We start from the raw sequence: 57,671 nt of genomic DNA, 5'->3' as shown, positions 1-57,671 counted from the left end.
AATGCTGGCGATGATTTCCAAAACTTCCGGAGCCACTTCGATGTTGCCGAGGTCTTGTGCTCCGTGCGATTTCATTCGTACATAAGGTGCTGTTTTTTCAGCCATTTGAAAACTTCCTCCTTAAGATCCCAGCACGTCATATTTCTCCAGGAATTTCGTATTGAAATCTCCTGATTTGAATACTTCGTGATCCATTAATTTCAAATGGAACGGAATCGTCGTAAACACGCCTTCAATTACAAATTCGTCCAATGCGCGCTTCATCTTCGCTACCGCTTCTTCACGTGTATCAGCGAAAGTAATCAGCTTGGCAACCATCGAATCATAATAAGGCGGAATCGTATAGCCTGAATACATGGCTGAATCAATTCTGACACCTAAACCGCCCGGAGGCAAGTACATATCGATTTTGCCCGCTGAAGGCATAAAGTTTTTAGCTGGATTTTCCGCATTGATGCGGCATTCGATCGACCAGCCTTTAAACCTAACATCCTCTTGTTTATAAGCGAGTGTTTCGCCTGATGCCACACGCAATTGCTGCTGGATCAAGTCGATTCCAGTAATCATTTCCGTTACCGGATGCTCTACTTGAATGCGCGTGTTCATTTCCATGAAATAGAACTTCTGGTTGACCGCATCAAAAATGAACTCCACTGTGCCCGCTCCGCGGTAATTGACAGCCAAAGCCGCTTTTACAGCTGCATCGCCCATCTCTTCACGCAATTCAGGAGACAAAGCCGGTGATGGCGCTTCTTCGACTAATTTTTGCATGCGGCGCTGGATCGAACAATCGCGCTCGCCTAAATGAATCGCATTGCCATGGGAATCAGCAAGCACTTGAATTTCAATATGGCGGAAATCTTCGATGAATTTCTCGATGTAAACTCCCGGATTGCCGAAAGCCGCTGCCGCTTCTTTCTGCGTCATATTCAAGCCGGTGATGAAATCCTCGCGTGTGCGTGCCACACGGATTCCTTTACCGCCGCCGCCTGCCGTCGCTTTGATGATGACCGGAAAACCGATTTCATCAGCGATGCGCAATCCGTCTTCTTCGCTGGCTACGATGCCAGTCGAACCTGGAACAACTGGAACTCCCGCTTTGCGCATCGTTTCACGTGCCACGTCTTTAGTACCCATACGGGAAATTGCATCCGCTGTCGGGCCGATGAACATGATGTCACAAGCTTCACAAAGTTCTGCAAAGCTCGCATTCTCTGCTAAAAAGCCATAACCCGGGTGAATCCCGTCGCAATTAGTCAGTTTCGCAACCGACATGATATTGGAAAAGTCCAGATAGCTATCTTTCGATAATTTTGGACCGATGCAATACGCTTCGTCTGCCAGTTCAACATGAAGCGCCTCTTTATCGGCTTCAGAATATACAGCAACCGTTTTGATATCCATTTCCTTGCAGGCACGGATGATCCGTACCGCGATTTCTCCACGGTTTGCAATCAATACTTTTTTCATCGTCTTCATCGCCATCTCCCCTTTCCTCAGTTTGCTTTCACGAGGAATAAAGGCTGGCCGTATTCTACAAGCTGGCCGTCTTTTACAAGAATTTCAGCAATTTCCCCATCTACTTCAGCTTCGATTTCATTGAATAACTTCATTGCTTCGACGATGCAGACTACTTGGTCTGCAGTAACTTTAGTTCCCACTTGAACATAAGCATCTTCGTCCGGTGATGGAGATTCGTAGAACGTACCGACCATTGGAGAGAGGATTTTGTGGTACTCCGACTCGTTGTCCGCTGGAATTTCCGGTGCTTCTTCTGATACCAGTTCTTCAGCTTTCGGCTCTTTTGCCGGTGCTGGAGCACTTGGTGCTTCTACTGCTTTTGATGCTGGGGATGTTTGGATGGATGAGCTGGCGCTTGGCTGAACTTTGCCTGAACCACTCTTTTTCATCTTGACTTTAACGCCCTCAAATTCATAAGAGAACTCTTCAATAGATGATCCATCCACCAATTTGATAATTTCGCGAATTTCTTGAATTTTCATATTCGTCCGACTCCCCTAATTATGTATTTATTCAACTACTCTTCTATTTTAGACTTTTTCAGTCTATTTTGAAACACTTAATCTGACTTTTTAAAAAAAGACCTCTTTGTTAGAGGTCTTTTCATCATTATTGAGCTCTTGAAACGTATGAAGAATCTGTTGTATTGATGATCAAATGGTCGCCTTCATTAATGAAGAATGGCACTTGAACAGTCAATCCCGTTGTAAGTTTTGCTGGTTTTGATCCGCCGCTGGCTGTGTCGCCTTTGATGCCCGGATCAGTTTCAGCCACTTCCAGAACTACCGTGTTCGGCAACTCAACGCCAAGCACTTCTCCTTGGAATTGGATCACTTGGACTTCCATGTTCTCTTGAAGAAACTTCAATTCGTATTCAATGTTCTTTTCAGGCAACTCAATCTGTTCGTAGGTTTCTGTATCCATAAAGGCATGCATATCGCCATTGGCATACAAATACTGCATTTTGTTGTTGTCAATCTGTGCTTTTGCGACTTTTTCACCGGCACGGAAAGTTTTTTCAGTGACACTTCCTGTACGCAAGTTGCGAAGTTTCGACCGCACGAATGCAGCGCCTTTGCCTGGTTTTACGTGTTGGAATTCCATAACGCGCCAAATTCCGCCATCCACTTCAATTGTGACACCTGTTTTAAAATCGTTTACTGAAATCATAATAGTTCCTCCGTTTGTTATAAAATGCGAAGCTCTTTTGTGGAGTTAGTCAATCGTTCATTTCCTGACTCGGTTACCAGTATATCATCTTCAATGCGAACTCCGCCAACTCCTGGCAGATAAATCCCCGGTTCCACCGTCACAGCCATGCCCGGTTCGAGCACCGTTTCCGATCTGAATGACAAACCCGGGCCTTCATGGACTTCCAAACCGATGCCATGGCCAGTAGAATGGCCGAATGCTTCTCCATAACCTTTGGACTTGATGTAATCGCGTGCAATGGCATCCGCTTCGATGCCGCTCATGCCTGGTCCAATTTTCTCCACACCCAGTTCCTGCGCCTTCAATACAATATCATAAATTTCCTTCATCTGCGCGGAAGGTTCTCCGACTGCGACCGTACGGGTAATATCTGAAATATAGCCGTTGTAGAGTGCTCCATAATCAAGCGTGATCATGTCTCCTTTTTCAATGACTTTATCCGTTGCTACACCGTGCGGAAGCGCTGAGCGCAGCCCTGAAGCCACAATGGTGTCAAAGCTCGAGGAAGTCGCACCTTGTTTGCGCATAAAGAATTCCAGCTCATTGGATACTTCAAGTTCCGTTAAACCCGGACGGATAAACCCACAAATGTGTTCGAATGCATCATCTGCAATTTTGGCCGCTGCTTTCAGAATAGCTACTTCATCCGGTGTCTTGATCATTCGGATCTTTTCAATCAAGTTGCTGACAGGTTCCAGGTCGGCGTCGATTTTTGACTTGTATTGCACAACTGTCGAATAAGTCATATAGTCCTGTTCAAAAGCAAGCGTACGGATGCCCAGAGATTTTACCGACTTTACCGTTTCATCCATCAGGTTTTTTTCAGCCTGGATTACATCAAATTCTTTGACTTGTTCTCCAGCCTGTTCTGTATAACGGAAATCCGTGATGAAAACCGCTTGTTCCGCAGTTACAATCGCCAGCCCTGCAGTACCCGTAAATTCGGTGATGTAACGCAAGTTGAAAGGACTGGTGACGAGCAGCGCCTCCACATCCCGTTGTTTCATTTCAGCACGTAATTTTTGAAGTTTCAATGTGTTCATCCTCTCTCCTGTTTTAAGATCAATGCATGCAATGCTAATTTGTAGACATCTTGGCCGAATCCCACAATCTGCCCGATCGTGACCGGCGCAATGTAGGAATGATGGCGAAATTCCTCGCGTTTGTGGACATTCGATATATGTACTTCGATTACTGGTACTTGAATCGCAGCAATCGCGTCACGAATAGCGATGCTTGTATGGGTATATGCTCCAGCATTCAAGACAATGCCGGATAGGCCATCATCGCCCGCTCCGTGAATCCAGTCGATCAATTCCCCTTCATGATTCGACTGGCGGCAAATCAATTCAATATGATGGTGATAAGAAAACTCCACCAGTTCCTGCTCCAATTCCTCCAGCGTAAACGTTCCATAAGCTTCTTTCTCCCGCTTGCCCAAGCGATTTAAATTAGGGCCGTTCAAGATCAGCACACGCATTCAGCTTTCCCCTTCCCCTGACACATTCTTCATTATTTTAACATATCGGAACAATCGAGCAACTTTTATGAAAAGCGAAAGCAGCCGTTTGGCCCCGACAAGCGCTGGAAGCCTTCCCGGTAATGGCGGTCTTTGCCATTACCGGGAAGGCTGAAGCGACTCGAGGGGCTGGCTGCTGCAGCTGGACAAAAGAAATGCGGAAGCGACCGTGTAGATTCGACGGGCATAAGACAGATCGGCGAAGCGGCGCTCTTTGCCGCACAGCCGGAATGGCTTATGACCCTAGAATCTGGTCGCTGCAGCTGGACAACAAGAAATGCGGAAGCGACCGTGTAGATTCGACGGGCATAAGACAGATCGGCGAAGCGGCGCTCTTTGCCGCACAGCCGGAATGGCTTATGACCCTAGAATATGGGCGCTGCAGCTGGACATCGAAAAGCGGAAGCGGTCAAAAATTCAAGCACCATTCAGAAACAAACCATAAAAAAGCGCGATGGCTATTCGGCCATCGCGCTGGTCATTTTACAATCCGCATTTCAGCTGAGCGTTGCAGTTGGTGCATGTGTTGCAGCCGCCCATTTCTTCGACTGTCCCTTTTCGGCAAACTGGGCATGTATCGCCTACTTCTGAACCGATGGTGACATTGGTTGAACGGAGATCCTGAATTGTGTCGATCAAGACGATCGGACGTTTGCCAGTCTCTTCCGGCTGTTGCTCTTCTTCAAACGTGTTTTCTTCGGCCTTCAGCGTCAAGACTTGTGAATCACGGCTGCCATCGACATAAACCGTTCCGCCTTTAGCGCCACCTTTGTAAAGACGCTCATAGACGCCTTCCACCTGTTTGACTGTATAACCTTTTGGAGCGTTGACGGTTTTCGAAATGGATGAGTCGATCCAGCGCTGGATGATGCACTGAACATCCGCATGTGCTTCAGGCGCCAAGTCCATGGATGTCACGAATGCCTTCGGCAGGTTTTCTTCATCAGCCTCAGGGTTGTTTTTCAGGTATTCACTGACGATGTCCGCTTTCACCTCGATAAATTTGCCAAGGCGTCCACTGCGGTAGTATGTGAATGAATAATAAGGTTCAAGTCCGGTTGAAACGCCAACCATCGTCCCAGTAGATCCTGTTGGAGCTACCGTCAACAGATGCGAGTTGCGGATACCTTTCTCAAGTACTGCTTCGCGAACATGTTCCGGCATTCCCTGCATAAATCCTGTTTCTGTGAAAGCTTTGCGCAGTGCTGCCGTCTCTTCATCAGTTTTGCCGATGAGGAACGGGAAGCTGCCGCGTTCTGCTGCTAAGTCTGTCGAAATTTCATAAGCAGCCGTAGCAATCGTCTTAAAGATTTCATCTACAAGCTCGTTGCCTTCCGGAGAACCGTATTCTTTATCGCAATAGATCAATAGATCCGCAAGCCCCATGACACCCAAGCCAACACGGCGTTCACCAAGTGCCTGAACCTGGTTTTCTTCCAGGAAGTAAGGAGTTGCATCGATGACGTTGTCCTGCATGCGGACACCGACACGAACCGTTTCTTTCAACGCTTCGAAATCGACCGTCTTCGTTTTCGGATCTGCAAACTGCGCCAAGTTGACGGCAGCCAGGTTACAAACAGAATAAGGCGCCAATGGCTGCTCGCCGCAAGGGTTGGTCGCTACGACTTTTTGCCCGTAAGCTGCTGCATTGGTTTTTTCATTGGCATTGTCAATGAAGAAAATACCCGGTTCTGCTGAATAGGTAGCACAAATATTAATCAGGTTCCACAGTTCGCGTGCTTTCATCGTACGGTAAACACGGACACCATGGCCCATGCGTTCCCATTCACGGACATCGCCGACTTCCTGCCATTTTTCATTGTAGACAGCCATCTCTTCTTTTGAATACGACTCTACTGCAGGGAAGCGCAGATCGAAGTCTGCATCATTTTCCACTGCTGTCATGAAATCGCTGGTCAATGTGACGGAAATATTGGCGCCTGTCAGGAATTCTTCGTTGTGGACTGAATAAGTTCCGCCATCACGCAGCTTGGTTTCAGCATCGCGCATAATTTTTTCATTGAATCCGCCCATTCCAGGAATCGCACGGTAATTCAGGATCCCTTGGTACATTGCATCTTCCTGCTCTGTCAAAGGTTTGAATTTCAATTTGTCGTGAGCCAATTTTTTGATGGTCTCATCTTCTGTGTTCTCAATCAAATAACGAAGAATGCGCGGGTTCTGCATTTTCGAAATGATGAATTCTGCAATATCCGGATGCCAGTCAGCCAGCATGATCATCTGTGCGCCTCGGCGTGAACCGCCCTGCTCAACAAGATGCGTCAATTTAGCGATATCATCCAGCCACGAAACAGAACCTGATGATTTGCCGTTGACACCGCGTGCCAAGGTGTTGCGCGGGCGAAGTGTCGAACCATTTGTTCCGACACCGCCGCCGCGGCTCATGATTTCCATCACTTGTTTACGGTGATCGGAAATGCCTTCACGCGAATCTGCCACGAACGGCATTACGTAACAGTTGAAGTACGTAACGTCCGTATCAGCACCCGCTCCATATAGGACACGTCCAGCCGGAATGAATTTCAATCCAACCAATTGCTGATAGAATTTTTCAAACCATTCCTGGCGCTTTTCAGCTGTTTCTTCTACAGAGGCAAGGCCCGTTGCATTGCGTTTGGCGATCTGCTCGTAAAACACTTCAAGCGGTTTTTCAATCACGTCGATCGGGCGATTGACGATGCCTGCCTGCTGCTCTTCCGGTTTGTCGATTGCACTTCTGTAATCTTCTTCGATCCAAACCTGTGCTTTATTGGCCTGGTGATCGATGGAAACGATGTAGCCAAGGCCGCGCGCCGGGAATTTCGGATCTTCTTTGACAGTCAATACAACAAAATCGCCTGCCTTAAGTGTTTTCTTCTCCGTGTCCTTAAAGGAATAACGGTCGATCATCACGAGGCGCGATACACCTTTATGCGTCAGTTTCATGTCAGGAGTAATTGCATGTACCTGGGGAAACGATTCGATATCTTTGTTTAAAGCTCTTGCATTCAACGAATATTGGGATTGTGTGGCGGAAACCATTTGACAATTCCTCCTTTGTGTTATATGGAGTTAGATACTATATATAGTATTAATTCAATTCCCATCATACTATATGTTGAAACTTCTTTTCAATAACAATTTTCTGATGGAAACTTTTGAGGCAATGAAAAGCTTTATTTACCAACGTTTCCAGCTTTAGAAATCTACAAAATGAGCCTAAAGACTCTCAAGCGCGGAAATTCCATTCAGAATTCCCGTATTTTATTTTTTCCAAAGCCTTGACATCCGCCAATTGTTGTTCGGTCAAATTGTAGGATTCCAGACTGATTGACAAGGCCTGTTCGAAACCGGCTTTAAACGCATGGATACACTCTTCCGGCGTCACGGGTTTTTCGCGGAGCGAATTGATCGATACTGCTTTTTCCGGAATTTTGCTGCGCATGCGCTCTTTGGCAGCTTCACTGGAAAACTTGAAAACCGACAATAGCTTCTCGGCATCCAGATCTATCAGTATAGCACCATGTTGCAGGATGACGCCTTTTTGGCGCGTTTGGGCACTGCCCGCTACTTTCTTTCCTTCTACGACCATTTCATACCAGCTCGGTGCATCGAAACAAACCGCTGATTTCGGTTTTTTCAAATCGGCCCGTTTTTCTTCTGTATCCGGCACCGAGAAATAGGCGTCCAACCCCAAATTTTTAAACCCTTCCAACAACCCTTCGCTCAATACGCGATAAGCTTCTGTTACGGTTTCGGGCATCTCCGGGTAATCTTCACTGACGATGATGCTATATGTAAGTTCATGCTCATGGAGAACACCTCTGCCTCCTGTAGGCCGACGGACAAATCCAAGGCCAAGCCGGTCGACGGCTTCCATATCAATTTCTTTTTCTACGTTCTGAAAATAACCGATCGATAAGGCAGCAGGCTGCCAGCTGTAAAAACGGATGACGGGCGGAATAAGCCCTTCACTATGCCATGCCAGCAAGGCTTCATCAAGCGCCATGTTGAACGCCGGACTGCCGGCACCGGAATTTATAAAAATCCATTTTGGATATTTCACAAGATCGCCTCCTATTTCCGATAATTAGTGTAACATTGGCATTGAATATCCGTCATCTCTTCTCTTATAATAAAGGAAGATGAGAAAGGGGCAAGAACATTGGAATTTCTGTACATCACGATCGCCATCGTATTGGCAATCATCATTTACGCGGTCATTTCTTATTTCCGCATCAAAAAAGCTGTCACTAACCTGACACAGGAGCAATTTATCGAAGGCTACCGCAGAGCACAATTGATTGATGTGCGCGAACCGAAAGATTTTGCAGCTGGCCATATTCTGGGAGCGCGCAATATTCCGCAGACGCAATTGCGCCAACGCTATAAGGAAATCCGTGCAGACAAGCCGGTTTACCTGTATGACCAAAACGGAGCACGCAGTGGACGGGTAGCTATTTTCCTTAAGAAAAAAGGCTACAATCAATTGTTCCAGCTTCAAGGCGGTTTCAAGCAATGGACCGGAAAAATCAAATCCAAATCCTAGGCTTCAAAAACCCTTTCTTAACCGGAAGGGTTTTCTCTATTTGCTAGGCTAATAAAAAAGTAGACAAGACGCTCTCCATCTTACCCCTCACTTAAATAATGCGGTTAGCGGTTTCTTGAAGCGCACACAAAGCGATTTACAGGCTTCCGGGTAGTATCTCGTCGACAAATATAACTTCCCCAATCAAGCGACGATGTTGAGACAGTTCCATTAGAAAAGCGTGGAAGCCAAGTGGCTTCCACGCTTTTAATTCATTTCCCTGCAGCAACCGAACGATACAGCTGCGAATTATTGTATTTTATTCAGCTTTATAATAACGGAGCACAGGCTGGCGCGCCGCTTTTGTTTCATCCAAACGGTTGATGACAGTGGTATGCGGTGCATTTTGGACGATTTCTGGATTTTCTTCTACTTCTTTCGCAATCTGGATCATCGCATCGACAAATGCATCCAAAGTTTCTTTGGATTCTGTTTCAGTAGGCTCGATCATCATGCCTTCTTCCACATTCAACGGGAAGTAGATTGTCGGTGGATGGTAGCCAAAATCAAGCAGGCGTTTCGCCATATCCAATGTACGGACACCCAGTTTCTTCTGGCGGCGGCCGCTTAAGACGAATTCATGCTTGCAGTGGCGGTCATACGGCAAATCGAAATGAGGCTGCAGCCTGCGCATCATGTAATTGGCATTTAGTACAGCATATTCGGTAACTGCCTTTAGGCCATCTGGTCCCATAGAGCGGATATACGTGTAGGCACGTACGTTGATGCCGAAGTTGCCATAGAACGGTTTGACACGGCCAATGGAATCCGGGCGGTCGTAATCGAACGTATAAGCATCATCTTTTTTCACCAGTACCGGTTTCGGCAAGTACGGCAACAGATCATTTTTAACGCCGACAGGGCCTGAACCAGGTCCACCACCGCCATGAGGTCCGGTGAAGGTCTTGTGCAAGTTCAGGTGAACCACATCAAAGCCCATATCTCCCGGGCGTGCTTTAGACATAACTGCGTTCAAGTTGGCGCCATCGTAATACAGCTTGCCGCCGACTTCATGAATGATCGCAGCCATTTCCAGAATCTGCTCTTCAAACAAGCCGAGCGTATTCGGGTTTGTCAGCATTAATGCTGCTGTGTCTTCTCCAACCACGCGTTTCAAATCTTCCAGGTCTACTAGTCCTTGGTCACTTGATTTGACGGTCACGGTCTCAAAACCGGCAACGGTTGCTGAAGCCGGGTTGGTGCCGTGCGCTGAATCGGGAACAATGACTTTCGTCCGTTTAAAGTCACCGCGCGCTTCGTGGTAGGCACGGATCATCATCAATCCGGTCCATTCACCATGTGCACCTGCAGCTGGCTGCAACGTCACTTCATCCATACCGGTAATTTCTTTCAAATGCTCCTGCAAGTCAAACATCAAAGCAAGAGCCCCTTGAACCGTTTTTTCATCCTGCAGCGGATGGATGTTCGCGAACCCTGGGAAACGTGCTACTGTTTCGTTGATTTTCGGATTGTATTTCATTGTGCACGATCCGAGCGGATAGAAGCCTGAATCCACACCGTGGTTCCGGTTGGACAACGCCGTGTAATGGCGCATGATATCCAATTCAGAAACTTCCGGCAGTTCTGCCGCTTCTGTACGGATCAAGTCAGCCGGCAATAGTTCGCTCAAGTCCACTTCTGGTACATCAAGTGTCGGAAGGCTATAGCCGACGCGGCCTTCTTTGGTCAATTCAAAAATTAGCGCTTGGTTGTCCTTATGCATGAGTAGCCCCCACTTCCTGCACTTTGGCAGCGATTTCCTGCACGAATGCATCGATTTCTTCCTTTGTCCGTTGTTCAGTAACAGCAACCAGCATATGGTCACTCAATTCGTCATAGCTCAATCCAAGGTCATAGCCGCCGATCATGCCGTTTTCAAACAGACGATCGTTCAACTGTTTAACGGATTCTTTCGTTTTCACAACGATTTCATTAAAATGAGCGCCTTCAAATGCAATTTCAAGGCCTGCTTTTTTCAATTGCTGTTTCATATAATGGGTCTTCACGATATTTTGCTTGGCAATTTCTTGTGTACCGACTTTGCCGAGTGCTGTCATCGCTACAGATGCAGCCAATGCGTTCAATGCTTGGTTGGAACAGATATTCGATGTCGCTTTGTCGCGGCGGATATGCTGTTCGCGTGCCTGCAACGTCAAAACGAATCCACGACGGCCTTCTTCATCCGTCGTTTCACCGACTAAACGGCCAGGTACTTTACGCATCAATTTCTTCGTCACAGCGAAATAACCGCAATGAGGTCCACCGAAAGCTTCCGGAATGCCGAAAGGCTGTGCATCGCCCACTGTAATATCAGCGCCAAGCTGTCCTGGAGAAGTCAAAGCACCGAGTGCCAATGGGTTGGAAGAAACCGATAGCAATGCACCGGCCCCGTGGACAATCGGTTCGATCGCTTTAAGGTTTTCAACTTGTCCAAAGAAGTTCGGGTACTGAATCATCACCGTTGCTACGTTTTCATCGATCATTTCCGTCAAAGCGTCCATATCCGTGTGTCCGTCTTTCAATGGAATTTCAACAACCTCGATCGACTGGCCAAGTGCGTAACTTCGGACAACAGCACGTGATTCCGGGTGGACCGCACGCGAAACCAGGATTTTTTTGCGTCTCGTGTGTCCAGCAGCAAGCATTCCAGCTTCAGCAAGCGCAGTTCCGCCGTCATACATGGATGAGTTGGCAATGTCCATACCTGTCAATTCACTGATCATGGTCTGGAATTCAAAAATCGCCTGCAATTCGCCTTGAGAAATTTCAGGCTGATAAGGAGTATAAGCCGTATAAAATTCAGAACGGGAAATTACATGATCCACAATAATCGGTTTGTAATGGTCGTATACGCCAGCTCCTAAGAACGATGCATAGCGGTTGGTGTCGGCATTTTGAGCAGCAAGTTGTGCCAATTCCTTTGTCAATGAAGACTCGGATTTAGCAGGCTTAATGTTGTATTCGCCTTTGAAACGAACTTTTTCCGGGATATCGGAAAACAATTCATCGATTGATCCGATGCCGATTGTTTCCAGCATTTCTTTTTCGTCTTGAGATGTCATTGGTAAATAACGATGTTTCATAAGGTGCTGTCCCCTTTTCAAGTTAGATTAGTTGGATCGTTTATAAAATGGCGTTTCTACTGTTTTCGCTTTTAACCGTTTGTTGCGAATTTCGACTTCCAATTCAATTCCGAGTTCAGCAAACTCACTTGAAACCAAGGCAAGGCCGATATTTTTTTTCAAAGTCGGCGATTGTGTGCCGGTCGTCACTTCTCCGATTTTACGGTCTTCTGCATATACCGCATAGCCATGACGCGGAATGCCTTTATCGATCATTTCAATGCCGACTGATTTGCGTGGAACACCCGCTTCTTTCTGTGCGGCTAATGCCTGTTTGCCGATAAAGTCCTGCTCTTTTTTCAATTTCACGACAAAATTGATGCCAGCTTCAAGTGGCGTTATGTCTTTCGACAATTCCTGGCCATATAAAGCAAGACCAGCCTCAAAGCGCAATGTATCACGCGCACCAAGACCTACTGGCACAACGCCATCCGATTTTCCTTCTGAAAGGATCTTGTCCCATAGAACAGTCAACGCTTCAGGAGCAGCATAAATCTCAAAACCATTTTCACCGGTATAACCAGTACGCGATAAAATCACCGTCTGACCAGCAACATCGACATCCTGTTTGAAACGGAAGGGCTTGATCGATGACAGGTCTTCATCTGTCAGCCGCTGAAGCACCACTTCTGCAAGAGGCCCCTGCAATGCCAAAAGACCGTACCGATCAGATGCGTTGTCTAATGTAACGTCGCCTTTTTTCGCCTGTTCCATCCATTCGAAATCTTTTTCGATATTAGATGCGTTGACGACCAAAAGATATTGTTGATCCGCCAATTTATAAACCAATAGATCGTCTACTGTACCGCCATCTTCATAGCACATCGCTGTATATTGTGCCTGGCCATCCTGGATTTTGGACACATCATTGGTAACCAGATGCTGGAGGTACGTTAAGCTATCAGGCCCGGTAACGAAGATTTCCCCCATATGGGATACATCAAAAAGTCCTGCTTTGGTTCTGACAGCTTCATGTTCTTCCTTGATGCTTGAAAATTGCACAGGCAGTTCCCAACCGCCAAAATCAATCGTTTTTCCACCATATTCCGAATACGTTTCAAATAAGGGTGTACGTTTTAACTGTGCCAATGATTTTCCTCCTCATTCTTCAACTTCCTTCGGCCGGCCAAACCTGACTGCAGACACGAAAAAAGGACAGAGATTTCCCTTTAAAGGGAAATCTCTGTCCTGGAACCTGAAAGTTTACCGTAATGGCTTTCCTCGTTGGTAGCTGACATGCAGCATTCTCCAGAGATGCGTCCTGTATGAGTCTTTTTGCCTGAGAGATTCATAACTTCTGTTATTTGCTCCTTCGGCGACGCCTTGGCGTTCTCTCCCCATACATTCATCCGCCCAAATCAATATTGATTGGTCCAATCCGTTATACAGAATAGTATAACTTTGAGTTAATCCTAACATTGATCCAAGGAAAGCGCAATCTTTTTTCCTTAAAAGGACTAAAGGCGAATGATTTGATTAATTAAAATCAAATCATTCGCCTTTTAGTCGATTTACTTGAAATGCAGCGTATTGTGTAATTTGCCGCAACGTCCGGAATTCGGTCCGGATAGTGATATGCGCAGTTTGTTTATACGCTTTGTAGCGAGATTTATGCAACGCTTCAATTTCCTCTCGCGTCGACTGGCGGACAATCGGCCTGTTTGGATCTCTGTGGATCCGCCGCCAGATTTCCCGGAACGGCGCATCCAAAAACAGCACGAGTCCGGTATTTCTCATGATTTTCTGGTTTTCTTTTCGCATGGTCACGCCGCCGCCGGTGGAGATGATGCAATGATCCTGTTTAAAATTTCGCAAAAACTGCGTTTCCAATTGCCGGAAATATTCTTCGCCATGCTGCTCGAAAATCTCCGGAATCGTTTTCCCTACCTGCCGGACAATCTCTTTGTCCATGTCGTAGAAGGGCAGTTTCAGCAAAAAGCTTAGCCTTCTGCCGACTGCGCTTTTCCCGCAGCCCATGAATCCAATCAAATAAATTCTGTTCATCCTACCCACCCGATACTTACCTCTACTCAGGTATTTTATTTTGCTCTATTTCTATTAGTAGTTGTATCGTAGCATGTCTATGCATATTTTCCAAACCATCGTATGTTTTATATTGGACGGAATAAAGGACGAGCGTGTGGGATAACAGAACCAGAGCGGACATGAAAAAGACGATGGCAATCGGATAGATAGCACCTTTTTCATTTTTAAGGACGCGTAAAAACATACTCTGCCTCTTCCAAGGTGCCGGTGGAAAACTCTGCTTTGATCTTCAACTTGTCGCCATTTAAAGAAAAGCTGCAATGGCGGATGCGCGTCAACATAACTTCATGGCCTTTCCTGTCTTTCTGTTTACGGATCATGTCCGTGTACATTTCAATATCATACTCCTCTCCCATCTGGATGATACGGACCCCGTTTCCTTCGTTGATGATTTCAAGCGAGTCGCTGCTGTTCAAATAACCCTGCAAATCGCTTGTGAACAATTGCCATTCGAGCCGGTGCGGATCCAAATCTCCTGTAAAACTGACAGCAAATCCATAAAACAGGACAATCAGCGGCAGCATCGTCATCAACACCAATAAGTCGAAAAGTGATGTCAGAAATGAAAACCCTCTTTCATCCAGCAGCTTTACTCGCTGCATAGCCGCTCCTGCTGACCTCTAAAATCCGCGTAATCGACACACAGGCTGTCCGCCATCTCCCAGCTGTAGACGATGCCGTTTACGCTGCGGCGGCCACGCAATGCCCCAGTCGAATGTATTTCCCTCGCTGCTTCATGGAGGGTTTCAAAAGCACTGACGCGTTCTTTTTTCACCTGCAGGCTTTGTTGGACACTGAGCATGGCCGGCAGCAGGCTGCCAAAAATGATAAACACCATGAACAGGCTTACCATGGTTTCAGCCCAGGACATTCCTCGTTCATTCAGAAAACACCACTCTCCCTCCTCCAAGATGGACAACCATTGTCTTTTCTCCGCTGCTTGTGCCAAAACGGAACGTTCCCGACTGGACCACTGACCCACTGGCATTGAATTTGATTTCCGTGAGATTGCTGGTCTTTTTCAAAGTGACGGAATCCGGAAGTTTCCTGGTCTGGCCCGGTATGTGGGTGTCCATATAGATGTCATAAGATCTTTTGGTTTCCCGGAACGCGATTTTCACCACCTGCTTCAAGTCCAAACTCTGGCTTTGCGCATAATATACATCCTGCTGCAAGATTTCAAAAAAACGCTGCTCTTCTTTCTTGACCGACATCGCCTGATAGCCAGGAATAGTTATGGCAATGATCGCCATCAACACCATCAAGACAAGCAACATTTCCAACAAGGTAAAGCCCTTCTCCTTTATGACGATTTAGTAGAGGTCACCACTCCGTCAACCGAAATATTCACGGCATCGCCATTCGGACACTCCGTCTCCCCAGTTTTCAAATAACCTTCCGTTACAAGATTCGCCAGTGTCGGAACCGCCTTCATGTCCATACGATAGGATTCCACTTGCCCTTGGACCATCTGGACATAAGCTTTACAGCCTTTTTCATCTACAGCAGAAGATTGTTTTGTGACATTTGGAATGGCTATAGCAATCAAGACTGTAATAATCAGCATAACAATCAGCATTTCAATTAACGTAAACCCTCTTTGATTTTTCAATAAGCGCATATTTTTCCTCCTTAAATGGTATGGACCAGGTTATACATCGGCATTAGGATGGCCAAGTAAGCACCCACAATGCAGATGGCGATCATGATAAAAAAACTCGGTTGGATAATGCGCAATATTCGCTGCGTCTGCTGTTCGATCTGTTCCATCAGCACTTCGCTATAGAGAAGCAATTCTTTCCCCAAATAGCCGGTCAATTCACCATGCTGCACAAATGCCGGCATGTCTTTGGAAACAAATGAAAAATGTTCCAGCGATGTTGAAAACGTCTGCCCCAGCATCAGCTCTTCATGGGACAGCCGTGTCATGAACTGGATGATTTTATGGTAATTCTGGCGTTGCAGAAGTTCGAGTGATTCCTGCATGGAGATTCCGCTATGCAACAATGTACCAAGTTCACGAGCCAAAAGATGCGACCAATACAGTTTCATGAAGCTGCCGATCACGGGCACCGCCAGCAACCATTCGATTTGCCGCTCAATGGGCTGTCTTTTCAGCAATTGCCTGAAAACATAAACCGACAGAGCCGCCAGCGCAAAGATGGCAATAAAAAAATCTGGGAGACTAAGCAAATAGGCCGGTACTCCGGATCCTTCTTCTCCTGATTGAAGCGAATCCATCATTTCTGTCAGATTCGGCACATAACTGGTGCGGAAAAACAAAAACAATACTGAAGTGAAAATCAACAGGGATACCGGGTAAATCAAAATATTCTTCAGCTTTTTCTGCACTTGTTCCGTCCTTGCAAAACTTTTGGCGATGCTGTCGATCGACTCAGCCAAGCGGCCGTGGTATTCCGCGATTTCAATCGGAAACAGCACATGGTCTTTAAAGCCTAGAAATTTTAGGATTTCAGCGGCATTTCCGCCTCCTTTTAAAATGCCGGTTATGCCTGCCAGTGTTTCCTCCAGCTTCGGCGTATGCATCGGCAGCAATAAGCTCAAAGCTGTCGGCAGCAGGTATCCTTCTTTCATGAGAACAGCCAGACGCGTCAAAAACTGTTCCCGATCACGTATGCGGATTTTATCTGAGCGCAAAGGAAGCTTGAATTGCACCGATTTTCACCCCTTCCCTGATCTGGCCGTCGAACGTCAAGGAGTTCGGCAACGTATAATGTTTTTTCTGGCCGGCTGATGCTAATGCCTCCTCCAGCCTGGCGCCTTCTAAAATCTCATAGAGAGCACGATGGCAAGATTCCGATTGGCCGGTATCCGAATACATAGGAATGATTTTTTGTGCCGAAACGGCGATCAGAGTTTGTGACATGTCTTCGAATGACACCCCTAAATCATGCAAACGGTGCAGGCAGCCGACCGAATGCCTGGCGTGAATGGTCGAAAAGACCAGATGGCCCGTCAAAGCCGCGCGCACGGCTATCTGCGCTGTCTCTGCATCACGTATCTCTCCGATCATAATGATGTCAGGATCGTGCCGCAAAATGGCCTTCAGCCCTGCAGCGTAGCTTAGGCCGGCTTTTTCATTGACTTGGATCTGCAGAATTGCCTGGTTTTTCCGTTCGACGGGATCTTCCAGCGTGATGATGTTTCGGTTCAATTTATCGGCGCAATGTTTCAGCAATGAATACAGCGTGGTCGATTTGCCGCAGCCCGTTGGCCCTGTCAGCAAAATCAGGCCTTGTGAAGCTTCAGAAAGTTTTTCAAGCAGACGTGCAGAGTCACGGAAAGCTGCCAGTTGATGGAGGGATTGAGCAGCATCGTCCGGCATGATCCGAATGACAATGCTCTCTTTCGTCAAAACGGAAGGCAAAGTTGAAATGCGAAAGTAATAGGAAAGTTCGTCGATGGGAAGCTGGAATGAACCGGTTTGGGGTTTTCTTCTTTCACTCATATCTAAAAGGGATAGGTATTTGAAATAAGCGATCATGCGATCACCCAGATCAAAGGGGAGTTGTGTCACTTGCCGCAGGCTTTGGAACGAACGGTAAGTGACGGAATAGCAGGTTGGTTCGGGTTTGATGTGGATGTCCGTGGTCTTGTTTTTTGCCGCATCGTGCAGAAGATCAACGCAGCGGCGTTCAATAATCGATTGCATATCCACCTCCTGTTTTCGGCTTGAACAAAGGCTGCCTCTCTGTTCCCACATAGTATAACCAGCTGGTTTTCAGAAAGGAATAGTTTTGGCCAAAATAAAATTTTGCTCCCCGGATTCACGCCAAATCCGAGATTTGAAGCAGTCAGCCACGGCTTCTGAAATCGGATCCACAAATTTTTGCGAGAATCCTGACAATGATGAAAACAGCCGTACACGTGTTTGTCACAAAGAAAGACCAACTCGCTGTTTACACATTCACTGCCTATCCTATATAATGAATGAGAGATTATTGTGTTGTGGCAAAGGAGGGATTACCCATGAATAATATGTTCAAGTTAATGGGATGGTGGACTGGTATATTTGCAGTTCTCTTTTATGTAGGCGATATGGTTGAAGTATCTTTATTAATGGTCGCTAACACCGGATTTTTTGTTCTTCTTGGATTCTTAAATATTTCTGAACGCATGTATTTGTATATTTTTGGCGCCTATTTGACAGTATTTTTCGTAGGCTTCACTTATTACTCTACGTTCATCCACGTTCCTGGTGCTGGGCACTAATCAATACGAATTCAATGATAAAAGGTGCATCGGAGAAATCCGATGCACCTTTTATTTTTTAGTTACATGCCTTACAATCCACGAAGAAACGGATTGCTCTTCATTTCCTGTTCGGGCGTCGTTTCCGGGCCGTGACCGGGATATAGAATCATATGCTCGGGAAGTGTCAGCAACGAGTCCTGGATGGACTGCAGCAGTTTTTTCTCAGAGCCGTCGATAAGGTCTGTCCGTCCGATGCTTCCGCGGAAAAGTGTATCTCCAACTATGGCAAAACCTTCTTTTCCAAAAGAGAAACTGACGCTTCCCGGGGAATGTCCGGGCGTATGGAAGATGTCCATCTGGAATGAGCCGATTTGCAGGTGTTTTTCATCAGCCAATAATACATCCGCGTCTTTGATACGGTAATCCGGCAACGCTCCGTATTTTCCAGATCCGTTCAAATTCGGCCGGCTTAGCCATTCCTTTTCCAGATGGTGGAGGTAGACCGGAATCGAATAATGTTCCCGTATATCATCCACTGCCCCGATATGGTCAAAATGGGCATGCGTAAGCAAAATGGCGATCGGTTTTAAGTTTTTCTTTTTAACCAGCGCCTGAATCTTTGCGCTTTCTTCTCCCGGATCGAAAATCAGGCATTCTTTCTGATCATCCGAGATGATGTAACAGTTGGTCTGGACAGGTCCCAGCTCCATTTGGTCGATTTTCAGCATTTTCTTTCACCTCTGCCCAATTATACCATGATGCACCGGAAGGACTGTCAACATACTGACACTTTTTGTCCTCGACAAAACAGCGGAATATCTTTACAATATAAAGAGAACAAAGCGGCACTGGCTGTTTAAGTTGAAGGGAGTGTCATCGATGAGTTGGATGTTACTAGTTATTTTTGGCCTTATTGCAATTCTTGCAGCTGTCGGCACATTACAAACGCTTAAAAACAAAGAAATCCTCGGTTTTCTTTTTAACTTTGGGACGTTAGTAATTTTTGGCGGCTTCACTATTGCAACACTTATCACGCAAGGTTATCCACCAGCACTTCATTAATCAAGAAAAAGCCGATGCCGTCAAACGCTCGGCTTTTTTCATTCAAAAAAAAAGAGGGCGCAAAGCGCTCTCTCTTTTTATTGTTCCAGTTCGACGTCTGGAATCGTGGTCAACTGCCCGTCTTCTTCATCGTAGAAACGCAGCAAGTCGCCATTGATGATCGACTCGGAATACTCGAGTTCGGTAAACGCCCGCTCAATATACGGTGCACACAGTTCCTGTTCAGCCGGTTCACCGGTTTCTTTGTCATAGCAGACATTTCCTGCGTAAACGACTTCATCTGTCACAAAGCGTCCATCGCGGAAGATGACAAATTCTTCATGCTCCTCAGAGAACAAGTCGCCGCCAAACTGAATATCTTTCGACGTGTCCATGCCCATCAAATTCATGATTGTCGGCCGCATGTCGATCTGGCCGCCGACTTCATCGTCAACATAGCCTTCCCCATATCCGGGAATGTGCACAAAGAAAGGTACTTTCTGCAATTCAGCAGATGTGAAATCCGTCACTTCTTCTCCCAGGTATTGGGTCATGGCTTCGTTATGGTTCTCGGAAATTCCGTAATGATCCCCATACATGACGATAATCGAATTTTCGTATAGGCCTTTTTCCTTCAACTCTTCAAACAGGACTTTGATTGACTCATCCAAATAACGCGATGTTTGGAAATAACGGTTCAAGGTTCCTGAATTGGAATCGTATTCATCGATCAATTTATCTTCTTCATCCAATGTAAACGGATGGTGGTTCGTCAATGTCAGCAAACGGCTGTAGAAAGGCTGTTGCATTTCAGTCATGTGTTCGACCGATTGTTCATGGAACGGAATATCTTTCATTCCCCAGTTGACCGCTTCACCTTCGCCAATTTCAAAGCTTTCGATATCATAAAATTTATCGATATTCATCGATTCGTACATAATATCACGATTCCAGAAGCTCTTCGTATTGGCATGCTGTACATTTGTTGAATAACCATTTTCACTGAGGCTTTCAGCCATGGAATTGAAGGTATTCCCGCTGTGCGTAAAGAAAACCGCACCGCCACTCAATGGATAAAGGGAGTTTTCAAGCAAGAACTCCGAATCCGAAGTTTTCCCCAATCCCGTCTGGTGGTAGAAATTCTCGAAATAAATCGTATCTTCATCTTCTGTCAGCGAATTCAAAAATGGCGTGATGGTCTGTCCATTCATTTCACTGTTGATGGTGAAGCTCTGCAGTGATTCCAATGTCACAACAATCAAGTTGCGCCCTTCGGCAATGCCTTTCATATCTTCTGAAGGATCGATTTGGTTGGCACGAACATAGTTATTGGCTTCCACCAATTCAGAGCCGTCCGCTAAAGCACGTTGGGCCTGAGATTTGGATTGGATGTAAATATCGTATAGATGATAATTGTACATCCCCAGGTTTTTCACCAGCATCTCCCGGTCGAAGCTGCGCGTCAGCAATTGAGGACGTTCAGCTTCAGCCAGCCCCAAGTTAAAGAACAGGACCGCTAGCGCCAAGACATAATAGGCTTTGCGCTGGACCGATGTAGAAGCAGCTATACCCGTTTTAGTTGAAATGAATTTGATCGCCAGCAAAATGATGGCCAAGTCTGCAAAATACAAGAGGTCCGTCCAAAAAATACTGGCAGCCGCACTTGATCCCAAATCGCCGAAGTTTTCAGTCTGAAACAATACCGGCAAGGTGATGAAATCATTGAAAAACCGGTAAAAGGCGACATTTCCATAAAGGACGATCGATGTAATAGCTGCTACAGCAATCAAATAACGATTTTTGGCTTTTTCACTTTTAAAGAACAGTGATATCCCATAGATAAACAACAGCATGCTCAAAGGATTGATAAATAAGATGAATTCCTGTAAAACATTGTCAATGGTGATCGAAAAACTGGTCTTATAAACAATATATGTTTTTAGCCATGTTGCGACAATGGCTATTGCCAGTATTGAATGCTTAGGCCATTCTTTTTTCAACATTCCCGCACAGCCTCCTTATTCGGTTGACTAAAAGTAGTTGAGATTACATCATAATAATACAGTATAAGAGATTTTTAATAGCATATGAAGTAATCACCCTTATTCTAGACGAATGAACTACGAATAAGTTTCGTTAATCGAACTTATTTCTTATCATATTCTGATCTCTTCTGGCGAAGAATAAGCATGGCCGATGCGAATTCTTTAGCCGAAATAAACTGCATGCGATACAGTTCCTTGACTTCATCTTCCATCAGTTCAAGATCCGCTTTATAGTCAGCTGTATAGATGATCGTGCCGTAGCGCTTCAGTAACTGCATAACATCATATAAGTTTTTCATTTGTCCACCGCCCCCGTATCAATCAAACCGCTTTCGGTGTATATTCCCTGTACAGGCATATCGTGAACTTCCACTGGTATCGCATCCGCTATCTGGCAGTCGAAGGCTAAAGAGCGAGTCTCCCCTTTGTAAAAGGCCAAAAAACGGTCATAATAGCCTCCCCCAAAGCCAATTCGATAACCTTCCTTCGAAAAGACGACACCCGGTACGATCAACAGATCAATTTCTTCCGGTTTTATGTATACAGTTGCTGAAACAATCGGCTCCTGCAGCTTCATGTAAACAACTTCGAGCTGATCTAAACTGTCGATGATCCGGAAATCCATCCCCCTCGTAGCCGGATGGCATTTCGGGGCCGCCACTTTTTTGCCTGCTGCCCAGCATTTTTCCATTAGATCGAGTGTGTCCACTTCTGGATATGCAGAAATGGTCATGCCGATGGTTTCCGCTGCTAAAAATGCAGGATCCTCCAATAACCGGCTGATTATCGCCTCAGACTTTCTTCTATATTCTTTTTCTGTCATTTGATTGAGCAAAGCGAGTACTTTTTTTCGCTGAGAAATTTTTTCCATATCAGCACCATCTCCTCTACAAAGAAAAAAGCCAAAACCTCTGCAGGTTTTGGCAATCAATGTTATTACTTTGTTTCACGGTGTACTGTCATTTTCTTTTCACGTGAGCAATATTTTTTCATTTCAAGACGCTCAGGGTTGTTGCGCTTATTTTTAACAGTGCTGTAGTTACGTTCGCTACATTCTGTACAAGCTAAAGTGATGTTAACACGCATCGGTATCCCTCCTAATTCTTTCAAAGATCATTTATAAATAAGCGTGATCTATACGACTTAATTATTATAGCATATTTCAAAGCAAAGTCTACTGTAAAATCCCACTAAATTGAAGCTTTTAAATAAAAAAAATGCCAGAAGCTTTTTACTCCCGGCAAATGTTCTTACTGCAGAGGCCATTTAAAAGAACGCTAAGCCTGCAAATAATGCTTTCTCTTATTTATTCAAATCGTAATGCTGTCCGCGGACCAGGTAAAACAGTTGTTCCGCAATATTGGTGGCATGGTCAGCCGACCGTTCCATATAGCGGCTGATAAACGCCAATTGGGTGATTTGGCTGAGCTTCTCGGGGTTTTCTCCGCCTTCACGCATCAGCCTGCGAATCACATCACCGTACAATTCATCTACTTGATCGTCGAGTTCGGCAATTTCTTTTGCTTTGACGATGTCTTCTTCGACAAATGCATCAATGACCTGGCGCAGCATGGCCACAGCCAACTTCTGCATCTGCTGAATATGCCCGATTTGCGGCAGCAACTCCTGCTTGCCGATGCGAATGGTCTCTTTCGCGATATTGACTGCATAATCCCCAACACGCTCCATATCCGAAGCCACTTTAATCGTCACAATCAAGCGCCTTAAATCGGTGGCAACTGGAGATTGCTTGGCAATCAATAAAATAACCCGGTCGTTGATGAACTCTTCCATCTGATTGATGTCTTTATCGTCTTCGATCACTTCAAGCGCTGCATCGACGTCTTGCGTTACCAATGCTTCCATGGATTTGCTCAAGGCATTGACCGCCATCGTACTCAAAACAATCAATTCTTCCTGCGCGGTCTTTAATTCAACATCGAATTTTTCACGTACCGACAAAATTTCCGCCTCCTGTCATTAACCGAATCTCCCTGAAATGTAATCTTCCGTCCGTTTGTCCGAAGGATTCGAAAAGATCGTATCTGTATGGTCATACTCGACCACTTCCCCATTGAGGAAAAATGCGGTTTTGTCTGAAATCCGCGCGGCCTGCTGCATATTATGCGTCACAATAATGATGCTATAGTCTTTTTTCAGCTCCTGGACCAATTCCTCCACTTTCAAGGTTGAAATTGGGTCGAGCGCAGAAGTTGGTTCGTCCATCAAGATTACGTCAGGTTCGATTGCCAAGGCGCGCGCGATGCAAATCCGCTGTTGCTGGCCGCCGGAGATGCTATAAGCATTTTCATTCAGACGATCTTTCACTTCGTCCCATATGGCAGCCCCGCGCAAGCTTTTCTCGACAATTTCATCAAGAATCTTCTTATTCTTGATGCCGTGAATGCGCGGCCCATAAGCAATATTGTCATAAATTGACTTCGGAAATGGGTTTGGTTTTTGGAAAACCATCCCCACCCGCGTGCGAAGTTCTTCCACTCCATAGTCGTGGTTGAAGATATTTCGTCCGCGGTAGAGAATTTCGCCGGATGTCTTCACTGAAGGCACCAACTCTACCATGCGGTTCAAGGTTTTGATATAAGTCGACTTGCCACAGCCCGAAGGCCCGATAATAGCAGTCACTTCATTTTCCATAATTTCCAAATCGATATTTTTAAGGGCATGGTTGCTGCCATACCAAAGATTGAGTTGCTTTGTTTCATAGACAGCCTTTTTTGCAGGCTCGGTCATTGTGTTCTCCATTGGTGGTTTCTTAGTAACGATGGTGGTCATTTGCAGAACCCCTTCCACATAATTTGCCTTAATAACGTTTATCGAATTTGTTGCGGATGATGACAGCAATGGAATTCATGAACAGCAAGACGGCCATCAATACGATGATCCCAGCTGCTGCCACTGTCTGGAATTCCTGCTGCGGACGGCTGGACCAATCATAAATCTGCATTGGCAGCGCGGTAAATGTATCCATAACACCTGCTGGCAAAAACTGAATGATAACTGGAATGCCGATGACAATCAAAGGAGCTGTCTCACCGATTGCCCGCGACAGCGCCAAAATGCTGCCAGTCAAAATGCCCGGGATTGCGGCAGGCAAGATGATTTTGACGATGGTCTGCCATTTTGTTGCACCCATGCCGTAAGAGGCATCACGCAATTCACCCGGCACAGAACGGATTGCTTCCTGCGACGCCACGACGATCACCGGCAAGATCAATAGACTCATGGTAAAACCGGCGGCTAATACACTGTTTCCGAGTGCCAGTGCACGGACGAAAATGGTCAGTCCCAGCAAACCGAAAACCACGGACGGAACTCCCGCCAGATTGGAGATGTTCATCCGGATAAACGTAGTGATGCGGTTTTGTTTTGCGTATTCTTCCAAATAGATGGCTGAACCGACACCAAGAATGATGGAAGTCGGCGCGACCACCAACATCAGCCATAAGGATCCGACGAGAGCCGCTTTAATGCCGGCTTTTTCGGGGAAGCGGGAAGCGAAGTTGGTCAAAAACTCGATCGATAAGTGCCCCGCCCCTTGCGTCACAATCCGGTAAAGCAAAATCACCAATGCCAATAAGGCGATCAGCGTCGCTGCCAGAAAAATGTATTTGAAGATGCTGTTGGCAATCAATCGGCCATTCATCCGTTTGACGACGGTCTGTTGTTCAATGTATCTCATATCAGTATTCCTCCCTGAAACGTTTGGAGACGTAGCCGGCAAGGATATTCATCACCATCGTAAAGACAAACAGCGTGAATCCTACAGCGTAAATGGAATAGTAAATGGTCGTTCCGTATCCAGCGTCTCCTTTTGAAACCTGAACGATATAGGCGGTCATCGTTTGGATCGACCCGGTAAAATCCCCATCAAGCCTTGGGGTGGAGCCTGCCGCAAGTGAAACGATCATGGTCTCACCGATTGCCCGGGATACCGCAAGAACCACCGATGCAATAATTCCTGAAAGCGCAGCTGGCACTGTGATTTTCCAGGCTACTTCAAATTTAGTCGAGCCCATCGCCAATGCCCCTTCACGGATGCTTTTCGGTACAGAAGACATGGCGTCTTCCGACAAGGACGCAATCATTGGGATGATCATGATGCCGACAACGATCCCCGGTGAAATGGCGTTGAAAATTTTGATTTCCGGGAATACTGCCTGCAGCACCGGCGTCACGAATGTCAATGCAAAGAATCCATAGACAATCGTCGGAACGCCAGCCAATACTTCAAGAACCGGTTTCAGGATACGCCGGACATTTTCACTGGCGTATTCACTCAAATAGATGGCTGCTGAAATGCCGATCGGCACTGCGACGATGACAGCAATCAACGTCACTTTCAAGGTACCGACGATTAATGGCAAAATGCCGAATTGGGCTTCTTTATTGGAAAATGGCAGCCAAGTGGTGCCAAAGATAAAATCAAAAAATGGAACACGGGTGAAAAATGTAACGGTCTCCACAATCAATGTCAAAACAATGCCGATGGATGTCAAAACCGAGACTGAAGCGATGAGAAATAAAATAATTGGAATGATCTTTTCGATCACTTTCTTGTTTTTCTTGCCGTTCGACTGCGCGATCATTTCCTGCACAGATGGTCGCATATAGAATCCCCTTTCAACCCCAAAAGGCGAGCAGTGGCTGCTCACCCTCAGATTAAACTACACTGGATCTTGTTCTTATTTCAATGCTTCTAAATCTGCTAAGCCTTTATCGTAATCTTCCTGCGGCAAAGCTACATAACCGACTGCTTCTGCCATAGCTCCTGCATTTTCAAGTGTGTATTTCATGAAATCGTAAGCTGCTTCGTTTTCGGTCAATGCTGCGTTGTTCGCATAGGTGAACAATGGACGTGATAATGGGGAATATTCGCCTGATTCAATGGTGTCATTGTTCGGCTCCACTCCATCAATCGAAACAACTTTCAGTGTATCCTGGTTCGCTACGTAATAGGCATAGCCGAAGAATCCGATAGCGTTTGGATCTGCTTGAATTCCCTGCACTAATGTGTTGTCATCTTCAGAAAGTGTAGCTGAGCTGACAAGGTCTTCATCTTCAAGAATCACTTCGTTGAAGTAATCAAATGTTCCAGAGTCTGTTCCCGGTGCATAAAAGACCACTTCTTCATCCGGCCATTCCGGATTGATGTCCGACCATTTTTTCGAAGTGCCGTCTTCTATCCACAGTTTTTTCAAATCTTCCACGGTCAGATCTTCCACCCAGTCATTTTCCTGGCTGACTACCACTGATAATCCGTCAAATGCCAATTGAAATTCTGTGTATTCAACGCCAGCTTCTTCAAGGCTGGCAGCCTCTTCTTCTTTAATTGGACGCGAAGCGTTGGAGAAATCTGTTTCGCCTTGGATGAACTTCTCAAATCCGCCGCCAGTCCCTGATGTACCGACTGTCACTTGAACATCCGGCTGTGCTCCAGCGTATTCTTCCACAATACCTTCCATGATCGGTGCCACGGTAGAAGATCCGTCGCCTGACACGGTTCCTTCAACAGCTGCTTCTTCTCCAGCTGTATCCGATGTCGTTTGCTCTGTTTCTGTGCCAGAACCGGTACTTTCTTCCGTACTGCCGCACGCACCAAGAATTAAAGCCGAACCAAGAATAGTTGATGCCATAGCGAATTTCCAGTTTCTCATTTTGCTGTTTCCCCCTACAGGTTAGTGTTTGTTTACATTCTCTACTATAAAGACTGATTGTTGAGAACATATAAAGGCTATGTTAAGAAATTGTAAATTGAAAATCCGCCAAATTAATAAAGCCCCCAGGAAAATTCTCATACTGAGACGTTCCTGGGGGCTTGCGGTTATTCGCCTTCCACTTCAACTGAAGCGCTGTACGGCGGTTTTATTGAATTGGATGCTGCCTGCGCTTCTTTATTTTTCAATTTAAAGTACTTATCCGCTGCAGCCCGGGCAATTTCATTATTCGCCTTCGGGACGTTTTTCGGATCGGTTGTCACATATGGAATCACGACGGCATAAGCGATTTCCGGATTGTCGAAAGGAGCGTAACCGACATGTGCAATATTGATCGCATATTGGCCGTTCATTTCGTGGTCTTTTTCGTAGAAATAAACTTCTGCGGTTCCGGTTTTCCCGGCGGCAGTATAAGGTGCATCACTGAATTGCGCACGCGCTGATCCTGAGCTGCCAACATACACATTGCGCATCCCTTTTTGCACCTGTTCAATTTCTTCCTGCGAATTGTTGATGCGGTTAAGGATTTTGGGTTCAATAATGGTTTCGATCGGGCCGAGTGATTCTCCGTCCCGGGTTGCTTCACGGATTTCCTTGACCACATGAGGCTCCATACGGTATCCATCATTGGCAATTGTCGAAATGTATTGAGCCAATTGAAGAGGGGTATAGGTATCAAACTGTCCGATTGCCAAATCGAGCAGTTTGGCGCCTGGAGAGGTTCCTCCCATATAACCGGTGGCTTCGTTCGGCAAGTCGATGCCGGTTTTGACGCCTAAACCAAATTGTGCGAATGAATTCCGCATAGTTGCAAAACTCTCTGGCGATACATACAGCCCCCGGTTATACTGGTATTCCGCTCCTGCAATCTTCATGGCAATTTTAAACATGTAAACGTTGGAAGAACGTTCGATGGCCATCAAATCCGTCATTGGAATACGGTTGAATAATCGTGTATTGAAAATGGAATTCTTTTGAGCTGTACCGGCGAATTTCAATGGCTCATCAATTTGAACTTCATTCAATTCGACAGCATCTTGCGAATACCCGGTCAACAGCGTAGCTCCTTTAACAGTCGAGCCCATTTCATGGGAAGCTGTAAAACTGCCAAACGCATAATCATTGATGATCTGTTTGCCGTTTTCATCTTTGCCTAGGCGTTTGCCTACCATGGAAAGCACTTCACCGGTCTGTGGATTCATCATGACGAGGTATGCATCTTTGACCAGTTTAGAACTTGGGCCGGCCTTCAACTGCAACAACTTGTCCTCCACAATTTTTTCCAGTTCACTTTGCAATTCGCTGTCAATGGACAGAACTAGGTCTTTCCCTGCTTTGCCTTCATCTAAAGGTATGGTTTCGATGACGCTGCCTCTGCCATCCGTAACATTTTTGACAACCGACTTTTGGCCTTGCAACACGTCTTCATACTGCTGCTCCAGAAAACTGGTCCCGACGCGGTCATTGCGTGAATAATCGCGTGCCAGATAATATTCAAGTTTATTGGCGGGGATTCCAGTTTCAGGAGTGGTCGTGCTGCCAAGTATGGTTAAATCACTCGATTTGACACGTTTCCAATCGGTTACCGTGTTGACGCCTTTGAGTTTCGGATCCGTCAACCGTTCAGAAACTCGGGCGAACTCTTCATCCGAGACGTCTTCATTTTTAATCATCTGCGGGGCCAGTGCGTAGCCTGAAGTCATCTCCCGGTATATGGCGAGAACTTCCAAGTCTTCAACGCTTAGAGTAGCCAATTCTTCGTCCGTGATCTTTTCTCTGACTAATGCATCAAGCTTGCGTTGCTTTTCCTTTTCCGGTATGTCTTCAGCGGCGATGGCCGCTTTTTCTTCATCCGTGACTTTTTTGTTGGCACTTTCTGTGTTCATTTGTATATAAAAATCCTGTTTATCACGGAGTGTCACTTTGTCATCGTCTTTTTCGATCAATTTGGCCAATTCTTTAGCCACTGTCAGCATTTCTTCTCTTTTGGTCGTTTGCATCGCCGTATAGGTAATGGCATTGACCGGTGTATTGTTGACTTGAATCCGGCCTTCGCTGTCAAAAATGCGCCCCCTCGGCACGCTGGTATTGACAGGAACTTCTTCAGTCCTGGCAATGGCACGCGCATAGTCTTCTCCTTTAACGATTTGGAGAAAGCCCAAACGGAGGATCAATACAGAAAACAAGAGGAAGATAGTGAAAAAGAGGATATTCATCCGAAAGACGGTATTGGACTGCAATTTCACTCTTGCAAGCGAAACGCGTCTTTTTTGAGGCGGTTTCATGAGGCGGTTTCTCCTTTCGCAAAAATATCCACTTATCAGTATAGCACCACATAAAAAAAAGCACACACTTTTTCAGACGAAAAAGTGTGTGCAAAGTTTCAATTCGTGACAATTATTTCGAAGTTTCGTAACGGTTTGAAACTTCTTCCCAGTTTACAACATTCCAGAAAGCGTTGATGTAATCCGGACGTTTGTTTTGGTATTTCAAGTAGTAAGCGTGCTCCCAAACATCAAGGCCAAGCAGTGGAGTTTTGCCTTCCATCAATGGAGAATCTTGGTTTGGAGTTGAAGTAATTTCTAATTCGCCGTTAGAAAGAACCAGCCACGCCCATCCTGAACCAAAACGGGTTTTGCCGGCAGCTGCGAATTTTTCTTTAAATTCGTCAAAGCTTCCGAACTTGCTGTTGATTGCTTCTCCAAGAGCGCCTGTTGGGTTGCCGCCGCCATTTGGAGACAATAGTTTCCAGAATAATGAGTGGTTGGCATGTCCCCCGCCGTTGTTGCGAACTGCAGTGCGGATTTCTTCAGGTACTGCGTTCAAATCAGAAATCAATTCTTCCACAGATTTTGAAGCAAGATCTTCGTGGCCTTCTAAAGCCGCATTTACGTTAGTTACGTATGTGTTGTGGTGTTTTGTGTGGTGAATGTTCATTGTTTCTTTGTCGATGTGCGGTTCAAGTGCGTCGTACGCGTAAGGTAATTCCGGTAATTCATATGCCATGATAAAATTCCTCCTTGAGTCTATTGGTCTACTCTCTTAGCCTATCAAAATTATCTGGCCTATACAAACATAATGCACGCCAAATCCTTTTATTCAGACCTTTGACTGAATTCACCTGATTTAGCAGGCTGTGGAACCAGTCCGTCTCAGATAGTGAAAAGGAAGATAGCGACCATGACAATCTGAATGATTCCTTTTGTGAAAACTGACGTGATAAATCCGACAACCGAACCGATTCCGGAATAGAAGGACTTCTTCAACGAAGATTTATTGAACAAAAGCTCGGCGATAATGGCACCAACGAATGGGCCAATCAAAATACCGATAATCGGAATGATAAAAGGACCGATGATCAAGCCGATTGTACTTCCCCACAAACCGGCTCTCGAGCCGCCGAACTTTTTGACACCGAATGCATTGGCGATAGCATCCGCTCCGAACAGCAGAATGACGAATAGACTCTGAATCGCCCAGAACCACCATGGCAAATCACCAAAGCTGAAAAACAGCCCGTACATGACAAAGCCTCCAAAAATAAACAGAACCGCCGGTATGATCGGATAAACCAGACCGATGAAACCAATCACGAAACAAAGCAGAATGACAATCCAGCCGATGATCTCCATCTGTATTCCTCCCTATATAAAAAGCTCTCTTCCATCGTGCCCTACATTTTTTAAAATGTAAAGCGGGATGAAAAAGAGCTTTTTTGCGGTTTGAAGCCAGCTATTCTTTTCAAAACATAGTATAGGCGCTTCCGCATTTCTTTTGTCCAGCTGCTGCGACCAGATTCTAGGGTCATAAGCCATTCCGGCTGTGCGGCAAAAAGCACCGCTTCGCCGATCTGTCTTATGCCCGTCGAATCTATCCGGTCGCTTCCGCATTTCTTTTGTCCAGACTCCAGCGCCAACTCTTCGGGTCATAAGTCACCCCAGCGGTGTGGCAAAGAGCGCCACTCTGCTGATTCGCCTTATGCCTGTCAGAGCTGAGCAGGCGCTTCCGCTTTTCTTTATGCACGGTTTCCTAAAATCGCTTCTGCAAGGTTTACAGCGTGGTCGCCGATACGTTCCAGGTTGCTGACGATATCGACAAACACGATTCCGGCTTGCGCTGTACATTTCCCTTCGTTAAGACGCAAAATATGTTTTTTACGGAATTTGCGTTCCATTTTATCGATCAAGTCTTCCTGCTCTGCTACTTCGCGAGCCAATTCATGGCTTGTTGTGTTTAAAGCAGAAAGTGCTTTTTGAACCGTTGCGATCGTCAAAGTGAACATTTCATCCAGATCTTCTACCGCATCCGCTGTGATGTTTACACGATTGTTGATTTGGTAGTCGACCAATTCGATAATATTTTCAAAATGATCACCGATTCGTTCGATGTCGCGTACTGTCTCCATCAACATTGTATGGCGTGTGGAATCAGCCGCAGAAAGAGATTCCGCTGAAATCATAACCAAGTAATCGGTGATTTTCGAATCCAGGTTATTGATGGCGTCTTCCAATTGATAACCGGTTTCAGCGTGTTTCTTGCTTTGCGTTTTTAAGTATTGATACGTTTCCTGAAGCCCTTGAACGGAGAATTCACCCATTCGAAGCACTTCTTCTTTCGCCTGTCCAAGCGCGATCGATGGAGATTGCTCAATAAAGTGGATATCCAAATGTTTCGGTTTGAACTCGATTGTTACATCTTCACCCGGAATTGCTTTAGTTACCAGATAAGCCCATGCTCCGATTAACGGGAACTGGATGATCGTATTGGCAACGTTGAACGTTCCGTGGGCAAAAGCAATTTGCATTTTCGGTTCTAAATTCAAGATTCCAGAGATCCATTCAACATATGCGGTAAACGGCATCAACAGAATTAAGAAAATAACACTTCCCAGCACGTTGAACAAGACATGGACAGCTGCTGCACGGCGGGCTGCAATAGAAGCACCTAGTGCTGCAAGGACTGCGGTTATGGTTGTTCCGATGTTGTCACCGAACAATACTGGCAATGAAGCTGCAAGACTCAGCACGTCTTCGGAATAAAGACCCTGCAATATAGCAACCGTAGCACTCGAGCTTTGGACAATTAAAGTGAAGACTGTCCCGACCACTACGCCAAGAATCGGCATTTCGCTTAGACTGATGGTCATATCGATGAAAGCTTGCGATTCACGCAAAGGTTTCATGCCATCGCTCATCAATTCAAGACCATAGAAGAGACCCCCAAAACCGAATACAACTTCACCTATATTTTGAATGCTATTCTTTTTAAAGAAGAAAATCAAAACTGCGCCTAATGCCAAAATTGGCAATGAATAAGCGCCTACATCCAGACCGATAATGAAGGCGGTGACGGTTGTCCCGATATTGGCTCCCATAATTACGCCAATCGCCTGTTTCAAAGTCATAAATCCGGCACTGACCAATCCTACAACGATTACGGTGGTACCAGAACTAGATTGGATCAATATCGTAACCGCAATCCCTACCAGAACACCCATGAACGGGTTAGTGGTAAAGCGATCCAATATTCCCCGTAATCTATCTCCTGCCGCTTTTTGCAGGGCGTCACCCATAAATTTAATGGAGAATAGAAATAATCCAAGTCCTCCAAAAAATGTAAAGAGCATTTCTTGCCAGTTCGTCTCCACGATTTCCGATCAACTCCTAAATTTAACTTGAACACCTAACCTATTATGAATAGTTCACTAAGGAATTGTAAACACCTTTATTGAAAATTTACATTCCCGTAACAAAGCGCCGTTTTTTTCTTCTTCTATCGTGTTACGATTATTCTATAGATGAAAGGAAGATGTTCGTGAATCTCTATCAATTATTCAAGGCAAGCCTGATGGAACCTAAAAGGCAAGCAGCCGTCCGTATTATGACCATCGGCAAAATCATGCAGTTTATTTTCGTCTTTATCGCGATCTTAACTATTGTCTCATTTGCCGAATGGGTTTTCGGTTTAGGTGATGCCACAGGCAATATCGATGGGTTGGTTGAGTTCGTAGAAGAAATCGAATGGCTCCTGTATCCGTTCGCTTTGGTTTTTCTGTTTGTCTCCACTACCCTTTACCATTTTATAAAAATCAGTTTGTTCGCATTGGTGGCTGTGGCAATCCTCAACATTAGAAAGCGCCGCGGCGAATACCGGCACTTGTGGAGAACCACCGCACTCAGCGTCACAATTCCGACATTATTGGCATTCATTCTCAGCTTTTGGGATCTCGGTTTTGCCGTCTCACTGATTACCAGCCTGCTGACTATCCTCTATTTGTATTTGGCGATCGGCTATTACCCGAAAAAGCCCCCTGTACAACAGAAACGTCAACAAGGTTAATTTTATGTAAAGAAATGCAGTAAACAGCCGTCTTTCTTGTCTTTTGACAAGCGACACTGCTAAAATGGCTATAGGTACTGGAAAAGAGCCGGCACTTTCTGGAGTATTCACTGGTATGCCGGACAAGATATATGAGCCGATAGAACAGGCCATCATCAAAAAGGAGAGATTTTTTCATGAGCGAAATGACACACCGTTCAAAGACACGCCCCGTAAAAGTCGGAGATTTGACGATCGGCGGCAGCAATGAATTATTTATACAAAGTATGGCTACAACGAAAACACATGATGTAGAAGCCACCGTAGCTGAAATTCTGCGTTTGGAAGAAGCGGGATGCCAGATTGTCCGCGTCGCCTGCCCGGATGAACGTGCTGCCTATTCAATCGGCGCCATTAAAGAGCGCATTAATATTCCTTTAGTAGTAGATATTCATTTTGACTATAAATTGGCGTTGATTGCCATCGAACAAGGCGCAGACAAAATCCGTATCAACCCGGGCAACATCGGCCGACGTGAAAAAGTGGAAGCTGTCGTCAACGCTGCCAAAGCAAAAGGCATTCCAATCCGCATCGGCGTCAACGCCGGTTCACTGGAACGTAAAATTCTTGAAAAATATGGCTATCCAACTGCTGAAGGCATGGTCGAAAGTGCCCTTCACCACATTAAGATCCTGGAAGACCTGGATTTCCATGACATCATCGTTTCATTGAAGGCTTCGGATGTCAGCCTTGCTGTTGAAGCGTATGAACTGGCTTCAAGAGCCTTTGATTATCCCTTGCACCTCGGCATCACGGAGTCGGGAACGCTGTTTTCCGGCACAGTAAAAAGCGCTGCCGGCCTTGGGGCCCTATTCGCAAAAGGCATCGGCAACACGCTGCGCGTATCCTTGAGTGCGGATCCGGTCGAGGAAGTTAAAGTAGCGCGTGAAATGCTGAAGATTTTCGGTCTTTCTTCAAACGCAGCAACACTGATTTCATGCCCGACATGCGGACGCATCGAAATCGACTTGATCGCCATCGCCAACGAAGTGGAAGAATACATCTCCCACATCAAAGCGCCATTGAAAGTGGCTGTTCTGGGTTGTGCGGTAAACGGACCGGGTGAAGCACGCGAAGCGGATATCGGCATCGCCGGTGCGCGCGGAGAAGGCTTGCTGTTCATGCACGGAAAAACCGTCCGAAAAGTGCCTGAAGAAACAATGGTTGATGAACTGAAGATTGAAATCGACAAATTGGCGGAAGAATATTTCGCAAAGCAAGCTGCAGAAAAGAAAGAAAAAGAAATGGAACAACAACAAGCATAAGGTTGTGAGCAGATTGAGATACCGTTTTGGAATTGATATAGATGGGACAGTAACTTCTCCAACGTCGCTGATCCCTCACATAAATGAAAAGTTCAAAAGCACATTGACTTTAGATGATATCAAGGAATACGATTTGACGGCAGCTCTTCCCCATTTGTCACAAGGTGAATTCTATTCTTGGTTCCGGGATTCCGAGCCGCGGATTTATGCGGCTTCGCCGGTTTCTGAAAACGCCAAGAATATTTTGAACAACTGGAAAGACCAGTACGAGCTGTATTACATTTCTGCCCGCGGCGACAATGTCCGGGACGTCACCTTTGATTGGTTTGCCGAGCATGCCATTGCTTATGATCATATCGAATTGATTGGATCGCATAAGAAAATCGAAACAGCCAGACGCCATAACGTCCATTTGTTCTTCGAGGACAAACACGACAATGCTGTCGAAATTGCTGAAGAACTGGACATTCCAGTTTTGTTGTTCGATACCCCTTACAACCGCCAACCGATTCCTGATAAGGTCATTCGCGTGTATGATTGGATCGAAGCCAATGAATGGGTAAAGAATGAATTCAGCGTCCAGAAAACATTGAGCAGCAAGTAATATATATAAAATAAAAGCGAGAGTGGATTTTCCCACTCTCGCTTTTTTATTTGCATTCCGGGCATTTCCCGTAAATTTCAAACTTGTGATTGGCAATTTCATAGGCCGGCAATGCCGCGCCCAGCATATCCATCGGACAAACCGGTATTTCTTTTATTTTTCCGCAGTCCATGCAAATAAAATGATGGTGATGGTGGTCGCTCTCACATTGCATACGGAAATGCCGTTCACCTGATAATTCCGTTTCTTCTAAAATTCCGAGTGACACAAAAGTTGCCAGGTTCCGGTAAACGGTATCATAGCTCATGCTCGGGTAATCCTTCTGCATCACATCCAGCAAGTCCCTTGCCGTCAAATACCGTTCGTCATTGGCGAACAGTTCCAGAATCTGATTGCGTTTGGACGTTTCCTTAAATCCGTTCTCTTTCAAGATCGTCCATGCATTGGATAAATTCATGTGATCGCTCCTTTATTAAGTGAAACCATAATTTTCTTATAGCCGATGACCAATAGCAACAGGAAAATGGATGTAACAACAATCGTGCCTCCCGGCGCCAAGTCGAAATAAAAAGCGGTTACCAGTCCCGTGATGACAGAAATTTCGCCAAAAACGATGGACATGATGATGGTCTGTTTAAAGCTTTTCGTGACGCGCATGGCTGTTGCGACTGGAATCGTCATCAATGACGAAACCAGGAGGATGCCGACGATGCGCATCGAACCCGCAATGACCAACGCCGTGACGATCATGAACATAAAATGAACCCATTTCGCGGGCAGTCCTGAAGCCCGTGCGTATTCGTCATCAAAAGACAAAACAAACAATTCCTTGAAGAAGAAATAGATGAATGCCAGTACAACGACGGCAATCCCAGCCACGATCAACAGGTCTTCCCTGCTGACAGCTGATACCGAGCCGAATAAATAACCGAACAAGTCATTCGAGAAGCCCTGTGCCAGAGAAATAAAGATGGCACCAAAGCCGATGCCCGCAGACAAAATAATTGGAATGGCCAGTTCTTCGTAATGTTTATACAAGCTTCTCAAACGCTCAATCAGCACCGAACCGCCGACAGATGCCGCAATTCCGAGAAACAACGGATTCAACATCGCCAGTGAAGCGACACTTTGGCTTAAATACAAGCTGCCTGCAATTCCCGCAAGTGTCACATGGCTTAACGCATCCGCAATCAGCGAAAGCCTACGGACCACGATAAAGACGCCCAGAAGCGGTGCAATAACGCCGATGATTAGCCCCGCTGCAAAAGCGTTCTGTAAAAATTCGTAAGACAATATAGCATCGATCATGCGTGGCTTCCTCCGATATGATGAATTTTCCGGACAGAATGGCCGTACCACGCTTCGCGCTGTTCATCGCTCATCGTGTGAAGCTGTTCTTTGAATCCGTGGAAATGGATGGTCTGGTTCAAGCAAGCTACATGGGTGATGCGGTCTGTCACCGTATCGACGTCATGTGTCACCAGCACTAAAGTGATGTTCTGGTCCCGGTTAAGAGAAGCGAGCATATCATAGAAAGCCTGGACATTCTGATGGTCCACACCGACAGTCGGCTCATCCAGGATCAGTACTTTCGGCTTGGCAACAAGCGCACGGGCAATGAAGACCCGTTGTTGCTGGCCGCCTGACAGTTCACTGACGCTTCTGCCCATAAAGTCCTCCATTCCGACCGCCTTCAACGCCTCAGCCACTTCTTGGTGAGACGACTTCGGCAATCGATGGAACAATCCGGTCTTTTTGGCCAATCCCCCTGCAACCACTTCTTCTACAGTCGCCGGAAATCCGGAATTGAAGGAATTCGATTTCTGCGAAACATAGCCGATCCATTCACGGTTCTTGAAATTTTTCGCATCCACACCGAACAATTCAATCTTTCCTTCGCTCGGTTTGATCAGCCCCAACATGATTTTCAATAAAGTCGATTTTCCCGAACCGTTCGGACCCAGGATAGCCAGAAAATCACCTTCTTCCACTTTCATGGAAATATTATCGAGCGCTTTTGTTTGTTCATATTCAAAACTGATGTCTTTAATGTCTATTAATGGCGCGACCATTGTGTCGCCTCTTTTCTAATTAATAATGATTACGATTTACCTTAAGAAAGTATAGTAGAGTTTATAGCTAATGTAAATAGATTAAGCTTAATTAACTTTATTGTGCCATTTTCTACAGGGATTGCTTCCACTTCTTGCCAAATGTCTTTCCTTGCTGGCATCAATGAAAAATAAGAAGCTGAAGACACCCCCTAAAATCGGGGTCATCTTCAGCTTCCGCCTCTTGCCTTCCTGCTTATAGAGGAGATTTCAATTCTTCGATGGCGCCTGGAGAAAAGATGCCTGCTTTGAACATTTCAATTTCAAAAGCATATGGCGGCTTTTTGTTTTTGGCATCCAGTCCGACATACGGCGTCTCCAAGATTTTCGGTACGTGCATAAGGTCAGGATGATGGACGATGCCATTTAAAGCATCAAAGCCGATTTCTCCAAAGCCGATGTTCTCGTGGCGGTCTTTGCCCGCTCCGCGAACGTTTTTGCTGTCGTTGATGTGCAGCACTTGAAGGCGGTCGATCCCGACAATGCGGTCGAATTCTTCCAGAACTCCATTGAAATCTTCTTTGATGTTATATCCCGCATCATGTGTGTGGCAAGTGTCGAAGCACACGGACAGACGATCGTTATGTGTAACGCCATTGATGATCGCAGCGATTTCTTCAAAACTGCGGCCACATTCCGTGCCTTTTCCAGCCATGGTTTCCAATGCGATATTGACCGGGTAATCCTGCGTCAATACTTCATTTAAACCTTCAATGATTTTAGCGATTCCCGCATCCGCCCCGGCTCCGACATGGGCGCCCGGGTGCAAAACGATTTGTTTTGCGCCAAGAGCCGCTGTCCGTTCAATTTCCTTTTGAAGGAATTCGACACCGTGTGCGAATGTATCCGGTTTTTGGGTATTGCCTAAATTGATGATGTACGGTGCATGGACCACAATGTTCGTTAAATTATGGGCAGCCATATGGGCAAGCCCTGCATCGATATTCAACTCTTCGATCGGTTTGCGGCGCGTATTTTGCGGCGCACCCGTATAGATCATGAATGTTGTCGCTCCGTAGGAAGCGGCTTCTTCGCTTGCTGCAAGCAGCATCTTTTTGCCGCTCATCGATACGTGAGATCCTAATAGCATGAAACTATCTCCTTACTTTTTGCGATTTTTGCGTCGTTCCATTTTTTTGATTTCGTCCATTTTCCACTTCATTTTCTTCTTGTACATCGGTTTTACCGCTTTGGGTTTGTGGACCATCGTTTTCGCTTTCGCGTCTGCTTCGTTCGCCGTTCTGGTACGGGTCGTCCGGCTGTGGCGCTCTTTCAAATCGACGAATTCGCCTTTGACGATGTCTTTTTGCTGGAATGGAATGCCCATTTTTTCAATGCGTACGATTGCGTCGTCGTCTTCCGGCTTGAACAACGTGATGGCTACGCCTTTCATTCCTGCACGAGCCGTACGTCCGACACGGTGGATGAAGAATTCCAAGTCTTCCGGCAGTTCGTAGTTGATGACATGGCTGACGCCTTGAATGTCGATTCCGCGCGCTGCTAGATCTGTCGCTACGATGTATTGGTATTCAAGATCGCGGATCTGGCGCATCATTTTGACGCGTTCACGTGGAGCCAAATCGCCGTGGACGCGGCCGACACGGATGCCTTCTCTTGCCAGCTGATCAGCTACGTAATCAGCATTCGTACGGGTATTGACGAAAATGATTGCCAAATACGGATTGATCACTTTCATGACATCCTGCAGGCGATCCATTTTCTTTTTGCTGCGGACTGGCACCAAGTAGAAGTCCAAGCCATCAGCGGTCGGCAGTTTGTCGCCGATTTTCACGTGTACCGGTGATTCCATGTATTTTTTCAGGAACGGTTTTAACTTTTCAGGAATCGTCGCCGAAAAGACATACATCTCCAAGTCTTCCTGCATTTTGCCGGCTACTTGATCGATTTCTTCAATAAAGCCCATATCAAAAGCCAAATCGGCTTCATCCACAACCAGGATTTTGCCCGTGTGAACCAACAAGGCGTTTTCTTTAACCAGGTCTTTCAAACGGCCCGGTGTTCCGATGACGATATGCGGCTGAGTCTTTAATTTGTTGATTGAACGTTGCTTGTCTGTTCCACCGATAAACGATTTCACTTCAATGCCTGATCCGACAACCAATTTCTGCAATTCATTGTAGATCTGCGTTCCAAGTTCACGCGTCGGTGCTGCAATTACCGCCTGCACTTCCTGTTTGCTGACGTCGATACGTTCTACGATCGGGATAATGAAACTATGCGTTTTGCCAGTCCCTGTATGGGATTGTCCAATTGCACTTGAGCCTTTCAGTATATGGGGCATCATTTCCTTTTGGATCGGTGTCGGTTCTGTAAAACCGAGTTTTTCTACCGCTTCCAATAGGAAGGGTTTGAATGGATATTCGTTGAATTTTGTCATGGGATTAAATTCCCTCCTTACGCTCTAGCCATTATAGCATAAAATGGTGTCTTTACGCGATGCAACTTTTGTAAAGCTGCGCCGTCTCCGTTATAATGAATGTATGATTTTGAAAGGAGCGCGGTACTTGATGAAGGTTATGAAAATATCGCCAAGAGGATATTGCTACGGAGTGGTGGATGCCATGGTTATCGCTAAGAACGCTGCGATGGATGAAAGTTTGCCACGCCCCATTTATATACTAGGAATGATCGTCCACAATAAACACGTAACGGATGCGTTCGAAGAAGACGGCATCATTACATTGGACGGCAGCAACCGGCTTGAAATTCTGGAGAAAGTTGAAACCGGCACAGTCATTTTCACTGCGCACGGTGTTTCTCCACAAGTCCGTGAGTTAGCCAGACGGAAAGGTTTGGTGTCGATAGATGCTACGTGCCCCGACGTCACCGTGACGCACGATTTGATTCGTGAGAAGACAGCTGACGGCTATCAGATCGTCTATATCGGCAAGAGCGGACACCCGGAACCGGAAGGCGCAATCGGCGTCGCTCCGGATATGGTTCACCTGGTTGAAACCGTCGAAGACGTCAACCGCCTGGAGATCGACTCAGAGAAAATCATCGTCACCAACCAGACGACCATGAGCCAATGGGACGTTGTCGATATGATGGAACGCCTGAAAGAAAAATTCCCGCATTCAGAAGTCCATAAAGAAATCTGTCTGGCTACTCAGGTTCGGCAGGAAGCTGTTGCTCAGCAAGCAGGCGAAGCGGATCTATTGATCGTCATCGGCGACCCGATGAGCAATAACTCAAACCGTTTGGCGCAGGTGTCACAGGACATCGCGGGCACTCCAGCCTACCGTATCTCTGACCTGTCTGAACTGAAATTGGAATGGCTTGAAGGCGTGGAAACTGTCGGCATTACAGCTGGAGCTTCTACACCAACACCGATCGTCAAAGAAGTCATGAAGTTCTTGGATCTTTATGACCCGGCAGACCCGGGCACACATGCACTGACACGCTCTGTACCGCTTAATAAGATTCTTCCTAAAATCAAGCACCCGAAACCTTCGGATCGCATTGAGCCGTATCCAGTAGGCGAATAAAATAAAGGCTGCCCCAAAAGTCGTTTCCCGACTTTTAGGGCAGCTTTTTTTGTTCCATGGCTATGCGAAATTAACTTGCTGACCCCCACTTGGCATGCACCGAAAACGATTTGGCGATGGCAAGGAAAAACCTGCATGTTCGGGTGGAGAGTCTGGCCTTGTTATTTTACTTGCCGGAAGGAATATCCAATACGGTAAGCCTCAAACAAGGAGGATACATCAAGATAAAGATTTTATTCATATGGGGACAGGTTCTGTTTGCTTCCAAACCCTAGTTCTCTTGTCGGTTAACCGCTGCTGGACCAATCCTCCGAATCGATACAAGCTGTCATTTCATCGTTTGCAGCAATCATTCTTATTGCAATGATCGCTTCTACGCTAGTGCCTGAATCCCATGAAAATGGCGGTCCTCTTATTGGATCGCTTTATCACCTATAACTAAGATGGAAAATCAATATTCCTAAAATGATGGTTAGAGCTCAAAAAGAAAAACTGCACATATGTGATGTGCAGTTTTTCTTTTCTGTATGCGTAGATAAATTAGGATATTGATTCGGATAGTAAGTCGCGAGTTAAGCTTCTTGTTGTTTCTTTTTCTTTATACTAATGAATGCTCCAACTGCAACAATTCCAAGCAATACTGTCCAGAAAATCAGTTTCCACTCTGTCGAATGTGCAAAGTCATAAGGCAGGATGCCAAGGTCTTTATGCGCCAATGTCAGCACCAGCAGCTTAACGCCAACCCAGCCTACAATTACAAACGCTGTGGTTTCCAGTTGTGGATAATCTGCCAATAACTTGACGAATTTATGAGCAGCAAAGCGCATGATAACGAGACCGACCACTCCGCCGGCCAGCATGACGCCGAACTGGCCGCCGTTGATTCCACCGATTTCCATACTCCCCAGATGAGGCAATGTCATTGCCAACGCTACTGCAGCCAGCATTGAATCGACCGCAAAAGCGATGTCTGCAAGTTCTACTTTCAAAACAGTCATCCAGAAGCCTGATCCCTTAGTCGCTTCCGGTTCAAGAGAATGTTCTTTCCCTTTCCGTTGATCGTAAATATGCTTGAAGGCGATAAACAGGAGGTAAGCTGCTCCCAAAGCCTGAATTTGCCACACATCCACTAAAATTGTAATCATGAACAAAGCCGCAAAACGGAACACGAAAGCTCCAATCAATCCATAAAACAAGGCTTTTTTCTGTTGTATTTTCGGTAAATGCTTGACCATGACCGCCATGACAACAGCATTATCGGCCGCCAATAGCCCTTCCAGCGCCACTAGTACTAGTAATACCCATAAATACTCCAATAAAATTGCTTCCATCCTTTTTCCTCCTCCTAATTTTTGCCAACAAAAAAGACCTTTGCCTAATAAAAGGCAAAGGTCTCGCTAAGCAAAATATTTGCTATCACAACCGATGGCTACGAACCATGTAATGACGACTGTGAAATAGGTTTCCCTATAGCTACTCCCCTTTGACATAAAGTCAAAGTCTATTGAGTTGTACGTTTAGTATAGCATCAAATAAAATACTGCATCCTTGAAAGTTTGTCGTTTTAAAGACAGATTTTTTCGATGGACACCGTTTTTTTTGAAACCATTCTACATTTTTTCTTTTAAATGAACCGGAAAGGTTCTGTATTCGTTTCTGATGGCAGGAATTCGCATTGCCATGTCGGCTGCTGCTTTGCCATATGCTCCACCACGCCTTGAATCATCACTTTTTCCACATGATGGCCCGGATCGATGATGTTCAGCCCCATCGCCTGTGCATCCTGTGCTACGTGAAAATACATATCGCCTGTGACATAGACATCCGCTCCAGCGCGCTTGGCCTGTTGAATGTATTTATTGCCATCGCCTCCGAGCACGGCCACTTTTTTGATTGTGGCATCCGGATCTCCGACCATGCGTAGAGACGGAACGTCCAATTGTTGTTTAGCCCAATCGGCAAAATCCTTTAAGGTCATTGGCGTTTCCAGTGTTCCAACGCGCCCCAATCCCATTGCGATTTCTTTGTTCTCCAACGTAAAGACATCGTATGCGACTTCTTCATAGGGATGTGCCGCAATCATCGCTTTAATGACGCGGTCTTTTTCTTGTTTACGGACAACCACTTCCACTTTTGATTCTGCGGTCACTTCCATTTTCCCCGCTTCTCCGATATACGGATCCGCTTCTGCTGTTGGGCGGAAACGTCCTGTTCCGGACAAAGTATAGCTGCAGTATTCATAATCGCCAATAGCGCCGGCTCCTGCTTTGCCGAACGCTTCCCGAACAGCCTCTTCATGGCTTTCCGGCACGAAGACTGCAATCTTCACCAATTCCGCTTCAAAAGTGGGCACCAGCACACTCGTATTTTTTAATCCAAGGGCATCCGCTAATAAATCATTGACGCCCCCTTGTGCAACGTCCAGGTTGGTGTGTGCCGCGTAGACGGCAATGTCGGATTTGATGAGTTTTTCCATCAGGCGCCCCTGAGGAAAATCCGTCTGCAGGTTTTTCAAAGGACGGAAAATCGGCGGATGATGGGCGATGATCAACCCGGCACCTTTGGCAACCGCTTCATCGACAACGTCTTCATTGACGTCCAAAGTAACCAGAACCTTTTCGATTTTTTTGTTTAAAGTTCCTACATGCAAACCGATCGGGTCGCCTTCCATCGCTAAATACTTGGGCGACCACTTTTCGAATTCTTCGATGATCTGCTGGCCATTAGGAATTTTCACGCTGCAGCACCTCTTCCACCAACTGTATTTTTTCCACCAATTCCTGTTTTTTCTCTATGATCTCCATAGTTTGGGCTGTTGATTCCATGGAAGCGACAATTTTTTTCCATTGATCGCTTTCACGCATCCATTTCTCATGGAAAATCGCTGTTTTTTCCTCCAGCAATTTTGGTCCCATCAATAATTGCTGTGGCGTCAATAAAACGGGCGGCTGTTTTTTTTCAAGCACCAGAATTTCATAGATTTTTTCATTTTCCTTCAATATTTCTTCTTCGATAATAGTCCAGTGATTGGCGACGGCCCAGTCGCGGATGGATTTGGCATGGACGTTCGGCTGCAGAATCAACCGTTCCACTCCGGTCAGCCGTTCTTTGCCCTGTTCCAGAATCGAACAGATCAACGGACCGCCCATGCCTGCTATCGTGACAGCGGTTATGCCGTCTTCAGGATGGACCGCATCAAGTCCACTGGCCAGCCGGACTTCAATCTGGCTGTTCAACCCCTCCTGCTGGACTTGTCTTTTGGCCGATTCAAAAGGGCCTCTGACCACTTCTCCCGCCACAGCTTTCCCGATAATGCCATTCAAGACCAAGTAGCAGGGCAGGTAAGCATGGTCACTGCCGATATCTGCCACTACAGCGCCTTCTGGCACATGATGGGCAACACGGGTCAGACGATGTGATAATTGTTGAGCATTCATTCAGATCCTCCTAATTTGACAGAAAAACCCTTAGCTCTAGAAGAACTAAGGGTTTTTTAGATGCTATTCGAGTGATAATACCCACTCAGCCATTGCTGCTACGTTCGCTTCTGGAACAAGCCCGCCTGGCATAGTGCCTTTACCGTTGATCAAGATATCTTCGATGTCTTCTTGAGCAAGTTCAGTAGCTACCAATGATGGACCTACTCCGCCTTCATAGCTTGAACCGTGACAAGAAATACAGTTTGCTTGCGCGTGTGCTTCAGGATCGAAATCTCCAGCTGCTGCTTCTTCGCCGCCTTCAGCTGCTTCTTCACCGCCGCCTTCTTCTGCTGCATGTTCTTCTGCGATTTCGGCTTCGTTATTAACTCCCTGAATGGACATGAAGAAAATCAAACCAATACCGAACGCCATGATTAAGATATAAGGTACAATTGCATTTTTTTGCATCCGTTACCCCTCCCTCTACTAGTTCTGCTTTATGATATTATTCGTATCATTCATTATTGTACTGTATTATCCGCCAAACGAAAAGTCTTATCAGATAACTTTTCATTCTTTGTGACAAAAACGGTAATTTAATTTTTATTTTACGTGCAGACAGTGAAGTTTACCCAGATACTTTCCTGATAAAACATATTCCGCTGACTTCTCGCTACTAACGCATCGCGAACAATAAAAGCCCCGCGGGAAGCGGGACTTTTAAAAAACTATTCAGCAGCCAATCTGGCGTGCAATAACCATGCGCTGAATTTCAGAAGTTCCCTCGCCAATTTCCAATAATTTCGCGTCACGCATATAGCGCTCCACTTCGTACTCTTTCATGTAGCCGTAGCCGCCGTGGATCTGAATCGCTTCATCGGCCACTTCCATGGAAATTTCAGAAGCATAAAGTTTCGCCATCGATGCCTCTTTCGTGAACGGGCGGCCTTGATCTTTCAACCAGGCTGCTTTATAGACCATATTGCGTGCCAGTTCGATCTTCATCGCCATGTCCGCCAATTTGAACTGCGTCACTTGAAACTCGGATAAAGGCTTTCCGAATTGCTTGCGTTCTTTGGAATAGGCAAGGGCTTTGTTAAATGCCGCCTGAGCGATCCCTACAGCCATTGCCGCAATGCCGATACGTCCGCCGTCGAGTGTCACCAGGAATTGTTTAAAGCCATCTCCGCGCTTGCCTAACAGGTTTTCTTTGGGTACACGGACATTGTCGAGTACCAATTCTGTTGTATTGGAAGAATGGAGACCCATCTTCTCGTAATTATCGATGACCGTAAAGCCTTCAGCGTCTGTCGGTACGATGATGGCACTGATTTCTTTCTTGCCGTCGTTCATGCCGGTGATGGCTGTAATCGCCAAATGCTTGGCATGGCTGGCATTCGTGATATAGACTTTCGATCCGTTGATGACCCAGTCATCGCCATCTTCAACAGCACGGGTTTCAGTCCCCCCTGCATCTGATCCAGCGTTGGGTTCCGTCAATCCAAATGCTCCGAATGATTCACCGGTGCAGATGGGTGTCAGGTATTTTTCTTTCTGCTCTTCCGTTCCAAACAAATTTAAAGGTGCACCGCCAAGTGAGATATGCGCAGAATACGTGATACCTGTCGAAGCACAGGCGCGGCTCAATTCTTCTGTTACAATTGCAAAACTGGTGGTATCCGCTCCAGCTCCACCGTATTTTTCGTCAAACGGCAAGCCCATCATCCCCATGTCGGACAGCTGTTTGAAGATTTCGGTCGGAAACGCCTTGGAGCGGTCACGGTCGATAGCCCCTGGTGCTACCACCTTATCGGCAAATTCCTTGATGGTCTTTTTGATCATCTGTTGTTCTTGTGTCAAATCGAAATCCATTTGTGTACATCCCCTTTGTCATGAATACGCTTACAACTTTCATTATATAGGGAAAATTAAGGCAAACTCAAGCTTTAACAGAAAATTAACAAGACTTCATCATAAAAAAGCCGCTTTCCGGGAAAAACGGAAGCGGCTCAAGCAATTATTCCTATTCAAGAAAATCTTTCAGTCGTTTGCTGCGGGAAGGATGGCGCAACTTGCGAAGAGCTTTTGCTTCGATTTGGCGAATCCGCTCACGCGTCACTCCAAATACCTTGCCCACTTCTTCAAGTGTCCGTGTACGGCCATCGTCCAAGCCAAAGCGAAGACGCAAGACATTTTCTTCACGGTCTGTCAGCGTATCCAAGACATCTTCCAATTGCTCTTTCAACAATTCATAAGCCGCATGGTCAGATGGCGACTGTGCATCTGAATCTTCGATAAAGTCACCCAAATGCGAATCATCTTCTTCACCGATCGGTGTTTCCAATGAAACCGGTTCTTGTGCAATTTTAAGGATTTCACGCACTTTTTCAGGCAGCAAATCCATTTCCTCACCGATTTCTTCCGGTGAAGGCTCGCGCCCAAGATCCTGAAGCAGTTGGCGTTGCACGCGGATCAGTTTATTGATGGTTTCAACCATATGAACCGGGATACGAATTGTCCGTGCCTGGTCGGCAATGGCGCGCGTGATGGCTTGGCGAATCCACCAAGTGGCATACGTACTGAATTTAAACCCTTTCGAGTAATCAAACTTTTCAACAGCTTTGATCAAGCCCATGTTTCCTTCCTGAATTAGATCCAGGAACAGCATGCCGCGGCCGACATAGCGTTTCGCAATGCTGACAACCAAACGCAGGTTGGCTTCAGCCAAGCGTTTCTTCGCTTCTTCGTCGCCTTGCTCAATCAATTTCGCCAGACGGACTTCTTCTTCTGCTTTCAGCAAATCCACACGCCCGATTTCTTTCAAGTACATGCGGACCGGGTCATTGATTTTAACGCCAGGCGGAACACTCAAATCATTCAAGTCGAATTTATCTTCGGTCGGCTTCATCAGACGGTCCAAATGCTCTTCGTCATCTGATTTGCGTTCCAATTCGATGCCGTGCCCTTCCAATTGGTCGATAAACTCTTCTACTGCATCGGATTCCATTTCGAAAACCGCTAATTTGTCGGCAATTTGCTCGTAATTGAGTTCTCCGGTTTTTTTACCTGTTTCAATCAGCTGTTTTTTCGCTTCTTCAACAGTTGCTTCCGGACCTTCAGTAGTCAATGGTACATTGCTTGCTTCAACTTCAGTTTGGCGTTCAGATTTCTCAGCCATGTGACTTCCTCCTTTAAAAAAACCGGAATTAACTTACAATGATTTCCGTAAAGCAATCACTTCTTGTGCAAGAAGCAAAGCGCGCTTTATGTCATGCTGTTTTTCCGCTTCTTTTGATTGCTGGATTTTTAGATTGATTTGCTGCTCGACCCGATGTTTTTGCAGATGCTTTAAACAATCGGAAATTTCTTCATCCGCGTGTTCCGGATCGCGTTCGGATAATGCCGTTTCCATAACCAGTTTGCGGAGCTCTGCATCTTGCAGCGTCTCAAGGAATTTATGGAAATCCGCTTTATCCCATTCCTCGTAGAAACCGAGCAATTGAACGTACAGCGCCTGGAATTCTTCACTGACAAATGGTATGCCGTTGTCTTCGAGCGCCAATTTATCCATGACTGCCGGATCTGCCAAGGCATGTGATAAGAGCATCCGTTCCGCCCGGTGCAATGAAGTGACACGTTTCGGTTCTTTTTTGACCGTCTTCACTGCCGGTGTTTCGGGGCGGTTCCGTTCGATGGTCTTGTTCTCCAATTTGCGGTAATGCTGTAGGATCGCTTCTTGTGATAATCCGGTTTCCTCTGATAATTGCTTTATATATAAATCCCGCTCTAAAGGCGAGGATCTACCGGCTAATAATTGCAGCACTTCTTGTATATATTGCAACAGGTCATTTTCGTATTGAAAATTCTTATGCCTGCGGGCGTGCATCATGGCAAAGGCAATAAATGCATGCGGCTTTCCGATGATCTGTTCCTTAAAGGCTTCTGCACCGTTTTCACGAACAAAATCATCGGGGTCCATCTTGCCTGGCAGGACTGCCACTTCCACTTTGAAATTATCTTCGTTGAGTGCGATGGCAGCTCGCTTAGCAGCTTCCCAACCCGCATCATCGCCGTCAAAGCAAATGACGACTTCCTGGGCAAAACGTTTCATCTGCCGGATGTGCTGGGAAGTGAGCGATGTACCCATGGTCGCTAAAGTATTATCAACCCCTGCTTTACCCGCTGCAATGACATCCATAAACCCTTCAAACAAAATGATTTTTCGGTTTTTGCGTATCGCGCCTCTTGCATGATGGACGTTATACAGTACTTGGCTTTTTTGGAATATCGGAGATTCCGGGCTGTTCATGTATTTGGCATCCTGCTTCGTATGCTCAAGAACCCTGCCTGAAAAGGCGATGACTTTGCCGCTTTCATTCATGATTGGAAACATGATCCGGCCGCGAAAACGATCGAAATAGCCACTGGACTGCTCGCGGGCGATCGCTAAACCGCTCGCTTCCAATTCTTCTTCGCTGAAACCCTTCCGCTTGAGTGCAGATGCCATGTAATTCCATTCAGGAAGCGACCAGCCGATTCTGTTCTTCTCGATGATTTCCCGCGTAAAGCCCCTGTCTTCCAAATAATCCAATGCCGCTTGGCCTTCTTCTGTATTGAGAAGGATATGGTGGTACATGTCCGCAGCAAACTCGTGCATCAAAATCAATTGGTGATCGCTTTTTGACTGCACCGGACCGGAATCGGCTGGAGCCTGTATATCGACCTCGATGCCTGCCCTGCTTCCAAGTCTTGACAAGGCATCCTGAAACGTTAGATTTTCAATATCCATGAGAAACGTGATGACGTTACCACCGGCTCCACAACCAAAACAATGAAAGATCTGTTTATCGGCGGTGACAGAAAAAGATGGTGTGCTTTCTCCATGGAAAGGACAAAGGCCGAACCAATTGCGGCCTCTTTTGGTTAGTTGTACGTACTCACCGACGATATCCACAATATCTGTGCTGGAACGGATTTTTTCAATCACTTCTTCTGGAACTCGACTGGACATTATTTTCACCATCTTTGTTTGCTTAACTTATTTAATTCGTGATGCAAAGACAAAATCCTTCATTTTTCGACAAAAAGATAAAGCTAACTATACTATCCATTAGTAAGCTTTAGCCACAATTCTTCATTATAAAACGTTTTTATTAAAAAATCCACACAAAAGAAAGAAAAACCGCCTGTGCAGGTGGTTTTCCTGAAATCATTTTTGAAGTTTACTTAAAATCAGGTTAGCCGTTTCTTCAACCGCCCGATTGGTAACATCAAGAATTTCACAGCCGATGCGATCCACCACATTGTGGAAATGGACGATTTCTTCATGGATCCGGTCCAATTTCGCGTAATTGGCATCATCATTCAAACCCAGTGCGATTAACCGCTCTTTGCGGATGCTATTGAGTTTGTCCGGCGAGATGACCAATCCGAAGCATTTTTTCGGATCCACGTGGTACAACTCTTCAGGCGGGTCGACTTCGGGTACCAACGGCACGTTTGCAACTTTCAGACGTTTATGTGCCAGGTATTGTGATAATGGCGTCTTCGAAGTTCTTGAAATTCCAACAAGGACTATGTCGGCCATCAAAATGCCGCGCGGATCCCGTCCATCGTCGTACTTGACCGCAAATTCAATCGCTTCAACTTTTTTAAAATAATCATCATCCAATTTCCGGACGAGGCCCGCTTCCTGCAGAGGCGGTGCATCCAGCTCTTTTTCCAATGCATCCAATAAAGGCCCCATCAGATCGACAGCTGTCACCGAAAATTTGGCTGTTTCAGTTTCCATGTAGTTGCGCAGTTCCTGAGAAACCAATGTATAGACAATAAAAGCCTTTTGGGCGACGGCTAATTTGATGATTTCTTGAAGATGTTCGATGGAATCAATATAAGGAAAACGTTTCAGTACGGCATTTTGATCACTATTAAGGTATTGGCTTATAGCAGCTTTTGCGACCAGCTCCCCTGTCTCTCCAACCGAATCGGAGACAATGAACATGCGGAGTGAATTCATAGTTGGCACCTCACAGATCGTGGTTTTCCGATAACGATAAAAACGCACGAGTAATATTCGTTTTTGTCAATCTGCCGACGACTTTAAAGCCATCCGGCTGTTCTTCAACCACAGGCAATGCATCAATTTGCTGATTGATTAAGCGATGTGCTGCCTGGATCAAAGATTCGTTCTTCGCGCAATAGGTAATGTTCGGCATGCGTGTCATAATGATATGTACAGGAATGCTTGTCAGGTTCTGGCTGCCGAGGCTTGCACGCAGCAAATCTTTTCTCGACAATACACCCGTCAGGTAGGATTGTTTGTCCACGACAAAAAGCGTACCCACGTCATCAAGAAACATCTGGCTGATGGCGTCGTAAACACTGACGTCTTCCCGGACAACAACCGGAATCGATTGAAAATCCTTGACCTTCATGTTGTTCATCGTATCCGTGACATCCTGGCCCGGTTTTTTGCCCGAATAAAAATAGCCAACACGCGGACGGGCATCTAAGAAGCCTGCCATTGTCAGGATGGCTAAATCAGGTCGTAGCGTTGATCTTGTTAAGTTTAAGCGATCCGCTATCTGTTCGCCAGTAATCGGACCATTGCCTTTTACGATTTGCAATATTTCCTCTTGCCGTTTATTGAGTTCGATTGGACTCACCGCCTCAAAATATATATATGTTATACTCAATATCAATTATTATATACTAATTAACGTGATATTGCGAAGAAAACTTCGCCATGGTACAATATGAAAGAATTGAACACAGGCAATGACGGATAAATAAGTACTGTAACAAAAAGCGAGCAGGGAAAGTGAAAGCCTGCAACTACAGGAAAAGGCGATCCAGAGCTATTTTTTATTTTAAGCGGACTGCAGTTTGCAGTCAATCGAGGTGGAACCGCGGGTCTTAACGTACTCGTCCTCGGACATGAAGATGTCCGAGGATGGGTGCGATTTTTTATTTTATGGAGGTTATTTTATGTCAATGGAAGAAGTAGTAGCATTAGCAAAACACAGAGGATTTGTATTCCCGGGCTCTGAAATTTATGGAGGATTGGCGAACACATGGGATTACGGCCCACTTGGTGTTGAATTGAAAAACAACATCAAAAAAGCTTGGTGGAAAAAGTTCGTCCAGGAGTCCCCGTATAACGTAGGATTGGACGCAGCCATCCTGATGAACCCGAAAACTTGGGTAGCTTCAGGGCACGTCGGCAACTTCAACGACCCGATGATCGATTGCAAAAGCTGTAAAACCCGCCACCGCGCAGATAAATTGATCGAAGACGCATTGGACGCCAAAGGCATCGAATTGATCGTCGACGGTTTGTCTTTTGACCGCATGGCCGAACTGATCCAGGAACACGAAGTGAAATGCCCGACATGCGGCAAACAAGATTTCACGGAAATCCGCCAGTTCAACTTGATGTTCAAAACGTTCCAAGGTGTTACTGAAGCTTCAACAAACGAAATCTTCCTGCGCCCGGAAACCGCACAAGGGATTTTCGTCAACTACAAGAACGTCCAGCGCTCGATGCGCAAAAAAATGCCTTTCGGAATTGCGCAGATCGGCAAGAGTTTCCGCAACGAAATCACACCCGGCAACTTTACGTTCCGTACACGCGAGTTTGAACAGATGGAACTTGAATTCTTCTGCAAGCCTGGCGAAGATTTGGAATGGTACGCTTACTGGCGCGATTTCTGCAAAAAATGGCTTTTGGATTTGAACTTGACCGAAGAAAATATGCGTCTGCGCGAGCATGACCAGGACGAGCTTTCCCATTACTCGAATGCCACTGTGGATATCGAATACAAATTCCCATTCGGCTGGGGCGAGCTTTGGGGCATCGCAGACCGTACCGACTTTGACTTGAAGCGCCATATGGAACATTCAGGTGAAGATTTCAATTACATCGATGCCGCAACAAATGAGCGCTTCGTTCCTTATTGCATCGAGCCTTCTCTTGGTGCAGACCGTGTTACACTAGCATTCCTGGTGGACGCTTTCACTGAAGAAGAGCTTGAAAATGACGACAAACGCACTGTATTGCGCTTCCACCCGGCATTGGCTCCTTATAAAGCTGCTGTCCTGCCGTTATCGAAAAAATTGGCAGAAGGCGCAACTGGCGTATTCGCTGATTTGGCTAAGCACTTTATGGTCGATTACGACGAATCGCAATCCATCGGCAAACGCTACCGCCGCCAGGATGAAATCGGTACGCCGTTCTGCATCACTTACGATTTTGACTCTGTCGAAGACGGCCAAGTAACAGTGCGCCACCGCGATTCCATGGAACAAACACGCATGCCGATCGCTGAAGTACAGGCTTATGTCGAGAAGCATATTCAGTTCTAATCTTTCAACATGATATTCCGCAAAACAACTCCGCTTTCCTACGGGCTTGCGCTGAACTATCCCGCGGGAGTCTCCGTTGTTTTGCTCCATATCATTAAAAAAAATTGGATTATCCATTAAATCATTAGCTATCGGAAAAAAATTTAATCTGATAACCTTCATGACTTTGAATAGAAAGAGCGATAGGTAAAGAAGGGCAAAATATGCTGTTTCGTTCACCTGGAAAAATTTTTCTATTTCTTTTCAACTAAAAGCAAAACAAAAAGAGTTGCCAAAAGACTATTCGTCTTTTGGCAACTCTTCTTTTTTCGGTAAAAATTCAGGCGTCCGCTCCAACTGCTCGAGAAACTTCCTGGACTTTAAGCGGATTCCCGCCTTTTCCTCGTAAATGGTGCGAACGATTTGTTTGAGCAGGCTCTTGGATTCTTTTTTTAAGGTCAAGGAGCCCACCCGTTCAATCGGCACAAAATAGAAGGTACGGATCAATTTCACCAAAGCCGGGCTCAAACGGATGATGTAGCGGTCGATGTGGAAGCAGCGATGGCAAAGAAAGCCCAATTCCTGAAATGAAAATGCGAATTCCCCTTCCGTTGCCCCGCAGTTTGCACATTGATGCAGCGTCGGCGTTAAGCCGGCCTGCTGCAGCATCTTCCATTCCACAAACAACGTGATGGCTTCTGGATCATAGCCTTCATCGATGGCGTGAAGCGCCTGATACAGCATGCCAAAAATGACAGGTTGCGGCTCGTCCTGTTCCGTCAGCCGGTCAATCAGTTCAGTCACATAGCTCGCATATGCCGTCGACATGATGTCTTCCCGTATATGCCGCAGCGATTCCAACGGATCTCCCGCCTGCAGCGTACCCATGCCTCTTCCTTTGTAGATGGAAAATGTGCCATGAGTAAAAACCTGGGTAATTGCAGCCAACCGGCTCGCCGGTTTTTTCGCACCTCTCGCCATGCAGGTGATTTTCCCCGCTTCTTTAGTAAACAAAGTGACGATTTTATTCGTTTCGCCGTAAGGCATCGTACGAATGACAATTCCCTCTACTTGACTTTGCATGGGAACGACTCCTTAGTATTCGTCTTCTCTAAAGCCGAAATCGCGTAAATGCATCGCTTTATTGCGCCAATCCTTTTGCACTTTGACCCATAGTTCCAAATACACTTTCGATCCCAGCAGGTTTTCGATATCCTGGCGGGCGCGTGTTCCGATCTGTTTCAGAAGCGCACCTTTTTTGCCGATGACAATCCCTTTTTGGGAATCGCGTTCAACCATAATCGTCGCCTGAACTCGGATCATGTCTTTATTCTCAGAATCCGGTGCGATCTTTTCGATCACTACAGCAATGGAATGCGGAATTTCTTCACGCGTCAAATGCAGGGCCTTTTCACGGATCAATTCGGAAATGATAAAGCGTTCCGGGTGGTCTGTGATTTGGTCTGCCGGGTAGTATTGTGGGCCTTCCGGAAGCCGCTCGCTGATTTTCGCCAATAAGTTCTCCACGTTATTGCCTTCCAGCGCTGAAATTGGAATCGCTTCTGCAAAATCAAATTCATTGCGGTAAGATTCGATGATCTTCGGCAAATTGTCCGGGTGTACCTGGTCGATTTTATTGATGACCAAAAATACAGGCACGTCGATGCCTTTCAACATATCAAGCACGTAACGATCTTCTTTTCCGACACGGTCGACAGCGCTTGCTACAAATAACAGCACATCCACTTCACGGAATGTGTTTTTAGCCACTTTCAGCATAAAATCACCCAATTTATGGCGTGGTTCGTTGATTCCGGGTGTATCAATGAAAATCATTTGGCTTTCATTGGTGGTTACGACTCCCTGCACTTTATTGCGTGTTGTTTGGGGCTTGTCACTCATAATGGCAATTTTCTGGCCCACTACGCGGTTAAGGAATGTCGATTTGCCGACATTCGGGCGACCGATGATTGAAATGAACCCTGATTTGAAACCGTTATTCTCTTGCTGCATATTTTAAATCCTCCGTTGAGAATGCGCCGGGAAGCAATTCACTGATTGTCGTTTCCTGGACGTCACCTTTTAAATTTGTTAAGTATACCGGCATATCCGGTGGGCAGAACTCGGCTAACACCTGTCTGCACGCTCCACAAGGCGATACAGGGCCCGGAGTGTCAGCGGACACCGCAAGTGCCGTAAATGTTTTGTTGCCTTCAGACACCGCTTTAAACACGGCTGTGCGCTCTGCGCAGTTTGTTAAAGAGTAGCCGGCATTTTCGATATTGCAGCCGGTGTATACTGTCCCGTCAGCTGCCAGCAAAGCGGCCCCGACAGGAAATTTCGAATAAGGCACATACGCTGTTCCACGTGCTTCTATCGCTTGCTTCATCAATTGTTCTTTTTCCATGTTTATCACCTCTGCGAATTTAAAACCATTTGGGTAGAAATATTAGTAATCCAATTATAGCACTTGCCACCGCAAATACCAAAACGGCACCTGCCGCCATGTCCTTGGCCTGCTTGGCAAGCGGATGAAGCTCAGATGTCGCAAGGTCCACTACACGTTCAATAGCTGAGTTGAACATCTCCAAGGCCAGCATGCCCCCGATCAGCACAATGACCACCAGCCATTCCAGAAGAGACAGACCCGTCGCCAGCCCTGCAGCCACTACCGCAACGGCCGCCAGAAAATGAAAACGGATGTTTTGTTCATGCTGCAAGGCCGTCCGAATGCCTTCAGCCGCAAACAGGAAAGAGCGGAAAAATCTGCGCGCTTTCATCTTAATCACGTGTTATGCCGAGTGATACCAGAATTTCCTCTTGACGGGAAAACATTTTCTTTTCGTCTTCCTCTGTCATATGGTCGTATCCCAACAGGTGCAGAAAGCCATGGATAGCCAGAAAGCCCAGCTCCCGTTCAAATGAATGGCCGTAATCTGCCGCCTGTTCTTTTGTACGGTCCAGCGAAATAATGATATCGCCCAGCATGCGGGGCTCAGGTGAACCGATGATGGCTGTTTCCCCTTCACCCAACTCCTCCATGGCAAATGAGATGACATCTGTCGGCTGGTCTTTCCCCCGGTATTCACGGTTGATGTCGCGGATCATTTCATTGGTGACAAACGTCACCGATACTTCGCTGTCCCCCAAACCTTCTTCTTTCGCTGCGTGCTCCAGTATTTTTTGCACAAACTCCAGTTCCTGCTGGTTCAGGCTTTCCGTCTCGTCCATAAAATCGATTGCAATCATAGCAGTTCCTCCTGTCAATTGGTTTCTTTCGGATATTCGATGCGTGAGTGGAAAATGCCGTTCAAGGTTTCACACATCACCGCTTTTACTGTCTTCAGCTCTTTCAAGGATATATCACATTCCTCGAATTGCCCATCTTTCAGTTTATCCTCAACTATCGCATCCACCAATTTTTTTATCTTTTCTGATGTTGGTTCCTTCATCGACCGGACAGCAGCTTCCAGGCTGTCTGCAATGCAAATGATGGCAATTTCCTTGGTTTGCGGCTTCGGCCCCCGGTAGCGGAAAGACGCTTCTTCAAGATCCGGGTTGTTTTCCTTCGCTTTATAATAGAAAAACTTCAACAAACTTGTGCCATGGTGCTGTGCTGCCACATCCACGATTTCCTGAGGCATTTTATGTTCCTTAAGCATCTGCGCCCCTTGGAAGCCATGTGCGAGAATGATATCACGGCTTTTCTCTGGCGGCAGCCGGTCATGCGGATTTTCAATGTTCACTTGGTTTTCAATGAAGAATTGAGGCTGTTTGGTTTTGCCGATATCGTGGTAATAACAGCCGACTCTGGCAAGCAGGCCGTTCGCTCCGATCGCTTCACAGGAAGCATCCGCCAGATTGGCGACCATCAAGCTGTGATGGTATGTACCAGGGGTTTCCATCAGGATTTTTTTCAATAAGGGATGATTCGGATTGGACAGCTCAATCAGGCGCATAGTCGACAATAGGCCGAAGGCTGACTCGAAGAACGGCAGCAAACCAATCGCCAAAGCACCGGAAAGCAACCCCGAAACAAGGGCAGCTGTAAAATAAAAGCCGATCTCCGACCAACTATACTGCGTTTGGCCGATCAACAGATAAATGGCGACAAACAGCATATTGACCAATGCGACTGCCAAGCTAATCTGCAGCAGACGCCCACGCCCTCCATCTTGTTCAATCAAATAAATGGCTGTCAATCCACCAAACAGGATATAAAGCGCGACATCAATTTGCAGGGAAGCCGAATAGCTGCTCTGGAGCATGATGCCTGCTGCTGCACTGATTAAAATGGTGACATAGACAGCAGCCCGTTCGCCGGCCAGCAGACGGACAATCATTCCCGCCAGCGCGGTAGGGAAGATAAATGCGATGACAAAATCAAAATTGCCGCCGACCGCATACAATAATTTCATAAGGGCCAAAGAGATGCCGATGACTGCAGTCACCACCAGCAATTCAGTGGTTTTCTTCCGTTCACTCTCGGTTTTTGAACGAGACATGACGGCTAATAGAAGGCCCATGGCGACCAGCACGAAAATAAATAGCCCCAAAAGCGGCTTATAATCCAATTGCTCCTCCGTCATTCCAGCAAGCTCCAGCTGCCGGTACACTTCCCGGTCGACAACCTGGCCTTCCTGGACCAACACCTGCCCCTGCAGAATACGAGTGGGCTCGACACTATTGCGGATCTGTTCCACTTGGCTGGCCGTCAACTCTTCATTGACCAGTTCGTTCGGTATTATCCCGAAACGGCCGATGGTAACCGCTGCTTGGACAACGTTATCCGGAAATTGCTCATTGCGCCGGATGTCCTGCTCGATTTCCGTGCGAATCCTCGCCACTTCTTCTGTCCGAACAGGTTCACTCAAATAGGTTTCCATTAATGCTTCCAATTGCTGTTGCACGGTCAACAAGCTATCATCCGGCAACGCCAATAAAGACCGGAGCATATCATCCGTCAAACGCAAGCCATTTTCACTGGTCTCCATCAGC

60 protein-coding genes and 2 riboswitches (2 of these 62 only partly in view) are annotated in these 57,671 nt (G+C 46.1%); of the genes, 8 read left to right on the top strand and 52 right to left on the bottom strand.

Annotation, left to right across the window (positions count from 1 at the left end; all coding sequences use genetic code 11):
- From IRE19_RS07345 to IRE19_RS07310, 8 genes are all read right to left on the bottom strand, one after another.
- Positions 1–105 carry the 5' end (the start) of an Asp23/Gls24 family envelope stress response protein gene (locus IRE19_RS07345; protein ID WP_191715845.1) on the bottom strand. The gene continues 291 nt to the left of window position 1, outside the view, so only the first 105 of its 396 coding nucleotides appear in the window; its start codon is at positions 103–105; its stop codon lies beyond the left edge, outside the window.
- Positions 106–120: 15 nt separating this feature from the next.
- Positions 121–1,470: an acetyl-CoA carboxylase biotin carboxylase subunit gene (gene accC / locus IRE19_RS07340; RefSeq protein WP_203340042.1), complete on the bottom strand. Its 1,350-nt coding sequence runs from the start codon at positions 1,468–1,470 to the stop codon at positions 121–123.
- A gap of 26 nt (positions 1,471–1,496) precedes the next feature.
- The gene (gene accB / locus IRE19_RS07335; protein ID WP_191715846.1) at positions 1,497–2,003 is read right to left on the bottom strand and encodes an acetyl-CoA carboxylase biotin carboxyl carrier protein; all 507 of its coding nucleotides are present in this window, start codon (positions 2,001–2,003) and stop codon (positions 1,497–1,499) included.
- A gap of 127 nt (positions 2,004–2,130) precedes the next feature.
- On the bottom strand, positions 2,131–2,691 hold the full coding sequence (efp, locus tag IRE19_RS07330; protein WP_191715847.1) for an elongation factor P: 561 nt from the start codon (positions 2,689–2,691) through the stop codon (positions 2,131–2,133).
- Positions 2,692–2,708: 17 nt separating this feature from the next.
- Positions 2,709–3,776, bottom strand: a complete 1,068-nt coding sequence (locus IRE19_RS07325) for a M24 family metallopeptidase (RefSeq protein ID WP_284700308.1) — start codon at positions 3,774–3,776, stop codon at positions 2,709–2,711.
- The gene (gene aroQ, locus IRE19_RS07320; RefSeq protein WP_191715848.1) at positions 3,773–4,213 is read right to left on the bottom strand and encodes a type II 3-dehydroquinate dehydratase; all 441 of its coding nucleotides are present in this window, start codon (positions 4,211–4,213) and stop codon (positions 3,773–3,775) included. The genes IRE19_RS07325 and aroQ overlap by 4 nt, the downstream gene beginning before the upstream one ends.
- A gap of 522 nt (positions 4,214–4,735) precedes the next feature.
- A complete protein-coding gene (locus IRE19_RS07315; RefSeq protein ID WP_203339848.1) occupies positions 4,736–7,294 on the bottom strand; it encodes a vitamin B12-dependent ribonucleotide reductase in 2,559 nt (852 codons plus the stop codon).
- Positions 7,295–7,481: 187 nt separating this feature from the next.
- A complete protein-coding gene (locus IRE19_RS07310; protein WP_203339847.1) occupies positions 7,482–8,318 on the bottom strand; it encodes a lipoate--protein ligase family protein in 837 nt (278 codons plus the stop codon).
- 99 nt (positions 8,319–8,417) lie between these two features.
- On the opposite strand from IRE19_RS07310, the gene IRE19_RS07305 reads away from it, so the two are divergent.
- Positions 8,418–8,801, top strand: a complete 384-nt coding sequence (locus tag IRE19_RS07305; RefSeq protein WP_203339846.1) for a rhodanese-like domain-containing protein — start codon at positions 8,418–8,420, stop codon at positions 8,799–8,801.
- Between the two features lie 298 nt (positions 8,802–9,099).
- Here the strand turns inward: IRE19_RS07305 and gcvPB are convergent, their stop codons facing one another.
- From gcvPB to comGA, 10 genes are all read right to left on the bottom strand, one after another.
- A complete protein-coding gene (gene gcvPB / locus IRE19_RS07300; RefSeq protein WP_191715852.1) occupies positions 9,100–10,563 on the bottom strand; it encodes an aminomethyl-transferring glycine dehydrogenase subunit GcvPB in 1,464 nt (487 codons plus the stop codon).
- A complete protein-coding gene (gene gcvPA, locus IRE19_RS07295) occupies positions 10,556–11,923 on the bottom strand; it encodes an aminomethyl-transferring glycine dehydrogenase subunit GcvPA (protein ID WP_203339845.1) in 1,368 nt (455 codons plus the stop codon). The genes gcvPB and gcvPA overlap by 8 nt, the downstream gene beginning before the upstream one ends.
- A 27-nt stretch (positions 11,924–11,950) precedes the next feature.
- Positions 11,951–13,051 (bottom strand): glycine cleavage system aminomethyltransferase GcvT, encoded by a 1,101-nt coding sequence (gene gcvT, locus IRE19_RS07290; protein WP_203339844.1) that lies wholly within the window; start codon positions 13,049–13,051, stop codon positions 11,951–11,953.
- A gap of 90 nt (positions 13,052–13,141) precedes the next feature.
- Positions 13,142–13,218, bottom strand: a riboswitch (glycine riboswitch).
- Position 13,219: 1 nt separating this feature from the next.
- A riboswitch (glycine riboswitch) is annotated at positions 13,220–13,311 on the bottom strand.
- A 142-nt stretch (positions 13,312–13,453) separates the two neighbouring features.
- Positions 13,454–13,966 (bottom strand): shikimate kinase, encoded by a 513-nt coding sequence (locus tag IRE19_RS07285; protein WP_191715855.1) that lies wholly within the window; start codon positions 13,964–13,966, stop codon positions 13,454–13,456.
- A gap of 206 nt (positions 13,967–14,172) precedes the next feature.
- The gene (comGF, locus tag IRE19_RS07280) at positions 14,173–14,610 is read right to left on the bottom strand and encodes a competence type IV pilus minor pilin ComGF (RefSeq protein WP_203339843.1); all 438 of its coding nucleotides are present in this window, start codon (positions 14,608–14,610) and stop codon (positions 14,173–14,175) included.
- Positions 14,598–14,879, bottom strand: coding sequence for a hypothetical protein (locus IRE19_RS07275; protein WP_225218537.1), 282 nt, complete (start codon positions 14,877–14,879; stop codon positions 14,598–14,600). The genes comGF and IRE19_RS07275 overlap by 13 nt, the downstream gene beginning before the upstream one ends.
- Positions 14,880–14,886: 7 nt before the next feature.
- The gene (gene comGD, locus IRE19_RS07270; protein ID WP_290185254.1) at positions 14,887–15,315 is read right to left on the bottom strand and encodes a competence type IV pilus minor pilin ComGD; all 429 of its coding nucleotides are present in this window, start codon (positions 15,313–15,315) and stop codon (positions 14,887–14,889) included.
- Complete coding sequence (gene comGC, locus IRE19_RS07265; RefSeq protein WP_191715857.1) at positions 15,312–15,629, bottom strand: competence type IV pilus major pilin ComGC; 318 nt, start codon at positions 15,627–15,629, stop codon at positions 15,312–15,314. Before comGC ends, comGD begins: the two co-directional genes overlap by 4 nt.
- A gap of 11 nt (positions 15,630–15,640) precedes the next feature.
- Positions 15,641–16,684, bottom strand: coding sequence for a competence type IV pilus assembly protein ComGB (comGB, locus tag IRE19_RS07260; RefSeq protein ID WP_203339842.1), 1,044 nt, complete (start codon positions 16,682–16,684; stop codon positions 15,641–15,643).
- Complete coding sequence (gene comGA / locus IRE19_RS07255; RefSeq protein ID WP_203339841.1) at positions 16,653–17,681, bottom strand: competence type IV pilus ATPase ComGA; 1,029 nt, start codon at positions 17,679–17,681, stop codon at positions 16,653–16,655. The genes comGB and comGA overlap by 32 nt, the downstream gene beginning before the upstream one ends.
- Before the next feature lie 317 nt (positions 17,682–17,998).
- Here comGA and IRE19_RS07250 point away from each other — a divergent pair, with 317 nt between their 5' ends.
- Positions 17,999–18,241, top strand: a complete 243-nt coding sequence (locus IRE19_RS07250) for a DUF2626 domain-containing protein (protein ID WP_006830462.1) — start codon at positions 17,999–18,001, stop codon at positions 18,239–18,241.
- A 71-nt stretch (positions 18,242–18,312) separates the two neighbouring features.
- Here IRE19_RS07250 and IRE19_RS07245 read toward each other — a convergent pair whose 3' ends face one another.
- Positions 18,313–18,951 carry an MBL fold metallo-hydrolase gene (locus tag IRE19_RS07245; protein ID WP_203339840.1) on the bottom strand — a complete coding sequence of 213 codons (639 nt, stop codon included), beginning with the start codon at positions 18,949–18,951 and terminating at the stop codon, positions 18,313–18,315.
- Positions 18,952–19,102: 151 nt separating this feature from the next.
- Between IRE19_RS07245 and IRE19_RS07240 the strand changes: the two genes are divergently transcribed.
- On the top strand, positions 19,103–19,285 hold the full coding sequence (locus tag IRE19_RS07240) for a DUF2759 domain-containing protein (RefSeq protein WP_191715861.1): 183 nt from the start codon (positions 19,103–19,105) through the stop codon (positions 19,283–19,285).
- A 77-nt stretch (positions 19,286–19,362) separates the two neighbouring features.
- Here IRE19_RS07240 and IRE19_RS07235 read toward each other — a convergent pair whose 3' ends face one another.
- The 13 genes from IRE19_RS07235 to IRE19_RS07175 all read right to left on the bottom strand — a co-directional run bounded on the left by IRE19_RS07235 (position 19,363) and on the right by IRE19_RS07175 (position 32,691).
- A complete protein-coding gene (locus IRE19_RS07235) occupies positions 19,363–21,267 on the bottom strand; it encodes an LTA synthase family protein (protein ID WP_203339839.1) in 1,905 nt (634 codons plus the stop codon).
- 143 nt (positions 21,268–21,410) lie between these two features.
- On the bottom strand, positions 21,411–21,608 hold the full coding sequence (locus tag IRE19_RS07230; RefSeq protein WP_191715863.1) for a YqgQ family protein: 198 nt from the start codon (positions 21,606–21,608) through the stop codon (positions 21,411–21,413).
- Entirely contained in the window at positions 21,605–22,180 is a 576-nt protein-coding gene (locus tag IRE19_RS07225; RefSeq protein ID WP_203339838.1) for a 5-formyltetrahydrofolate cyclo-ligase, read from the bottom strand. Before IRE19_RS07225 ends, IRE19_RS07230 begins: the two co-directional genes overlap by 4 nt.
- A gap of 65 nt (positions 22,181–22,245) precedes the next feature.
- A complete protein-coding gene (gene rpmG / locus IRE19_RS07220) occupies positions 22,246–22,395 on the bottom strand; it encodes a 50S ribosomal protein L33 (protein WP_006830468.1) in 150 nt (49 codons plus the stop codon).
- Between the two features lie 216 nt (positions 22,396–22,611).
- Positions 22,612–23,271: a phosphate signaling complex protein PhoU gene (phoU, locus tag IRE19_RS07215; RefSeq protein WP_191715865.1), complete on the bottom strand. Its 660-nt coding sequence runs from the start codon at positions 23,269–23,271 to the stop codon at positions 22,612–22,614.
- Between the two features lie 18 nt (positions 23,272–23,289).
- On the bottom strand, positions 23,290–24,102 hold the full coding sequence (gene pstB / locus IRE19_RS07210; RefSeq protein ID WP_203339837.1) for a phosphate ABC transporter ATP-binding protein PstB: 813 nt from the start codon (positions 24,100–24,102) through the stop codon (positions 23,290–23,292).
- A 28-nt stretch (positions 24,103–24,130) separates the two neighbouring features.
- The gene (pstA, locus tag IRE19_RS07205) at positions 24,131–25,009 is read right to left on the bottom strand and encodes a phosphate ABC transporter permease PstA (protein ID WP_191715867.1); all 879 of its coding nucleotides are present in this window, start codon (positions 25,007–25,009) and stop codon (positions 24,131–24,133) included.
- A gap of 1 nt (position 25,010) precedes the next feature.
- Positions 25,011–25,937, bottom strand: coding sequence for a phosphate ABC transporter permease subunit PstC (gene pstC, locus IRE19_RS07200; RefSeq protein ID WP_191715868.1), 927 nt, complete (start codon positions 25,935–25,937; stop codon positions 25,011–25,013).
- A 75-nt stretch (positions 25,938–26,012) separates the two neighbouring features.
- Positions 26,013–26,984: a PstS family phosphate ABC transporter substrate-binding protein gene (locus IRE19_RS07195; RefSeq protein WP_203339836.1), complete on the bottom strand. Its 972-nt coding sequence runs from the start codon at positions 26,982–26,984 to the stop codon at positions 26,013–26,015.
- 167 nt (positions 26,985–27,151) lie between these two features.
- Positions 27,152–29,329: a peptidoglycan D,D-transpeptidase FtsI family protein gene (locus tag IRE19_RS07190; RefSeq protein ID WP_203339835.1), complete on the bottom strand. Its 2,178-nt coding sequence runs from the start codon at positions 29,327–29,329 to the stop codon at positions 27,152–27,154.
- Positions 29,330–29,441: 112 nt separating this feature from the next.
- Positions 29,442–30,050 carry a superoxide dismutase SodA gene (gene sodA, locus IRE19_RS07185; RefSeq protein ID WP_191715871.1) on the bottom strand — a complete coding sequence of 203 codons (609 nt, stop codon included), beginning with the start codon at positions 30,048–30,050 and terminating at the stop codon, positions 29,442–29,444.
- 146 nt (positions 30,051–30,196) lie between these two features.
- Positions 30,197–30,676 carry a DUF456 domain-containing protein gene (locus tag IRE19_RS07180; protein ID WP_191715872.1) on the bottom strand — a complete coding sequence of 160 codons (480 nt, stop codon included), beginning with the start codon at positions 30,674–30,676 and terminating at the stop codon, positions 30,197–30,199.
- 383 nt (positions 30,677–31,059) lie between these two features.
- Positions 31,060–32,691: a Na/Pi symporter gene (locus IRE19_RS07175; protein ID WP_203339834.1), complete on the bottom strand. Its 1,632-nt coding sequence runs from the start codon at positions 32,689–32,691 to the stop codon at positions 31,060–31,062.
- A 167-nt stretch (positions 32,692–32,858) separates the two neighbouring features.
- Between IRE19_RS07175 and IRE19_RS07170 the strand changes: the two genes are divergently transcribed.
- From IRE19_RS07170 to IRE19_RS07160, 3 genes are all read left to right on the top strand, one after another.
- Positions 32,859–33,383 carry a DUF1189 family protein gene (locus IRE19_RS07170; protein WP_203339833.1) on the top strand — a complete coding sequence of 175 codons (525 nt, stop codon included), beginning with the start codon at positions 32,859–32,861 and terminating at the stop codon, positions 33,381–33,383.
- Between the two features lie 176 nt (positions 33,384–33,559).
- Positions 33,560–34,687, top strand: a complete 1,128-nt coding sequence (gene ispG, locus IRE19_RS07165; RefSeq protein WP_284700307.1) for a flavodoxin-dependent (E)-4-hydroxy-3-methylbut-2-enyl-diphosphate synthase — start codon at positions 33,560–33,562, stop codon at positions 34,685–34,687.
- A gap of 13 nt (positions 34,688–34,700) precedes the next feature.
- A complete protein-coding gene (locus IRE19_RS07160; RefSeq protein WP_203339832.1) occupies positions 34,701–35,291 on the top strand; it encodes a hypothetical protein in 591 nt (196 codons plus the stop codon).
- Between the two features lie 46 nt (positions 35,292–35,337).
- Here IRE19_RS07160 and IRE19_RS07155 read toward each other — a convergent pair whose 3' ends face one another.
- The 5 genes from IRE19_RS07155 to IRE19_RS07135 all read right to left on the bottom strand — a co-directional run bounded on the left by IRE19_RS07155 (position 35,338) and on the right by IRE19_RS07135 (position 39,800).
- Complete coding sequence (locus IRE19_RS07155; RefSeq protein ID WP_191715876.1) at positions 35,338–35,748, bottom strand: Fur family transcriptional regulator; 411 nt, start codon at positions 35,746–35,748, stop codon at positions 35,338–35,340.
- Positions 35,745–36,599 carry a metal ABC transporter permease gene (locus IRE19_RS07150; protein WP_203339831.1) on the bottom strand — a complete coding sequence of 285 codons (855 nt, stop codon included), beginning with the start codon at positions 36,597–36,599 and terminating at the stop codon, positions 35,745–35,747. The genes IRE19_RS07155 and IRE19_RS07150 overlap by 4 nt, the downstream gene beginning before the upstream one ends.
- A complete protein-coding gene (locus tag IRE19_RS07145) occupies positions 36,596–37,363 on the bottom strand; it encodes a metal ABC transporter ATP-binding protein (RefSeq protein WP_203339830.1) in 768 nt (255 codons plus the stop codon). The genes IRE19_RS07150 and IRE19_RS07145 overlap by 4 nt, the downstream gene beginning before the upstream one ends.
- Positions 37,364–37,598: 235 nt before the next feature.
- Positions 37,599–38,492, bottom strand: coding sequence for a deoxyribonuclease IV (locus IRE19_RS07140; protein WP_203339829.1), 894 nt, complete (start codon positions 38,490–38,492; stop codon positions 37,599–37,601).
- 12 nt (positions 38,493–38,504) lie between these two features.
- Complete coding sequence (locus IRE19_RS07135) at positions 38,505–39,800, bottom strand: DEAD/DEAH box helicase (protein WP_191715880.1); 1,296 nt, start codon at positions 39,798–39,800, stop codon at positions 38,505–38,507.
- A gap of 130 nt (positions 39,801–39,930) precedes the next feature.
- Here IRE19_RS07135 and IRE19_RS07130 point away from each other — a divergent pair, with 130 nt between their 5' ends.
- A complete protein-coding gene (locus IRE19_RS07130) occupies positions 39,931–40,911 on the top strand; it encodes a 4-hydroxy-3-methylbut-2-enyl diphosphate reductase (protein WP_203339828.1) in 981 nt (326 codons plus the stop codon).
- 572 nt (positions 40,912–41,483) lie between these two features.
- Here the strand turns inward: IRE19_RS07130 and IRE19_RS07125 are convergent.
- The 9 genes from IRE19_RS07125 to ccpN all read right to left on the bottom strand — a co-directional run bounded on the left by IRE19_RS07125 (position 41,484) and on the right by ccpN (position 50,995).
- On the bottom strand, positions 41,484–42,242 hold the full coding sequence (locus IRE19_RS07125; RefSeq protein WP_191715882.1) for a TerC family protein: 759 nt from the start codon (positions 42,240–42,242) through the stop codon (positions 41,484–41,486).
- A 293-nt stretch (positions 42,243–42,535) separates the two neighbouring features.
- On the bottom strand, positions 42,536–43,648 hold the full coding sequence (locus IRE19_RS07120) for a Nif3-like dinuclear metal center hexameric protein (protein ID WP_203339827.1): 1,113 nt from the start codon (positions 43,646–43,648) through the stop codon (positions 42,536–42,538).
- Entirely contained in the window at positions 43,635–44,348 is a 714-nt protein-coding gene (locus IRE19_RS07115) for a tRNA (adenine(22)-N(1))-methyltransferase (protein WP_203339826.1), read from the bottom strand. The genes IRE19_RS07120 and IRE19_RS07115 overlap by 14 nt, the downstream gene beginning before the upstream one ends.
- 63 nt (positions 44,349–44,411) lie before the next feature.
- Positions 44,412–44,798 (bottom strand): cytochrome c550, encoded by a 387-nt coding sequence (gene cccA / locus IRE19_RS07110; RefSeq protein WP_191715885.1) that lies wholly within the window; start codon positions 44,796–44,798, stop codon positions 44,412–44,414.
- 264 nt (positions 44,799–45,062) lie between these two features.
- Positions 45,063–46,202, bottom strand: coding sequence for an acyl-CoA dehydrogenase (locus tag IRE19_RS07105; protein ID WP_191715886.1), 1,140 nt, complete (start codon positions 46,200–46,202; stop codon positions 45,063–45,065).
- Positions 46,203–46,353: 151 nt separating this feature from the next.
- Positions 46,354–47,508, bottom strand: a complete 1,155-nt coding sequence (rpoD, locus tag IRE19_RS07100) for an RNA polymerase sigma factor RpoD (protein ID WP_142827801.1) — start codon at positions 47,506–47,508, stop codon at positions 46,354–46,356.
- A gap of 33 nt (positions 47,509–47,541) precedes the next feature.
- Positions 47,542–49,341 carry a DNA primase gene (dnaG, locus tag IRE19_RS07095; RefSeq protein WP_203339825.1) on the bottom strand — a complete coding sequence of 600 codons (1,800 nt, stop codon included), beginning with the start codon at positions 49,339–49,341 and terminating at the stop codon, positions 47,542–47,544.
- Between the two features lie 198 nt (positions 49,342–49,539).
- Positions 49,540–50,346 carry a pyruvate, water dikinase regulatory protein gene (locus tag IRE19_RS07090; RefSeq protein WP_203339824.1) on the bottom strand — a complete coding sequence of 269 codons (807 nt, stop codon included), beginning with the start codon at positions 50,344–50,346 and terminating at the stop codon, positions 49,540–49,542.
- A 10-nt stretch (positions 50,347–50,356) separates the two neighbouring features.
- A complete protein-coding gene (gene ccpN / locus IRE19_RS07085) occupies positions 50,357–50,995 on the bottom strand; it encodes a transcriptional regulator CcpN (protein ID WP_191715889.1) in 639 nt (212 codons plus the stop codon).
- Between the two features lie 322 nt (positions 50,996–51,317).
- On the opposite strand from ccpN, the gene IRE19_RS07080 reads away from it, so the two are divergent.
- Entirely contained in the window at positions 51,318–52,694 is a 1,377-nt protein-coding gene (locus IRE19_RS07080; RefSeq protein WP_191715890.1) for a glycine--tRNA ligase, read from the top strand.
- Positions 52,695–52,973: 279 nt separating this feature from the next.
- On the opposite strand, the gene recO is transcribed toward IRE19_RS07080, so the two are convergent.
- The 6 genes in view from recO to IRE19_RS07050 are tightly spaced (at most 19 nt apart) and all read right to left on the bottom strand, a layout consistent with a single transcriptional unit that may run on beyond the window.
- Positions 52,974–53,756: a DNA repair protein RecO gene (gene recO / locus IRE19_RS07075; RefSeq protein WP_203339823.1), complete on the bottom strand. Its 783-nt coding sequence runs from the start codon at positions 53,754–53,756 to the stop codon at positions 52,974–52,976.
- A 12-nt stretch (positions 53,757–53,768) separates the two neighbouring features.
- Positions 53,769–54,686 (bottom strand): GTPase Era, encoded by a 918-nt coding sequence (gene era / locus IRE19_RS07070; RefSeq protein WP_191715892.1) that lies wholly within the window; start codon positions 54,684–54,686, stop codon positions 53,769–53,771.
- Positions 54,670–55,080, bottom strand: coding sequence for a cytidine deaminase (locus IRE19_RS07065; RefSeq protein ID WP_191715893.1), 411 nt, complete (start codon positions 55,078–55,080; stop codon positions 54,670–54,672). Before IRE19_RS07065 ends, era begins: the two co-directional genes overlap by 17 nt.
- A 19-nt stretch (positions 55,081–55,099) precedes the next feature.
- A complete protein-coding gene (locus IRE19_RS07060) occupies positions 55,100–55,453 on the bottom strand; it encodes a diacylglycerol kinase family protein (protein WP_203339822.1) in 354 nt (117 codons plus the stop codon).
- A 1-nt stretch (position 55,454) separates the two neighbouring features.
- Positions 55,455–55,922: an rRNA maturation RNase YbeY gene (ybeY, locus tag IRE19_RS07055; protein WP_203339821.1), complete on the bottom strand. Its 468-nt coding sequence runs from the start codon at positions 55,920–55,922 to the stop codon at positions 55,455–55,457.
- A gap of 14 nt (positions 55,923–55,936) precedes the next feature.
- Positions 55,937–57,671, bottom strand: the 3' portion of a protein-coding gene (locus tag IRE19_RS07050) for an HD family phosphohydrolase (protein WP_203339820.1). The gene runs 389 nt beyond the window's last position; only the last 1,735 of its 2,124 coding nucleotides appear in the window; the start codon falls outside the window, past its right edge; its stop codon occupies positions 55,937–55,939.

Source organism: Planococcus beijingensis, from assembly GCF_016820615.1.
In the GTDB taxonomy this organism is placed as follows: domain Bacteria; phylum Bacillota; class Bacilli; order Bacillales_A; family Planococcaceae; genus Planococcus; species Planococcus notacanthi.
The sequence above is the reverse complement of the archived record's forward strand: the minus strand, read 5'-3'. Positions and strand labels throughout refer to the sequence as shown.

Coding starts and splice junctions, on each gene's coding strand:
- accC (WP_203340042.1), bottom strand. CDS start 1,470: ATGAAAAAAGTATTGATTGCAAACCGTGGAGAAATCGCGGTACGGATC.
- accB (WP_191715846.1), bottom strand. CDS start 2,003: ATGAAAATTCAAGAAATTCGCGAAATTATCAAATTGGTGGATGGATCA.
- efp (WP_191715847.1), bottom strand. CDS start 2,691: ATGATTTCAGTAAACGATTTTAAAACAGGTGTCACAATTGAAGTGGAT.
- IRE19_RS07325 (WP_284700308.1), bottom strand. CDS start 3,776: ATGAACACATTGAAACTTCAAAAATTACGTGCTGAAATGAAACAACGG.
- aroQ (WP_191715848.1), bottom strand. CDS start 4,213: ATGCGTGTGCTGATCTTGAACGGCCCTAATTTAAATCGCTTGGGCAAG.
- IRE19_RS07315 (WP_203339848.1), bottom strand. CDS start 7,294: ATGGTTTCCGCCACACAATCCCAATATTCGTTGAATGCAAGAGCTTTA.
- gcvPB (WP_191715852.1), bottom strand. CDS start 10,563: ATGCATAAGGACAACCAAGCGCTAATTTTTGAATTGACCAAAGAAGGC.
- gcvPA (WP_203339845.1), bottom strand. CDS start 11,923: ATGAAACATCGTTATTTACCAATGACATCTCAAGACGAAAAAGAAATG.
- IRE19_RS07285 (WP_191715855.1), bottom strand. CDS start 13,966: ATGAACAGAATTTATTTGATTGGATTCATGGGCTGCGGGAAAAGCGCA.
- comGF (WP_203339843.1), bottom strand. CDS start 14,610: ATGCAGCGAGTAAAGCTGCTGGATGAAAGAGGGTTTTCATTTCTGACA.
- IRE19_RS07275 (WP_225218537.1), bottom strand. CDS start 14,879: ATGTCCTGGGCTGAAACCATGGTAAGCCTGTTCATGGTGTTTATCATT.
- comGC (WP_191715857.1), bottom strand. CDS start 15,629: ATGCGCTTATTGAAAAATCAAAGAGGGTTTACGTTAATTGAAATGCTG.
- comGA (WP_203339841.1), bottom strand. CDS start 17,681: ATGCAATCGATTATTGAACGCCGCTGCGTTGATCTTCTGCACGATGCG.
- IRE19_RS07250 (WP_006830462.1), top strand. CDS start 17,999: ATGAATAATATGTTCAAGTTAATGGGATGGTGGACTGGTATATTTGCA.
- IRE19_RS07245 (WP_203339840.1), bottom strand. CDS start 18,951: ATGCTGAAAATCGACCAAATGGAGCTGGGACCTGTCCAGACCAACTGT.
- IRE19_RS07240 (WP_191715861.1), top strand. CDS start 19,103: ATGAGTTGGATGTTACTAGTTATTTTTGGCCTTATTGCAATTCTTGCA.
- IRE19_RS07235 (WP_203339839.1), bottom strand. CDS start 21,267: ATGTTGAAAAAAGAATGGCCTAAGCATTCAATACTGGCAATAGCCATT.
- IRE19_RS07230 (WP_191715863.1), bottom strand. CDS start 21,608: ATGAAAAACTTATATGATGTTATGCAGTTACTGAAGCGCTACGGCACG.
- IRE19_RS07225 (WP_203339838.1), bottom strand. CDS start 22,180: ATGGAAAAAATTTCTCAGCGAAAAAAAGTACTCGCTTTGCTCAATCAA.
- rpmG (WP_006830468.1), bottom strand. CDS start 22,395: ATGCGTGTTAACATCACTTTAGCTTGTACAGAATGTAGCGAACGTAAC.
- pstB (WP_203339837.1), bottom strand. CDS start 24,102: ATGACCACCATCGTTACTAAGAAACCACCAATGGAGAACACAATGACC.
- pstA (WP_191715867.1), bottom strand. CDS start 25,009: ATGAGATACATTGAACAACAGACCGTCGTCAAACGGATGAATGGCCGA.
- pstC (WP_191715868.1), bottom strand. CDS start 25,937: ATGCGACCATCTGTGCAGGAAATGATCGCGCAGTCGAACGGCAAGAAA.
- IRE19_RS07195 (WP_203339836.1), bottom strand. CDS start 26,984: ATGAGAAACTGGAAATTCGCTATGGCATCAACTATTCTTGGTTCGGCT.
- IRE19_RS07190 (WP_203339835.1), bottom strand. CDS start 29,329: ATGAAACCGCCTCAAAAAAGACGCGTTTCGCTTGCAAGAGTGAAATTG.
- sodA (WP_191715871.1), bottom strand. CDS start 30,050: ATGGCATATGAATTACCGGAATTACCTTACGCGTACGACGCACTTGAA.
- IRE19_RS07180 (WP_191715872.1), bottom strand. CDS start 30,676: ATGGAGATCATCGGCTGGATTGTCATTCTGCTTTGTTTCGTGATTGGT.
- ispG (WP_284700307.1), top strand. CDS start 33,560: ATGAGCGAAATGACACACCGTTCAAAGACACGCCCCGTAAAAGTCGGA.
- IRE19_RS07155 (WP_191715876.1), bottom strand. CDS start 35,748: ATGAATTTATCCAATGCATGGACGATCTTGAAAGAGAACGGATTTAAG.
- IRE19_RS07150 (WP_203339831.1), bottom strand. CDS start 36,599: ATGATCGATGCTATATTGTCTTACGAATTTTTACAGAACGCTTTTGCA.
- IRE19_RS07145 (WP_203339830.1), bottom strand. CDS start 37,363: ATGGTCGCGCCATTAATAGACATTAAAGACATCAGTTTTGAATATGAA.
- IRE19_RS07140 (WP_203339829.1), bottom strand. CDS start 38,492: ATGCTATTAGGATCTCACGTATCGATGAGCGGCAAAAAGATGCTGCTT.
- IRE19_RS07135 (WP_191715880.1), bottom strand. CDS start 39,800: ATGACAAAATTCAACGAATATCCATTCAAACCCTTCCTATTGGAAGCG.
- IRE19_RS07130 (WP_203339828.1), top strand. CDS start 39,931: ATGAAGGTTATGAAAATATCGCCAAGAGGATATTGCTACGGAGTGGTG.
- IRE19_RS07125 (WP_191715882.1), bottom strand. CDS start 42,242: ATGGAAGCAATTTTATTGGAGTATTTATGGGTATTACTAGTACTAGTG.
- IRE19_RS07115 (WP_203339826.1), bottom strand. CDS start 44,348: ATGAATGCTCAACAATTATCACATCGTCTGACCCGTGTTGCCCATCAT.
- cccA (WP_191715885.1), bottom strand. CDS start 44,798: ATGCAAAAAAATGCAATTGTACCTTATATCTTAATCATGGCGTTCGGT.
- IRE19_RS07105 (WP_191715886.1), bottom strand. CDS start 46,202: ATGGATTTCGATTTGACACAAGAACAACAGATGATCAAAAAGACCATC.
- rpoD (WP_142827801.1), bottom strand. CDS start 47,508: ATGGCTGAGAAATCTGAACGCCAAACTGAAGTTGAAGCAAGCAATGTA.
- dnaG (WP_203339825.1), bottom strand. CDS start 49,341: ATGTCCAGTCGAGTTCCAGAAGAAGTGATTGAAAAAATCCGTTCCAGC.
- IRE19_RS07090 (WP_203339824.1), bottom strand. CDS start 50,346: ATGAATTCACTCCGCATGTTCATTGTCTCCGATTCGGTTGGAGAGACA.
- IRE19_RS07080 (WP_191715890.1), top strand. CDS start 51,318: ATGTCAATGGAAGAAGTAGTAGCATTAGCAAAACACAGAGGATTTGTA.
- recO (WP_203339823.1), bottom strand. CDS start 53,756: ATGCAAAGTCAAGTAGAGGGAATTGTCATTCGTACGATGCCTTACGGC.
- era (WP_191715892.1), bottom strand. CDS start 54,686: ATGCAGCAAGAGAATAACGGTTTCAAATCAGGGTTCATTTCAATCATC.
- IRE19_RS07065 (WP_191715893.1), bottom strand. CDS start 55,080: ATGGAAAAAGAACAATTGATGAAGCAAGCGATAGAAGCACGTGGAACA.
- IRE19_RS07060 (WP_203339822.1), bottom strand. CDS start 55,453: ATGAAAGCGCGCAGATTTTTCCGCTCTTTCCTGTTTGCGGCTGAAGGC.
- ybeY (WP_203339821.1), bottom strand. CDS start 55,922: ATGATTGCAATCGATTTTATGGACGAGACGGAAAGCCTGAACCAGCAG.